The sequence below is a fragment of the Pseudomonadota bacterium genome (assembly GCA_026388255.1).
Classification (GTDB): Bacteria; Desulfobacterota; Syntrophorhabdia; order Syntrophorhabdales; family Syntrophorhabdaceae; genus JAPLKB01.
In genome coordinates, this window is record JAPLKC010000080.1 from 57672 (window position 1) to 114807 (window position 57136).

The 57136-nt window shown below is 43.8% G+C and carries 55 protein-coding genes and 1 pseudogene (1 of these 56 running past the window's edge); 46 read left to right on the forward strand and 10 right to left on the reverse strand.

Annotation, left to right across the window (positions count from 1 at the left end):
- Positions 1-51: the beginning of a tetratricopeptide repeat protein gene (locus tag NT178_09390; protein MCX5812741.1), read on the reverse strand. 1320 nt of this gene lie to the left of the window's left edge; 51 of the gene's 1371 nt are visible here — the first part of the coding sequence; its start codon is at positions 49-51; the stop codon falls past the left edge of the window.
- A gap of 412 nt (positions 52-463) precedes the next feature.
- Between NT178_09390 and NT178_09395 the strand changes: the two genes are divergently transcribed.
- The 6 genes from NT178_09395 to pssA are packed head-to-tail and all read left to right on the forward strand — an operon-like array spanning position 464 to position 5245.
- Positions 464-610, forward strand: coding sequence for a hypothetical protein (locus NT178_09395; GenBank protein MCX5812742.1), 147 nt, complete (start codon positions 464-466; stop codon positions 608-610).
- Positions 611-2305 carry a biosynthetic-type acetolactate synthase large subunit gene (gene ilvB / locus NT178_09400; GenBank protein MCX5812743.1) on the forward strand — a complete coding sequence of 565 codons (1695 nt, stop codon included), beginning with the start codon at positions 611-613 and terminating at the stop codon, positions 2303-2305.
- A 10-nt stretch (positions 2306-2315) separates the two neighbouring features.
- Entirely contained in the window at positions 2316-2852 is a 537-nt protein-coding gene (gene ilvN, locus NT178_09405) for an acetolactate synthase small subunit (protein MCX5812744.1), read from the forward strand.
- Entirely contained in the window at positions 2833-3831 is a 999-nt protein-coding gene (gene ilvC, locus NT178_09410; GenBank protein ID MCX5812745.1) for a ketol-acid reductoisomerase, read from the forward strand. Before ilvN ends, ilvC begins: the two co-directional genes overlap by 20 nt.
- Before the next feature lie 5 nt (positions 3832-3836).
- Positions 3837-4472, forward strand: a complete 636-nt coding sequence (locus tag NT178_09415; GenBank protein ID MCX5812746.1) for a phosphatidylserine decarboxylase family protein — start codon at positions 3837-3839, stop codon at positions 4470-4472.
- Positions 4469-5245, forward strand: coding sequence for a CDP-diacylglycerol--serine O-phosphatidyltransferase (gene pssA, locus NT178_09420; protein MCX5812747.1), 777 nt, complete (start codon positions 4469-4471; stop codon positions 5243-5245). Before NT178_09415 ends, pssA begins: the two co-directional genes overlap by 4 nt.
- On the opposite strand, the gene NT178_09425 is transcribed toward pssA, so the two are convergent.
- On the reverse strand, positions 5199-5885 hold the full coding sequence (locus tag NT178_09425) for an HAD-IA family hydrolase (protein ID MCX5812748.1): 687 nt from the start codon (positions 5883-5885) through the stop codon (positions 5199-5201). The genes pssA and NT178_09425 overlap by 47 nt on opposite strands.
- Positions 5886-6085: 200 nt before the next feature.
- Here NT178_09425 and NT178_09430 point away from each other — a divergent pair, with 200 nt between their 5' ends.
- The 3 genes from NT178_09430 (at position 6086) to argJ (ending at position 10505) form a co-directional block, all read left to right on the forward strand.
- Entirely contained in the window at positions 6086-6556 is a 471-nt protein-coding gene (locus NT178_09430) for an HAD family hydrolase (protein MCX5812749.1), read from the forward strand.
- Positions 6557-6636: 80 nt separating this feature from the next.
- Positions 6637-9249 (forward strand): preprotein translocase subunit SecA, encoded by a 2613-nt coding sequence (gene secA, locus NT178_09435; protein ID MCX5812750.1) that lies wholly within the window; start codon positions 6637-6639, stop codon positions 9247-9249.
- A 107-nt stretch (positions 9250-9356) separates the two neighbouring features.
- On the forward strand, positions 9357-10505 hold the full coding sequence (gene argJ, locus NT178_09440; GenBank protein MCX5812751.1) for a bifunctional glutamate N-acetyltransferase/amino-acid acetyltransferase ArgJ: 1149 nt from the start codon (positions 9357-9359) through the stop codon (positions 10503-10505).
- Between the two features lie 45 nt (positions 10506-10550).
- Here the strand turns inward: argJ and NT178_09445 are convergent, their stop codons facing one another.
- A complete protein-coding gene (locus tag NT178_09445) occupies positions 10551-13538 on the reverse strand; it encodes a DUF748 domain-containing protein (GenBank protein MCX5812752.1) in 2988 nt (995 codons plus the stop codon).
- Between the two features lie 212 nt (positions 13539-13750).
- Between NT178_09445 and NT178_09450 the strand changes: the two genes are divergently transcribed.
- From NT178_09450 to NT178_09555, 22 genes are all read left to right on the forward strand, one after another.
- Entirely contained in the window at positions 13751-15889 is a 2139-nt protein-coding gene (locus tag NT178_09450; GenBank protein MCX5812753.1) for a hypothetical protein, read from the forward strand.
- A 54-nt stretch (positions 15890-15943) separates the two neighbouring features.
- Entirely contained in the window at positions 15944-16156 is a 213-nt protein-coding gene (locus tag NT178_09455) for a hypothetical protein (protein MCX5812754.1), read from the forward strand.
- 466 nt (positions 16157-16622) lie between these two features.
- Positions 16623-17063: a division/cell wall cluster transcriptional repressor MraZ gene (gene mraZ, locus NT178_09460; protein MCX5812755.1), complete on the forward strand. Its 441-nt coding sequence runs from the start codon at positions 16623-16625 to the stop codon at positions 17061-17063.
- The gene (gene rsmH, locus NT178_09465) at positions 17063-17938 is read left to right on the forward strand and encodes a 16S rRNA (cytosine(1402)-N(4))-methyltransferase RsmH (GenBank protein MCX5812756.1); all 876 of its coding nucleotides are present in this window, start codon (positions 17063-17065) and stop codon (positions 17936-17938) included. The genes mraZ and rsmH overlap by 1 nt, the downstream gene beginning before the upstream one ends.
- 1 nt (position 17939) lies before the next feature.
- A complete protein-coding gene (locus tag NT178_09470) occupies positions 17940-18242 on the forward strand; it encodes a hypothetical protein (GenBank protein ID MCX5812757.1) in 303 nt (100 codons plus the stop codon).
- Between the two features lie 86 nt (positions 18243-18328).
- Complete coding sequence (locus tag NT178_09475) at positions 18329-19156, forward strand: hypothetical protein (GenBank protein MCX5812758.1); 828 nt, start codon at positions 18329-18331, stop codon at positions 19154-19156.
- A 68-nt stretch (positions 19157-19224) separates the two neighbouring features.
- Positions 19225-20676, forward strand: coding sequence for a UDP-N-acetylmuramoyl-L-alanyl-D-glutamate--2,6-diaminopimelate ligase (locus NT178_09480; GenBank protein MCX5812759.1), 1452 nt, complete (start codon positions 19225-19227; stop codon positions 20674-20676).
- Positions 20663-22021: a UDP-N-acetylmuramoyl-tripeptide--D-alanyl-D-alanine ligase gene (locus tag NT178_09485; GenBank protein ID MCX5812760.1), complete on the forward strand. Its 1359-nt coding sequence runs from the start codon at positions 20663-20665 to the stop codon at positions 22019-22021. The genes NT178_09480 and NT178_09485 overlap by 14 nt, the downstream gene beginning before the upstream one ends.
- On the forward strand, positions 22022-23098 hold the full coding sequence (gene mraY, locus NT178_09490; GenBank protein MCX5812761.1) for a phospho-N-acetylmuramoyl-pentapeptide-transferase: 1077 nt from the start codon (positions 22022-22024) through the stop codon (positions 23096-23098).
- 88 nt (positions 23099-23186) lie between these two features.
- Positions 23187-24512 (forward strand): UDP-N-acetylmuramoyl-L-alanine--D-glutamate ligase, encoded by a 1326-nt coding sequence (gene murD, locus NT178_09495; GenBank protein ID MCX5812762.1) that lies wholly within the window; start codon positions 23187-23189, stop codon positions 24510-24512.
- Positions 24509-25300 (forward strand): hypothetical protein, encoded by a 792-nt coding sequence (locus NT178_09500; GenBank protein MCX5812763.1) that lies wholly within the window; start codon positions 24509-24511, stop codon positions 25298-25300. Before murD ends, NT178_09500 begins: the two co-directional genes overlap by 4 nt.
- Positions 25297-26376 (forward strand): undecaprenyldiphospho-muramoylpentapeptide beta-N-acetylglucosaminyltransferase, encoded by a 1080-nt coding sequence (gene murG / locus NT178_09505; GenBank protein ID MCX5812764.1) that lies wholly within the window; start codon positions 25297-25299, stop codon positions 26374-26376. Before NT178_09500 ends, murG begins: the two co-directional genes overlap by 4 nt.
- Before the next feature lie 88 nt (positions 26377-26464).
- On the forward strand, positions 26465-27847 hold the full coding sequence (murC, locus tag NT178_09510; protein ID MCX5812765.1) for a UDP-N-acetylmuramate--L-alanine ligase: 1383 nt from the start codon (positions 26465-26467) through the stop codon (positions 27845-27847).
- Positions 27848-27888: 41 nt separating this feature from the next.
- On the forward strand, positions 27889-28785 hold the full coding sequence (murB, locus tag NT178_09515; protein ID MCX5812766.1) for a UDP-N-acetylmuramate dehydrogenase: 897 nt from the start codon (positions 27889-27891) through the stop codon (positions 28783-28785).
- Positions 28782-29675, forward strand: coding sequence for a D-alanine--D-alanine ligase (locus tag NT178_09520; GenBank protein MCX5812767.1), 894 nt, complete (start codon positions 28782-28784; stop codon positions 29673-29675). The genes murB and NT178_09520 overlap by 4 nt, the downstream gene beginning before the upstream one ends.
- Positions 29672-30373, forward strand: a complete 702-nt coding sequence (locus tag NT178_09525) for an FtsQ-type POTRA domain-containing protein (protein ID MCX5812768.1) — start codon at positions 29672-29674, stop codon at positions 30371-30373. The genes NT178_09520 and NT178_09525 overlap by 4 nt, the downstream gene beginning before the upstream one ends.
- 3 nt (positions 30374-30376) lie before the next feature.
- A complete protein-coding gene (gene ftsA, locus NT178_09530; GenBank protein MCX5812769.1) occupies positions 30377-31624 on the forward strand; it encodes a cell division protein FtsA in 1248 nt (415 codons plus the stop codon).
- A 30-nt stretch (positions 31625-31654) separates the two neighbouring features.
- Complete coding sequence (gene ftsZ / locus NT178_09535; GenBank protein ID MCX5812770.1) at positions 31655-32791, forward strand: cell division protein FtsZ; 1137 nt, start codon at positions 31655-31657, stop codon at positions 32789-32791.
- A 93-nt stretch (positions 32792-32884) separates the two neighbouring features.
- Positions 32885-34486 (forward strand): radical SAM protein, encoded by a 1602-nt coding sequence (locus tag NT178_09540; GenBank protein MCX5812771.1) that lies wholly within the window; start codon positions 32885-32887, stop codon positions 34484-34486.
- A gap of 574 nt (positions 34487-35060) precedes the next feature.
- Positions 35061-35255, forward strand: coding sequence for a hypothetical protein (locus NT178_09545; protein MCX5812772.1), 195 nt, complete (start codon positions 35061-35063; stop codon positions 35253-35255).
- A gap of 33 nt (positions 35256-35288) precedes the next feature.
- Positions 35289-35990, forward strand: a complete 702-nt coding sequence (locus NT178_09550; GenBank protein MCX5812773.1) for a HEPN domain-containing protein — start codon at positions 35289-35291, stop codon at positions 35988-35990.
- Between the two features lie 182 nt (positions 35991-36172).
- The gene (locus NT178_09555; GenBank protein ID MCX5812774.1) at positions 36173-37396 is read left to right on the forward strand and encodes a type I restriction enzyme HsdR N-terminal domain-containing protein; all 1224 of its coding nucleotides are present in this window, start codon (positions 36173-36175) and stop codon (positions 37394-37396) included.
- 621 nt (positions 37397-38017) lie between these two features.
- On the opposite strand, the gene NT178_09560 is transcribed toward NT178_09555, so the two are convergent.
- A complete protein-coding gene (locus NT178_09560; protein MCX5812775.1) occupies positions 38018-38392 on the reverse strand; it encodes an HTH domain-containing protein in 375 nt (124 codons plus the stop codon).
- Positions 38389-38676: a DUF6516 family protein gene (locus NT178_09565; protein ID MCX5812776.1), complete on the reverse strand. Its 288-nt coding sequence runs from the start codon at positions 38674-38676 to the stop codon at positions 38389-38391. Before NT178_09565 ends, NT178_09560 begins: the two co-directional genes overlap by 4 nt.
- A 665-nt stretch (positions 38677-39341) precedes the next feature.
- Here NT178_09565 and NT178_09570 point away from each other — a divergent pair.
- From NT178_09570 to NT178_09580, 3 genes and pseudogenes are all read left to right on the forward strand, one after another.
- A pseudogene (locus NT178_09570) lies at positions 39342-39613 on the forward strand (BrnT family toxin).
- A complete protein-coding gene (locus NT178_09575; GenBank protein MCX5812777.1) occupies positions 39600-39866 on the forward strand; it encodes a hypothetical protein in 267 nt (88 codons plus the stop codon). Before NT178_09570 ends, NT178_09575 begins: the two are co-directional and overlap by 14 nt.
- Before the next feature lie 672 nt (positions 39867-40538).
- On the forward strand, positions 40539-41492 hold the full coding sequence (locus tag NT178_09580) for a 2-dehydropantoate 2-reductase (protein MCX5812778.1): 954 nt from the start codon (positions 40539-40541) through the stop codon (positions 41490-41492).
- Between the two features lie 68 nt (positions 41493-41560).
- Here the strand turns inward: NT178_09580 and NT178_09585 are convergent, their stop codons facing one another.
- The 5 genes from NT178_09585 to NT178_09605 form a co-directional block, all read right to left on the reverse strand.
- Complete coding sequence (locus NT178_09585) at positions 41561-42349, reverse strand: SDR family oxidoreductase (protein ID MCX5812779.1); 789 nt, start codon at positions 42347-42349, stop codon at positions 41561-41563.
- Positions 42350-42402: 53 nt separating this feature from the next.
- On the reverse strand, positions 42403-43242 hold the full coding sequence (locus NT178_09590; GenBank protein MCX5812780.1) for a hypothetical protein: 840 nt from the start codon (positions 43240-43242) through the stop codon (positions 42403-42405).
- A gap of 46 nt (positions 43243-43288) precedes the next feature.
- Positions 43289-44614 carry a HAMP domain-containing sensor histidine kinase gene (locus NT178_09595; protein ID MCX5812781.1) on the reverse strand — a complete coding sequence of 442 codons (1326 nt, stop codon included), beginning with the start codon at positions 44612-44614 and terminating at the stop codon, positions 43289-43291.
- Positions 44604-45302, reverse strand: a complete 699-nt coding sequence (locus NT178_09600; protein MCX5812782.1) for a response regulator transcription factor — start codon at positions 45300-45302, stop codon at positions 44604-44606. The genes NT178_09595 and NT178_09600 overlap by 11 nt, the downstream gene beginning before the upstream one ends.
- A gap of 63 nt (positions 45303-45365) precedes the next feature.
- On the reverse strand, positions 45366-45794 hold the full coding sequence (locus NT178_09605) for a Spy/CpxP family protein refolding chaperone (protein ID MCX5812783.1): 429 nt from the start codon (positions 45792-45794) through the stop codon (positions 45366-45368).
- 364 nt (positions 45795-46158) lie between these two features.
- Between NT178_09605 and fdhD the strand changes: the two genes are divergently transcribed.
- The 12 genes from fdhD (at position 46159) to NT178_09665 (ending at position 56806) form a co-directional block, all read left to right on the forward strand.
- Positions 46159-46986, forward strand: coding sequence for a formate dehydrogenase accessory sulfurtransferase FdhD (fdhD, locus tag NT178_09610; GenBank protein MCX5812784.1), 828 nt, complete (start codon positions 46159-46161; stop codon positions 46984-46986).
- 217 nt (positions 46987-47203) lie between these two features.
- Positions 47204-48583 carry an FAD-binding protein gene (locus NT178_09615; GenBank protein ID MCX5812785.1) on the forward strand — a complete coding sequence of 460 codons (1380 nt, stop codon included), beginning with the start codon at positions 47204-47206 and terminating at the stop codon, positions 48581-48583.
- Positions 48584-48601: 18 nt separating this feature from the next.
- Positions 48602-49870: a (Fe-S)-binding protein gene (locus NT178_09620; protein ID MCX5812786.1), complete on the forward strand. Its 1269-nt coding sequence runs from the start codon at positions 48602-48604 to the stop codon at positions 49868-49870.
- Between the two features lie 49 nt (positions 49871-49919).
- Positions 49920-51524, forward strand: a complete 1605-nt coding sequence (locus tag NT178_09625) for an AMP-binding protein (GenBank protein MCX5812787.1) — start codon at positions 49920-49922, stop codon at positions 51522-51524.
- The gene (locus NT178_09630; protein MCX5812788.1) at positions 51511-51696 is read left to right on the forward strand and encodes a hypothetical protein; all 186 of its coding nucleotides are present in this window, start codon (positions 51511-51513) and stop codon (positions 51694-51696) included. Before NT178_09625 ends, NT178_09630 begins: the two co-directional genes overlap by 14 nt.
- A complete protein-coding gene (locus tag NT178_09635; GenBank protein MCX5812789.1) occupies positions 51683-52111 on the forward strand; it encodes a hypothetical protein in 429 nt (142 codons plus the stop codon). The genes NT178_09630 and NT178_09635 overlap by 14 nt, the downstream gene beginning before the upstream one ends.
- Before the next feature lie 69 nt (positions 52112-52180).
- Positions 52181-52552 (forward strand): transporter, encoded by a 372-nt coding sequence (locus NT178_09640; protein ID MCX5812790.1) that lies wholly within the window; start codon positions 52181-52183, stop codon positions 52550-52552.
- A 190-nt stretch (positions 52553-52742) separates the two neighbouring features.
- Positions 52743-53609, forward strand: a complete 867-nt coding sequence (modA, locus tag NT178_09645; GenBank protein MCX5812791.1) for a molybdate ABC transporter substrate-binding protein — start codon at positions 52743-52745, stop codon at positions 53607-53609.
- Positions 53606-54382 carry an ABC transporter permease gene (locus NT178_09650; protein ID MCX5812792.1) on the forward strand — a complete coding sequence of 259 codons (777 nt, stop codon included), beginning with the start codon at positions 53606-53608 and terminating at the stop codon, positions 54380-54382. The genes modA and NT178_09650 overlap by 4 nt, the downstream gene beginning before the upstream one ends.
- Positions 54383-54398: 16 nt before the next feature.
- Positions 54399-55448, forward strand: a complete 1050-nt coding sequence (locus tag NT178_09655) for an ABC transporter ATP-binding protein (protein ID MCX5812793.1) — start codon at positions 54399-54401, stop codon at positions 55446-55448.
- Positions 55449-55550: 102 nt separating this feature from the next.
- Positions 55551-56093 (forward strand): flavodoxin family protein, encoded by a 543-nt coding sequence (locus NT178_09660; protein ID MCX5812794.1) that lies wholly within the window; start codon positions 55551-55553, stop codon positions 56091-56093.
- The gene (locus NT178_09665; protein MCX5812795.1) at positions 56090-56806 is read left to right on the forward strand and encodes a tRNA 2-thiocytidine(32) synthetase TtcA; all 717 of its coding nucleotides are present in this window, start codon (positions 56090-56092) and stop codon (positions 56804-56806) included. Before NT178_09660 ends, NT178_09665 begins: the two co-directional genes overlap by 4 nt.
- Positions 56807-57136: the final 330 nt, after the last annotated feature.

The window sequence follows — 57136 nt, forward strand, 5'->3', positions numbered from 1 at the left end:
AGCCATGCAGGATATTTTGAAAATAGGTATTTTTTCCTTTTTCATTTCCATAATATATGCCCCTATACCTCAATTTTAGCAAAAATAAGGAATTAGTCAAACAAATAAACAAGATAGATGATTTAAACTGCTATACCAATGAGTTTACTTACACATTAAAAAGAAGGAACAGCAGAAACGGAGGAAAAAACAAGACCCCACCTATTTCTAAGCGGAGTCTTGTGTGTTGGTGCTAACATGCTTTCGAGCGCTAAATCCCCGTTAAAAACGTTTCAATTTCTTCTAACAGATTTCTAACGGAACAACATAAAACAGCCAAAAACAACTTGAAATACAAATATGCTCTTAATTCTGCGCACATTGAAATGATTGACGTTATTTCAGATCGCTTGAGACTGATAATGTAACTAACTAATATTTGACATTTTTCAATAATTTTTATACCATATCACTTTGCACTTTAATGAAAGAAGGCGAAACAAAAGAAGATATATACAAAAGAGCGAAAGACCAGCACACAATGCTCGACAGAAGGCTGCTGATGCTGCTCAGTTACCTTAAAGATGTTATGGAAAAAATAAAAGAAGAAATGAGTAAAGGGGAAACGTAATTGAAAAAGACCGGTTCACAAATATTGGTAGAATCCCTTAGGATTGAAGGAGTGGATAATATCTTCTGTTATCCTGGCGGCGCAACCCTGTATATTACCGATGAGCTTTACCACGCTTCTGACATAAAGCAAATTATCGTAAGGCACGAACAAGGAGCGGTCCATGCATCAGATGGCTATGCAAGGGCGTCAGGTAAGGTCGGTGTATCTCTTGTAACATCAGGTCCCGGCGCAACTAATACTGTCACCGGCATTGCTACCGCCTATATGGATTCGATTCCGCTCGTGATTTTTTCGTGTCAGGTCAACACGATGCTCATTGGAAACGATGCCTTCCAAGAGGCCGACATTATTGGGATTACAAGGCCCTGCACAAAGCATAGTTATCTGGTAAGAGATGTCAATGACCTTGCAAGGATTATTAAGGAGGCTTTTTACATCGCAAAATCGGGAAGGCCTGGACCGGTGCTTGTTGATATACCGAAAGATGTTTCTGCAAATATAACGGAATTCAAATACCCTGACAAGGTGGCAATCCGCAGCTATCAACCCACATACGTCGGACATATAGGCCAGATAAAAAAAGCAATAAAGCTTATAGCCTCTTCAAAACGTCCGGTCCTTTACACGGGCGGTGGCATTATTTCGTCCGGGGCATCTACCGAACTCCTGAAATTTGCTGAAAAACTTTCCATACCGGTAACAAATACCCTTATGGGACTTGGCGGTTTTCCCGGCAACAACCCCTTGTTTCTCGGTATGCTCGGCATGCACGGGACGTATGCAGCAAATATGGCTATAACGGATTCTGATTTGATAATCGCTATCGGTGCAAGATTTGACGACAGGGCAACGGGCAAGGTTGATGAGTTTGCTTCACATGCAAAGATTATCCATGTTGATATTGATCCGACTTCAATCAGTAAGAACATTAAGGTGGATATACCCATAGTAGGTGACTCAAGGCATGTGCTCAAAAAAATGCTGGACTTTATTGAGGAAGACAAGGAGGGTCTCAAAGATTACCCGGCAACCATTTCCGAATGGACCAAACAGATACAAAAATGGCAGAAAGGATATCCCCTCACTTATGTAAGGGACGGCTCACTGAAACCGCAATATGTCATTGAGAAGATATACGAACTTACAAAAGGCAAAGCAATAATCGCAACCGAAGTGGGACAGAACCAGATGTGGACAGCCCAGTTTTATAAATTTATTAAGCCGAGAAGCATTTTAACATCAGGCGGTCTTGGTACCATGGGTTATGGGTTTCCGGCAGGCATAGGAGCACAGGTAGCCTTTCCCGGGGCGCTCGTTATTGACATTGCAGGTGACGGAAGCATTCAAATGAATATTCAGGAACTTGCAACAGCAGTTCAGTTCAATCTGCCGGTTAAGGTTGTCATATTGAACAACAGATACCTCGGGATGGTAAGACAATGGCAGGAGCTTTTTTATGAGAAGAGATACGCCTGGACACAGATGGACCATGCCCCTGATTTTGTAAAGCTTGCAGAGGCTTACGGAGCAGCCGGATACAGGATAGAAAACGAGGACGAGGTGGAAACGGTTTTAAGGGAAGCCTTTAAAAACGGCAGACCGACATTGATTGATGTTCGGGTGAACCCGGATGAATGCGTCTACCCTATGGTACCTGCCGGCGCACCGTTAAGTGAGATGCTTCTCGTTTAGGAGGAAGGTTTTGAGACATACAATATCCGTACTTGTTGAAAATGAGTTTGGTGTACTTTCGAGAATTGCAGGTTTATTCAGTGGGCGGGGTTTTAATATTGAAAGCCTTTGCGTGGCTGAGACCCTAGACCCTACTATTTCTACCATGACCATTGTTACAAACGGGAACGATGCAATTCTTGAGCAGATATTAAAGCAGTTGAACAAATTGATCAATGTTATCAAGGTAATAGATTTTAAAGACTTGGATTATGTTTCCCGTGAGATGGTGCTTGTCAAGGTAAATGCCGATGAAAAGACAAGGGAAGAGCTATTAAGGATAGCAGAAATATTCAGAGGAAAGATCATCGATGTTTCCCTGAAGACATATACAATCATGATTACCGGGGATGAAGAAAAGCTGAAGGCATTTTTGAACCTTGTAAGACCGCTTGGCATTAAGGAACTTGTAAGAACAGGTCCGATTGCTATGATAAGAGGGGATAAGACTATAAAAGCAAGAGAAAAATACTCAAAAGGAGGAGAAGATGGCCAAAATGTATTATGATAAAGACGCAGACCTTGGGGTTTTAAAAGGCTCTAAAGTGGCGATTATCGGGTATGGAAGTCAGGGACATGCCCAGGCGCAGAACCTGAGGGACAGCGGTGTTGATGTTATTGTTGCAGAACTTGAGGGTACCCCGAACTATAAAATTGCAAAAAATCATGGTTTCAAGCCGGTAAGTGCAACACAAGCATCAAAAGAAGCAAATATCATCCAAATACTTGCCCAGGACAATCTCCAGGCAACACTGTATAAAGGTGAGATAGAAAAGAACATGAAAAAAGGGAAAACCCTTGTGTTTTCACATGGATTCAATATTCATTATAATCAGATTGTACCCCCGGCCGATGTTGATGTAATTATGGTAGCACCCAAGGGCCCGGGACATCTTGTAAGAAGGGAATTTGAGAGGGGCGCAGGCGTTCCTTCATTAATAGCGATTTATCAGGATGCTTCAGGGAAGGCAAAGAAAAAGGCCCTTGCATATGCAAAAGGCATCGGCGCAACAAGGGCCGGTGTTATCGAAACCACCTTTGCGGAAGAGACTGAGACAGACCTCTTCGGGGAGCAGGCAGTGCTCTGCGGTGGAGCATCAGAACTTGTGAAAGCAGGGTTTGATACCCTTGTGGAAGCCGGTTATCAGCCTGAGATTGCCTACTTCGAATGCCTCCATGAGCTGAAACTTATCGTGGACTTGATGTATGAAGGCGGCATATCCAACATGCGGTATTCTATCAGCGATACGGCGGAATACGGCGACATTACGAGGGGCAAAAGGATAATATCCGAGGAAACACGGGAAGAGATGAGAGTAATTCTTGACGAGATTCAGAGCGGGGATTTTGCCAGAGAATGGATTCTTGAAAATATGGCAGGAAGACCTGTATATAGCTCCCTGAAAAGGATCGAAAACGAACATCTTATAGAAAAGGTAGGAAAACAATTACGGTCAATGATGGGGTGGATCGGGAGAAAAGATTGAGGCAAATGCCTGTTGCGAGGGAGGGGTTGACTCTAATAGCCCTTTCCCTCGTTCTTACAATACTGTTTTTTCTGCTCGATTTTAAGATTCTTGCCTTTGCCGTATGCTTTTTCTTTTTGTTCTGTCTATTTTTTTTCAGAAATCCGAAAAGGCATCATTCAGTCAACCAAAACGAGTTGATTTCCCCTGCCGACGGGAAGGTTATGGAGGTCAGGGAAATAGAAGAAGGCGAATTTTTGGGGAGGGTCTCAAAAAGGGTCAGCATATTCATGTCCCTGGCCGATGTACATGTTAACAGGGCTCCCTGCGAAGGAAAAGTTGTGAAAATAGAGCACAGGAGGGGAGACTTTGCTCTTGCCTTTAAGAAGGACATAGACAAAGAGAATGAAAGAAACTATATCCTTATGGAACACGGGGATGAAAGGATTCTCCTTGTACAGGTAGCAGGCTTTCTTGCAAGGCGTATCACCTCTTATGTAAAGGAAGGGGATGTTGTGAAAAAAGGCGACCCTGTGGGCATTATTGCCTTTGGTTCACGGGTGGACATTTATGTTCCTAAAGGATATGATATTATGGTATCATCAGGAAATAAAGTTAAAGCCGGGATAACTGCTCTGGCTAAAAAACAGGGGTGTGCATGAGGCGAAGAAAAGGTAAAGGTAAAGGAATATACATATTGCCGAATCTTTTAACATCAGCAAGCCTTTTTGCAGGTTTTTATTCTATTGTTGCAACTATTGACAAAAAGTTCGCCTATGCTGCTATTGCCATATTTGTATCAAGCATTTTCGATATGCTGGACGGTCGCGTAGCCCGTATGACAGGCTCGAGCAGCCGTTTCGGCGTCGAATATGATTCTTTATCCGACCTGGTAGCCTTCGGAGTAGCCCCTGGGCTCCTCGTATATATATGGGCGCTTAAAGGTTACGGAAGATTTGGCTGGCTGGCTGCATTCCTCTATGTGGCATGCGGTGCATTGAGGCTTGCGCGATTCAACATACAATCCGACGGGATGCAGAAAAATCAGTTTCTGGGGCTACCCATACCTGCAGCGGCCACAACTATTGCAGGTTGCGTGCTTTTCAGTTCATGGCTGGGCCACTGGGGTATGGATCTAAAGACAATACTTATGCCTATTTTGATATACATTCTTGCATTCCTCATGGTAAGCGACGTCCGGTATGCAAGTTTCAAAGAGGTAGCATTTTTCAAGGGAAGGCCGTTCCGTTCCACTGTGGCTGCTATTTTGCTTCTTGTGGTAATATTTATAGAACCGGAAGTAACGCTTTTCGGACTAACGTTTATGTACCTTCTGTCGGGTCCGATATATACCCTTCTCAGGAGAAAGAAGATTATTCTTGAGAATGCTAATCACTCAAAAGATACGCTAATAGATCAAGGTGATCATCTATAAAACCGTCTGCCGCCATTTCGCTATTTTTATATGCGATAAATTTGACGCCTGAAGAAGCGGAAATTTTTTGATCAACCTCGGAGTCTCCGATATAAAGAACTCTCGCCTTGTCTACGTTTAATTCCCTCAATATTTTTTCGACAGACTCAGGGTCAGGTTTTGGTTTTACATCCAGCGCAGTAACCACCATATCAAAATAAGGCGTAAGATTGAATTGCACCATGATTTGTTTCATTGTTGTTGTCCTGTTTGTGCTGATAGCCCGCAGTATACCTCTCTCCTTCAATATAGTTAATGTCTCAATGAGATTGCACTCCATTTTTAGGTACATGAGAAACTCATTCAGGTCAATATCGTTCTTCCAGAAATTCAGGGCCTTCTTTTCCAATTCACCATCATTTTGGAAAAGAAGATGAATGGATTCAAAAACAGTATGGGTATGGCAGTATTGCAGTTCATCTTTTGAGAGCGGGGATCTCCCCATAGATATTGCTATATGGCTGTATAGTCTATCATTAGTTTCAAGGGAGTCAAAAAGCACCCCGTCACAGTCGTATATAACGCAATCAATTTGCCATTGGGCCTTCTTCGGGGCAATGTCGGGTATTAGGTTTTGGGTTTCGGGTTGGTTTGTTTTCATGCGCAAGAGTTTAATACTATTTGAGATAAAATCAAGCAAAAAGAGGCTGGGGGCTTGTAAGCCCCGATAGCCGCTGTTGATTTAAACGTCATCCTCCAACAAAATCCTTAATGGGCGTGGCAAGAATATGAAAAATTATAGTTTTTTAACTGCTCAATTATGTTACAATAATTTGCTGATAAAAATTCGGAGGTGAAAGAATGATAAGTGTTTCCATTCCTGGATGGGGTGACCTTGACATAGAATATCTTGTTATTGATTACAACGGGACCTGTGCTACTGACGGGAAGCTTAAAGAAGGTGTGAAAGAATTACTCGAAAAGGTTTCGAGATATATAAAAATATTTATAATAACGGCCGATTCTTACGAAAGTGTGGATAGCGAGATTAATATAATAGGATTTAAAGTCCTAAAGGTAAAAAAGGAAGGAAGCGGCATCGAAAAGGCAAGGATAATAAAAGAGCTCGGACCTGAGAAGGTGGTGGCTATTGGGAACGGGGCAAATGATGTGATGATGCTTAAAGAAGCATCGCTTGGAATCGGAGTTATCGGAGAAGAAGGTTGTTCAAAGGATATATTGAAAGAAGCTGACCTTGTTGTGAAAGATGTTACGCATGCCCTGAATATCGTTTTACATCCTGAAAGGCTTGTAGCGACATTGAGAGACTGATATCGCATAGAGCGTGCGCATGGGTAAAGAGTTCAAAAACCCTGTGCTTTACGCTCTGTTCGTATTAATTACATATAATCATGATTGGTAATATTCTTAAAAAAATCATAGGCACTAAAAACGAACGGGAATTGAAGAGGATTCAGCCCATTGTGGAACAGACGGCAAGCTTCGAGGAGAAGCTTAAGGGCTTTTCCGATGATGAGTTGAAACGGCAAACCCCGTTGTTTAAAGAAAGGATAGAACAGGGCGAAGACCTCGATACAATTCTTCCGGAAGCATTTGCAACTGTCCGGGAGACGGCAAAGCGGGTAATCAATATGCGGCACTTTGATGTGCAGATTATCGGCGGTGTTGTCCTTCATGAAGGAAAGATTGCCGAGATGGCAACGGGCGAAGGGAAAACCCTTGCCGCTACCCTTCCGGTATATTTGAATGCCCTTAACAGTCTTGGTGTTCACGTGGTTACCGTGAATGACTACCTTGCAAAAAGGGATGCCGAGTGGATGGGACCTGTTTACAAATTTCTTGGTCTTTCAGTAGGCGTAATTCTTAACCATATTGATGATGATGAGAGAAAGACTGCCTATGCCTGTGATGTAACGTATGGAACAAACAATGAATTTGGTTTTGATTACTTAAGGGACAATATGAAATACTCCCTCGAGGACTTTGTCCAGAGGGGTTACAGCTATGCAATCGTAGACGAGGTAGACAGCATACTTGTAGACGAGGCACGGACGCCCCTTATTATTTCCGGGCCTTCAGAAGAATCTACGGACAAATATTACAAGATCAACAGGTTCATGCATCAACTCAAAAAAGAAAAAGACTTCATGATTGACGAGAAGGCAAGAAGCGCCTATCTGACAGAAGAAGGTGTTGCAAAGATTGAGCGACTTATCAATATTGAGAACCTCTATGACCCGAAACATGTTGATCTTCTTCACCATGTTAATCAGGCGTTAAAGGCACATAACCTGTTCGCCAGAGATGTAGACTACATCGTGAAGGACGGGAAAGTTGTTATTGTTGATGAATTTACAGGCAGGCTCATGTCGGGCAGGCGTTTCAGCGACGGGCTTCACCAGGCTTTAGAGGCTAAAGAGAATGTGAAGATCGAGGGAGAAAACCAGACCCTTGCAACAGTAACCTTTCAGAATTACTTCAGGATGTATAAGAAACTTGCAGGCATGACAGGCACTGCCGACACCGAGGCTGTTGAGTTTAAAAAGATTTATAACCTTGATGTTATGGTAATGCCTACGAACAGACAACTCATAAGAACCAATTATCCTGATGTTATTTATAGAACAGAGAAAGAGAAATTCAAAGCAGTTGTAAGCGAGATCGAGGAACTTCATAAGCAGGGGAGACCTGTGCTTGTTGGAACCCTGTCAATAGACAAATCAGAGCGGGTATCGGAGATGCTGAAAAGAAAGGGGGTACCTCATCACGTTCTCAACGCCAAAATCCACGAGAGAGAGGCAGAAATTGTTGCTCAGGCAGGAAGACTAAAGGCGGTCACTATTTCCACAAACATGGCCGGAAGAGGCACGGACATTCTCCTTGGAGGCAATCCCGAGTTTCTCGCCCTTAGCATGTGTAAAGGGCTGAAAGGTACGGAAGAGTATGAACAGTCCCTGGTTGAAGCAAAAAAAGTCTGCGAAAAAGATAAAGCAGAGGTTATAAGACTCGGCGGTCTTCATATCCTTGGCACGGAAAGGCATGAATCAAGAAGGATTGACAATCAGTTGAGGGGGAGATCGGGCAGGCAGGGCGATCCCGGATCTTCGAGATTTTATGTTTCTCTGGAAGATGAAATTATGAGAATCTTCGGTTCTGAGAAGGTTTCGCCGATGCTCGGGAAGCTCGGCATGAAGGAGGATATGCCCATTGAACACCCCTTTATCACCAAGGCCATAGAGAATGCACAAAACAGGGTTGAGGGACACAACTTTGAAATAAGAAAATACCTCCTTGAGTATGATAATGTTATGAACAAACAGAGAGAAACCGTATATAGCATGAGAATGGAGATGATGGACAGCTCCGATGTACAGGAAAAGATCCTTGATATGATTGATGAGACATGCGAAGGCCTTGTCAATGAATATGCCCCTGAAAAGGTGTACCCTGAAGAGTGGGATATTTCCTCTTTAAAGATGCATATATACGAAACCTTCTTTTTCCATATTGACCTTGATGCAATAGACTTCAAGACCATTACAAAGGCAGGTTTGCTCGATATGGTGAGAGAAAGGGTGACCGCTGTTTATCAAAATAAGGAAAAGACCTTTGGCGAGGATGAAATACGTGCACTGGAGCGGTTTATTAGCCTGCATTCTCTCGATGGCCATTGGAAAGAGCATCTGCTGTCTCTTGACCACTTAAAAGAGGGGATCGGTCTCAGGGGTTACGGACAGAAAGACCCCCTCAGAGAATATCAGAGAGAGAGCTTTGAATTATTTCTCGATATGTTGGAGAAGGTAAGGCTTGATACGACGAGAAAACTGTATGCAGTGCAACCGGCAAAGGAAGAATTGGTTCACGAAGAACCCGTAATATTTATGAATAGAGGGGACGGAACTGTCCTGCAACAGGCGGAAAAACAAAAGGATAAAAAGATCGGAAGGAACGACCCCTGCCCTTGCGGTAGCGGGAAGAAGTATAAAAAGTGCTGCGGGAAGTAGATGCAGTTCCGGCAAGCAAGTTCTGCATGAATGCAGAATTAGCGGTCGTCTATCGTGAGTCAAGCTATAGCATTACTATCGTCCGTCGATAAACGAGGAGGTCTTACGTGATCCAGGGTATCGAATTTGCGGGTATCGCCTCCGGCATCAAGACAAAAGGTCTTGATCTGGGGCTTGTCCTTTTCAAGGAGGATATGCATGTCCTGTCTCTTTATACAAGGAACAAGGTGAAGGCTGCTCACATACTCTATGACAGAAAGATAGACAATAATACTGTGAGGGCGCTCCTTGTAAACAGCGGGTGCGCTAATGCCTGTACAGGCAAGGAAGGGGTAATTGACCTTCACACTATCGGGCAGGAGTTGTCTTCCATTCTTGGGATAGAGAAAGAGAAGGTTCTTTTTGCATCAACAGGTGTTATCGGCAGGAGACTCCCGGCTGCTACTATTATACATGCATTGCCGGTGCTCTTAAAAAACCTGAAAATAAATCGCCCGGAGGTATTCGCACAGTCAATCATGACAACAGATACCTTTCCAAAGATTGTACATGAGACGTTTCATGGAAAGAAGGATTACAATATAGTAGGTGTGGCAAAGGGCGCAGGCATGATAAACCCTCTCTTTGCAACGATGCTTTCTTTTGTTTTTACAGATTATCCAATAGCGCCCGGCAGTATAAAAAGGGTCTTTTCCAGCGCGGGGAAGGAGACTTTCGAACGCATTACCGTTGACGGTGAGTGCAGCACCAACGACACAGTTATGCTCTTTACAAAAAGCGGCGACGAAGACCTGTCAGGACTCCCGGCATTCAAAGAGAAACTCCTGTCTGTTATGAAAGAACTTTCCCTGATGATCGTAAAAGATGGAGAAGGGGCAACACGGGTTATACATATAATGGTGACCGGAGCCGGAAAAAAAGAGTTCGCCGAAAAGATAGCGAGAAGGATTGCCATATCCCCGCTCACAAAAACGGCATTTTTCGGATGTGATCCCAACTGGGGAAGGGTGATTGCTGCAGTGGGAGATGCCGATGTGCCTGTCCGGCCTTCAAAAGTGGAGATTGTCCTGCAGGGAGAGGTACTTGTAAAAGAAGGCGTTGAAGTGCCTTTTGATGAGCAGGAAATGAAGAAGCGCATGGACAAAAAAGAGGTTGAACTTGTCGTCAATCTTCACGACGGAAAGGCATCGTATGACATATATACCACCGATTTGACTTATGATTATATTAAAATTAATGCTTCTTATAGAAGTTAATTCCAAGACTTTATTGATATAACTTTATTTGTTTCGTTGTCATCTTCATTTGAGCTTTAAATCAACGCGGCTGTCGCTTGTTTTTTCCTTCCTTTCCGGGGAAAGTGATTTAGGTTCAACCACAAACACCCTGTCAGCAGTAACCTTGCCTGTTGCCAACAAAGCATCCTTCACTTGTCCGGCCCTCTGTTTTGCCAGGATTCGCAAGTCTCCATCACCTACCACAGTATTAGCAAACATAAGTTTTTCCATTTCAGGACCAGGCAGGCTCTTTGCAAAACCTAATACATTCTTGGGTTTTTCAAATTTCTCCGCTTTATATGCCATGGCCAGATGCTGTTGATACTCGTCTGGTTCTATTTTGACATCATCAACAGGCACTGCCGGTAATCCCTTTTTAATCATTGTATTCAGTTTCTGGGTTTTTATCTTCTTGTTGAATAAGTAGGTTTTTAAGGCCTCTCTATCTTTTTCCACATCCGTATGTCCTTCAATGTCAAGTTTAAGCGACGGTCTTTCACATAGGGCTTTCACAAGGGTATCAGTTTTTTTTGTATTTGCCTGCGACAGTTGTGCTTTGCCGTAATCGAATTCTACGTAACTTAGCTCTTCACCTCCCCCGAAAAGTGCACCGAGGAGGGCAAAGGGGGCAGTTGCTGCCTTTGCAATAAGATTCATCAAAACCTTTACGACAATCCTGAAGACGCTGAACTGCGGATCATCCAGGCTTCCGGAAAGAGGGACATCAAGCTCGATCCGCCCTTTCCGGTCCTTGAGTAAAGCAATGGCAAGCTTCAGGGGCAGCTTTGTGGCATCAGGACTTTCAACCTTGTCGCCGAGGGTCAGCTGGTCAATAAAAATACGGTTTTCAGCGTCCAGTTTTCTCTTGTCAATCAGGTATCTCAAGTCAATGGAGAGACTTCCCTTTTCTATCTTGTATCCCAAATATTTTCCTGAGTATGGGGTCATGGCGCTCAAATCAAGGTTTTTAAATTTAACCGAGACATCGGTGAACAGATTGTTCCTCGCGGGGTTGATTTTTCCCGCTATTTCGAGAGGGACATAGTGATCTATCTTGCCGCGAAGCTCCATATCTGCACGCTGGTCCAGCTTAAGGGAAAAGCCGCCGATCCGGCCCACCATTTCCGTTAGGTTTACAGAATATGCGGGTTTTATGAACTTATCCATAAAATCAATGGTTCCCCCTTGAAGGGTAATGCTGCCCACACTGATATCCCTGGTAATATCTTTCTCGGGCTCAGCAATAGTCTTTTGCTTGGGGGTTTCCTTCTGTTCCAGGATGGGTTGTCCGGCATTCGGGGCTTCATCTTCTTCCATTACCTTTCGAAGGCTGAGGGTCCCGTCCTGGTTCAATGTAATCCTTGCGTAGAAGTCGGCAAGTGATATCCCATTGATATGGGCATACATAGGGTTGTATCCTGCGTCGATGCCATTCAGGGAGAAGGCTTTCCATCTGAGAAAATCATCACCATACTGCTTATCAACGGATGCGAAATCAGAGACAAGGACATTACCCTTGAATGTGACGTTAAATCCGGCCTTGTCCTTATGGGCGACAACGAACTTGCCCGATGTATTCACATGTCCGCTTGTGGTATTGATCTTTAACTTATCGGTAAAGTAGGGCTGAAATTCTCCTATGTTGATCTTTTTAACATCTATTGAAAGGGTGGCAGAGAGAGGGCTAATGCTTATGGGGCCTTTCGCGGAAATCGAACCTTTTTTATTCAGGAGCAGGGAGAGGGCTAATACGCCTGTCCCATCTTTTGCTGTTGAAATATGTTCACCCTCCAGGTTGAGACTTGTTATCAATAGTTCCACCGGCTGGGAAACTGCATGATCGTAAAAAGAAACCTTGCCCTCTTCAATAAGGAGTTCATCAATAGATGCGTTGAAAGGGGCGCTTTCATCGGTTTTTACCTGGGCTTTTATCTGCTTTTTTATCGGTGCCTTATTCGGGGTAGGACCATTTGGGGCTTCTTTTTTTTCCTCAACAAGTAACGCCAGGTTGAAGGTACCTTTTTTGTCCCGTTTTAAAGTCAGCTCGGGTCCTTTGATTGCAACCTTCGACAGGCGTAAGGACTTAAGAAAAGGCTCACAAGAGGCAATCGCAATATCAATCGAGGGTAGGCGTACCAGAGGTTCCTTTCCCCTGTCGTTAATCACAAAGTTTTTTAATACAATATTCCCGCTCACCATAAGAGATGGCACCTTGTCCTTGGGCTGCATAAAGGAGATCCTCGATGTGAGATCCATTGCCCCTGAGCAAAGAATAAAATTATGCTTCATAGGCAAATAAGCCATGTATTGAGGCAAATCGAGACCTTTTATATCTATGTCGAGGTATGCCTCCCGGAGCTCGGCAAAGGGTTTTGTTTTCCCTTGCAGAGCATAAGCGGCGCCGTTTATGTGTGCGGAGAATGAAGGCTGCACATAGGTATTCACATAGTATTCTGTGTTGGCAATAAATGGAATAGTTATATTCATATCCATAACATTATGTTCCACGTTCTTGGGTTCATCGAAGAAGTCTATACGGCCTTCAGAAATTACGATATTATTGATGGAAAAAAGAAGGGGTTTCCTCTTTTCTTGTGCCCGTGCCCCCTTAAGCTCAGGCTTAACCCTCTCTTTGGGCGCAAGAAGGTCTGAGAAGTTATAGGACTCGTCCCTGTTACGAATAATCCGGATATATGGCCCTTTAATTCTCAACTCTTTAACAATAATCGCCCTCTTAAAAATAGAACTTATACTTACATTGACAAACAGCTCATCCAGGGAAACAAAGGTTTCCGTCTTCATGCGTTCTGTTATTAAGATTCCTTTCGCTGAAACGGAGAGTGAATAGGGGTTCACTCTTATTTGACTTATAGAGACTTGTCGTTGGAGATTTTCAGAGAGTTTCTTTACAAGAACGGATTTCATAACAGGGGGAACAACAAAGAAACCTATTATGGAGAAAAGTATAAAAAATCCTGCGAACCAAATAAATAACTTTATTGTCCGGGGCATCTATACCTCCATACAAGAACTATTCCATTAACTTTTTCTATTATATGAAATATACCCTGATTTACAATAATTAATTTGAAAAATAAGATTTATTTTATTTGAAAAAGTGGCGCCGAGCTTTTCTGATCAGTAAATTTATGTTCTTTATATGCAAAAACGTTATATAATAGCACCATATCCGTGAAACTTTAAACTATTGAGGGGGTAAGTGAATGTCGTCTCATACATGGCGTTTCTTCATATCAGGCGGTTTTGATCAGGTGTCCATCGAAACAGGGGCTGATCTCCTTTCATTACAGGACCTGGACCAGAAACTTTGGGCAGCCCTGAGTTGTCCCGTTAAAGACCTTGAGTTCGACCTGAAAACGCTCGAGCTTGTTGACTCTGACCATGATGGTCATATACGTGCCCCTGAAATCATAGAGGCGGTTACATGGGCCGCCTCAGTTCTAAAAGATCCGGAATTTCTTATAAAAGGATCGGAAGGGATACCTCTTTCAGCAATAAACGATAAGACAGATGAAGGTAAGGGGCTTCTTTCTTCAGCACAGCAGATTCTGAAAAACCTGGGAAAAGAAGACGCCGATGTTATTAGTGTAGAGGATACCGACAGCGAGGAGAGGATTTTTGCTCAGATGAGATTTAATGGAGATGGTGTCATTACTGTTAAATCTGCCGATGATGATGCTGCGGGATCAGTAATTACGGATATTATAGACTGCCTGGATGCCGATACGGACCGCAGCGGCAACCCCGGAGTGTCCCAAGGTAAGGTCGAGCAATTTTTTGCTGAAATACAGGCATACTCCGAATGGCAGAAAAGCAGTGGAAATGATGCTTCCATCCTCATCCTGGGCGATACTACCGAGAGTGCTTTTGAAACTCTGAGCGCGGTCAGAAATAAAGTAAATGACTATTTCACCCGTTGCAACCTCGCGAAATTTGATAAGCGGTCTGCTGAGTTGCTCAACCCTTCAGACGGAGATTATCAAAGGATTGCTCCCAACGATTTTTCTGTATCTTTCGAATCGTTTGCCTTATTTCCTGTTGCCCTGGTTGAGCCGGACAAGCCGCTGCCTCTTCTTGAAGAAATAAACCCAGCATGGATTGAATTAATAACTCGGCTAAAAGAAGATGTGGTGAAGCCGTTCCTTGGTGATAAAACAAGTCTGACCGTTGAAGAATGGGATGATATAAATACCCATTTCGCCCCTTATGGGGCCTGGCGCGCCGCAAAGCCTGATACATCTGTTGAGAGGCTCGGAACGGAAAGAATTAACGAAATACTGAACGGTGATTATAAGCAACTGATTGACGGTTTAATAGCAAGGGATAAGGCCTTTGAACCTGAGGCAAACGCCATTTCTTCAGTTGATAAACTTGTCCGCTATTGCAGGTATTTGCATACGCTGATTAATAATTTTGTTGCCTTCCGTGATTTTTATGATCACCGGTCAAAAGCAGTCTTCCAGGCCGGAACGCTCTATCTTGACGGCAGGAGTTGTGACCTCTGTGTTAAAGTTGATGATATCGGCGCTCACACTGCCTTGTCGAGTTTAAGCCGTGTCTATCTTGCCTATTGTAATTGTACCCGTTGTGGGGGAACCGATAAGATGATCGTTGCTGCTGCCTTTACCGCAGGAGATTCCGACCAGCTCATGGTGGGACGGAATGGTGTTTTTTATGACAGGAAGGGGCAGGACTGGGATGCCACAATTGTGCGGATCATCGAACACCCCATCAGCATAAAGCAGGCATTCTGGGCTCCGTATAAGCAGGCCGGCAGAATGATTAGCGAACAACTCATGAAACTTGCTGCCGCACGCTCAAGGGCATCAGAGGATAGAATGGCAGTATCGGCAATGCAATCCGGAATGCAGACTGCCGGAGGGAAACCTCCTGTTGAGAAGGCATTTGATGCCGGCAGATTTGCCGGTATATTTGCCGCCATAGGTCTGGCCATCGGTGCAATCGGAACAGCCATAGCCTCGATTGTAACAGGGCTTTTACGCATGGCATGGTGGCAACTACCCCTTGTGATTATCGGTGTTATGCTGCTTATTTCCTGCCCGTCCATGCTTATAGCATGGCTTAAACTGAAAAAACGTAACCTTGGCCCTATACTTGACGCAAACGGGTGGGCTGTCAATGCGCGGGCAAAGATCAATATAAAGTTTGGCACATCTCTGACTGAAACGGCAAAGCTGCCTGAAGGCGCCAAAAAATCCCTTGCCGATCCCTATGCCGATAAGAAAAAACCATGGAGTCTATACATCCTGATTATTCTCCTCATTATAGTTTGCATTATCTTCTGGAAATGTCGTTATCTTGCAACGCTTTTCAAACCATAACAGCGGGAAAATCTGGAGGGGCACATAAAAACAGACAAATTTTATGGAGGGAAAATGAAACAGGTACTTCTGATAATATTTCTGTTCTCTGTCTTGTCTGGCTGCACTGTTTATTATACGAAACCCGGAAAAAGCACTGCCGATTTCAACAGAGACAAGAAATACTGTGAAGGGATTGCGGAACAGGAGGTTGCCCGGACGGGCGCCAGGGTCTGTGACGAGATTGACCGGTGTCTGGTGAACATGAAAGGCTGGAAAAGGGACTGATAGTGTATATGGCCTTTTGACTTTGATCGTAAATTACGGGAAACAATATTGGTTTTATAAACAATGTTTCCAAGAACACGGTCCCTCCCCGGTGTAATGAGCACGCCTGCGCAGCCTGAAATACACAGGGATAAATACTCTCCAAGAAGATTGATAACACCTCGCCCCTGGATGTATTGAGAAGGGGATATAAAAAGTTGTACAGGATTCTTGGGGTCTAAAGCGCCTGAATTCTTCATTTATTTTCCTCCTGACTGATGGTTATACGAGATTGAATTTATTCAGTTACCTTACGTGTTTTGTGATTAATTATATGATCTACATTTGAAATCTACAATATTATAAAACTTCAACCGGGCAGCTTCATAAAAAACTTTTTCAACAAAGCTAAAAAACCCTTGACAAAATTTACAGTTATAGTATAACTCTTTAAAGTGGTAAAGAGTGTATAATGGTGGGATAAAATATGTTTGCCGGAAGGTTTGAATACGCTATAGATGATAAAAGCAGGATCAGTATCCCCGCGAAATTCAGGGAGATATTATCGGCTAATCATGACATGAGGTTGATACTTACAAATCTTGACGGCTGTATTGTGGGCTATCCATACCAGGAGTGGTTGACTATACAACAAAAAACATCAAGCTACGGAGCAATAAGGAAAGAGGCGCGGGCATTTTTAAGATACTTTTACTCCGGCGTTACCGAATGTCTCATAGACAAGCTTGGGAGGGTCCTCATACCGCAATCACTTAAGGCTGACGCTGCCATCATAAAGAATGTTGTGATTATCGGCATGGGCAACAAAATAGAAATATGGGCGCAGGAAAGATGGGGAGATCTGGTTAAAAAGGCTACTTCCGACCCTGATCAAGTAGCTGATATAGTTTCTGAACTCGGTCTTTGATGCGTGTCGTACATATACCTGTTCTTCTTGAAGAAGTAATAAAAAACCTTGTAAGTGAAAAAACGAATGTTTTTATAGACGCAACAGTAGGAGCAGGAGGACATGCGTCTAATATACTTGAGAGGTACAAAAATGTAAAACTTATCGGTCTGGATGCTGATGAAGATATTTTGAGAATTGCCGGGGAAAGACTATATGAGTTTGAAGGCAGGGCAAGATTGATTAGAGGAAACTTCAGGGATTTGAGGGAAATCTTAACTTCTGAAGATGTTGCATCTGTTGATGGCATTCTTTTTGATCTCGGTCTTTCAACTTTCCAGATAACAGGAGAAAGGGGATTCAGCTTTAACAACGACAGTTTTCTTGACATGAGAATGGATAACAGGGGGGCGTTAACCGCATACGATGTTGTGAATAGTTACGACTATAAAGAGTTGCTGCGAATTATCAGAGATTATGGAGAGGATTACCGGGGTCCGGCGATTGCAAAAATGATTATAGAGACAAGAAAGAAAAAGCCAATATCCACGGCAAAGGAGTTGGGCAGTATCGTGCTTAAAGCAAAAAGAAGGACCGGGAGGATTCATCCTGCAACAAAGACATTTCAAGCGATCAGGATCGAGGTTAACGATGAGTTAAAAAGCCTGCAAAAAGGTATAGAAGGTGCCATTGATATGCTCTCTCCCAAAGGTAGGATCGGAGTCATCTCTTTTCATTCTCTTGAGGACAGGATTACAAAGTTTGCCTTCAGAGACTCCCCTGCCCTTGATGTAATAACAAAAAAACCTATAAGGCCGGAAAAAATTGAAACAAAGGAGAACCCAAGCTCAAGAAGTGCGAAATTAAGAATAGCAGAAAAAAAACAAGGGGGTTAGGGTGAACAGGGGGGTGTATGTTTCAGTAAAGAGGGAAACAGAGGACAGGAGTTTTCCATCAATTTTTCTGGGTATTCTTTGCTTTATCGGCTTTATATTTTTATCTTTTTTTATAAAGAGCGTATACAGCCAGGTTAGGGAAGATTTAATAGAGAGGCTGCAAAAGGAAGGGGAGGTTGCTAAAATTAATGATAATTTAAAAATAGAATATTCAGCAACAACACGGGCGAGGTTTCTCGAACTGCAAGCAAAAAGACTCGGGCTTAAGAAAGCAAAGGAAGAAGAGGTCCTTGTATTGAGATGAATAAAAAGGCTAATAGAAGGGCCTTTTTTGTTTGCCTGTTAATATGTTTGATGTATGTGTCGGTGATCATGCATCTGCCGGAAAAAATGAGCTTTCAAAGGGTTTCTAATGTTCAGAAGATTGTACCGGCGAATATGAATATGTCTATGCAAGAAAATACACGGCAGGTTATACCTAAAATTGTGCCGGTCTCAACAGTACAAGCAGCACAAACAGAACTGCCTGCTGTCGATAAAAAGATGTCTTACCCTGCACCCGGAGATGATTGTATTGAGCCGGCGCTCTTTATGTCGCTCCCCTTAGTGTGCTTTGCCATCAAGGAAGGGCTGATAGAAAAGGAGGGCTTGATTCCGGCAGAAAAAGGCAGTCGCAGCACTGTTAGTTGGAAAAAACCCATTGATATATTGTATGACAGAGACGAAGAAGGCTTAAAAAATATCTCAAAAACAATAGGCTTAAAAAATATGATGGTATTTTTGAAACAGGAAGGGATCATACTAAAAGAAGGATTGTCTGCGGAAGACATAATGCTGGGCAGGGGTTATGTTCTTGAAAAGAAAAAACTACTATCGCTCTATAACAGGGTTGTTTCCGATAAATACAATCGTCTGTTCCCCTTCATCGTTAACGGGACAGGGGTTGTCGGGCGCAATGGAAATTTTGAGCTTACAGCAATGAGAGATAAGGCGAAGAAGCAACATACTGCAGAGGATGAAGGATGGCTGATGCCGAATCTGGTGAACCTCCCTATCAAGATTGCCCTTGATAAACTTACAATCCATACAGCAAGAATAAAGATACACGGAAGCGGTGTTGTTGCCGAACAATCCCCTAAACCATTTGAGAGAACAAGCGGTGAAACCGAATGCATTATTTACGGAAAATCACAAAAACAACAAACTGGTGAAAAATAAAATGGTAAAAGAAAGAAAGTGAATAAATGGAAAGCCGGATAAATATTAAATGAAGAGGATAGGCTCGAATGAAGCTTACTGAGTTAATAAACAATATATCTGCAATCAAAGTTATCGGCAATACCGATATTGAGATTACAGGCGTTACCAAGGATTCAAGAAAAGCAAAGGAAGGTCACATTTTCTTCGCAACAGAGAAAAGCGAAAGGTTTATAGACGATGCAGCAGGAAGGGGTGCAAGTGTTATCGTATCTGATGGAGAGGTAAAAACACATTTTCCCTGTTCAATAAAGACCGATGACCCAAAGGGCCTTCTGGGGCATATTGCGTCAAAGTTTTACGGCTTCCCGTCAAAAAAGCTCTATATGATCGGTATTACCGGCACGAACGGCAAGACCACAACAACCTACCTTATCGAGTCCATACTCAAAACTGCCGGCAAAAAAGCAGGTCTGGTAGGAACCATCTCATACCGGTATGACGGCCATACCCTGAAGGCCTATAATACTACACCTGGCGCAGACGAACTGCAAAGTCTGCTCCATGATATGAAAGATGCCGGTACGGAATATGTGGTAATGGAAGTTTCATCGCATGCGCTGGATCAAAAAAGGGTTGAGGGGGTGGATTTCGATACTGCCATTTTTACGAACCTTACCCACGACCACCTCGATTACCACGGTACTTTTGAAAATTATAAGGCGACAAAAAAGCTATTTTTCTCACATTTCCTGGAGAAGAGCTCGAAGGAAGGAAAATCCGCCATAATAAATGCAGACGATTTGGGCGCAGTCGGGCTTATCCCTAATCCGCCTATCAGGACGCTTTTCTACAGTCTTAAAAAACCATCGGAAGCATATCTTACCGGCTTTCGGGAAGATATATGGGGCTTGCGGCTTGAGCTGATATTGATGGGGAAGCCTCTGTTAATTTTATCCCCAATGATAGGCGCTTTCAACATATCGAATATATTGGCAGCATCTCTTGCCGGTTATGTTGCCAATATGACATATGACCAGATAAAGAAGGGCATTGAAAGACTTGAGGGCGTTCCCGGCAGGCTTGAGAGGGTAAAGAACAAAAACGGGGTCTCCATCTTCATAGATTATGCCCATACACCGGATGCATTGAAAAAGGTTCTGGAAATGCTCAATTCATTAAAAAAAGGGAAACTGACTGTTATTTTCGGATGCGGCGGCGACAGAGACAGAGAAAAGAGGCCTGTCATGGGGAATATCGCCTCACACCTTGCAGACTATACAATCATCACCTCGGATAACCCGAGGAGTGAAAACCCCATGAAGATTATAGAAGACATTAAAAAAGGGTTCGATGGTAATGCCTGCAGGATTGTTGAAAACAGAAAGGATGCAATTTTTGAAGGAATAAAAGCGGCAAGACAGGATGATGTCCTTTTAATAGCCGGGAAAGGGCACGAGGACTATCAAATCATAGGCGACAGGGTTTTTCATTTCAGCGACAGGGAAGTTGTTGAGGAGCTTTTAGATGTGGCATGTTGAAGAGATTGTAAAAGCAGTAAAAGGTGTGTTGCTGAGAATCGAAAATCCTTCGTTTTCCGGTATATCCACAGACTCAAGAACCATCAAGGAAGGTGAGCTGTTCATACCTTTAACCGGTAAAAACTTTGACGGTCATGCATTTATAAGGGCTGCCTATGATAGATCTCATGCAGGGTCCATCTGTGAGAAAGGCCGTCAGGATACGCTGCATGACGGAGGTACGGTTATTTTCGTTGATGATGCTATGCAGGCGCTTATCGATCTTGCACACTATAAAAAAGGGCTTGCAAAGTCAAGTGTCATTGCCATTACAGGGAGCAACGGCAAAACAACGACAAAGGAGATATTGGTTAATATTTTAAAAAAGGGTTTTTCCCTTCATTACAATGAAAAAAACTACAATAATGCAATAGGCGTATCAAAAAGCATACTTTCCATGGAGGGGGAACCTGAGTTTTGTATTTTTGAGTTAGGGACAAACAGTAAAGGGGAGATAATGCAGCTTGCTCAATTGACTGAACCGGATGTGTCGTTGATTACAAATGCAAATCCTTCTCACCTTGAAGGTCTTTTCAGTCTCGAAGGCGTGCTTGAAGAGAAACTGAGCCTTTTTTACCATACAAAAGAGGGTGGGAAGGTTATTGTGAATGCAGATGACCCGAACATTCTGACCCGCTATAAGGATAACCAGCATATATTAATTACCTATGGCATCAGCAATAAGGCCGATTTTACCCTTTCTGTCGAAGAGGGCTTAGGCTGGAACGGCTCCCGTCTTTTACTCAAATGCCCCGGAATGGAAATTAAGACAAGAACAGCCCTTATGGGAAGGCATAATCTATATAATATCCTTGCCGCGGCAACTATTGCGCATAGCATCGGAACTGATGCCGGACTCATCTCGGAAGGCATAGAAACATTCGATTCTTATGCGATGAGATTTAAACCTGTTAAATCAGGGAAAGGCTATATCATTTTAGACGATACATACAATGCAAACCCATCTTCCATGGCGTGGGCCATAAAGACATTGCTTGACCTGCCATGTAAAGGCAAGAGGATGGTTATACTGGGAGACATGAAAGAACTTGGAGAAAAAACTTCCTTTTACCACAGAGAACTGGGCAGATTTTTAAAAGAGGCCGGCATACCCATGATCCTGCTGACTGGTGAATATATGATGGAAACCCTCGATGAGTTGAGGGATAGTAAGGCAGCAATGTTGTTTGAAAGCAAAGATCAGCTCATTGATTATGCAGCAAAAAATCTTAAGGGAGGAGATACAGTGCTTGTAAAAGGTTCAAGGGCTGCCAAGATGGAAGAGATAGTGGAGGCGTTGAAGTAAATGCTATATCATCTTCTCTATACGCTCCATATAAAGTTTTCGGTCTTTAATGTATTCAGGTATATTACCTTCCGAACGGTCCTTGCGATTCTTTCGGCCCTTGTTATAAGCTTTTTTCTTACCCCCTTCATGATCAGGAAATTCAACGAGTGGAAGATAAAGAGCGACAAGCGGGAGGATCTGCCTGACAGGCATATGGAGAAAAAGGGAACCCCTACTATGGGTGGGTTTGTGATCCTTGTATCTACTATTATCCCCACACTGTTATGGTCTGATTTAAGAAACCCCTACGTCTGGATAGTAACCTTTGCGCTTCTGTCTTTTGGGGGCATTGGTTTTATGGATGACATAAAAAAGCTGAAGAATGAACGCGGCAAAGGTGTGCCGGGCAGAACAAAGCTTATTTTCCAAATCTTCTTTACACTTGTCGTGGGTGCACTGTTGTACATGAAAGGCGGTTTTATAACAGGACTTACCGTGCCTTTTTTTAAAAATATTACCCCTGATCTCGGCATATTCTATATCCTTCTATGCGTGCTTATCGTTGTCGGCACCTCGAATGGGGTAAACCTCACAGACGGACTTGACGGGCTGGCAATAGGGCCTGTTTTAACTGTATGCTCGACTTTTATGCTCTTTGCCTACCTTGCCGGTAATGTGAAATTTGCACAGTATCTGCAAATATTTTACGTGAAGGGCGCCGGGGAGCTTACGATATTATGCGGGGCCATGCTGGGCGCAGGCATAGGTTTCCTCTGGTATAATACCTATCCTGCAGAATTATTTATGGGTGATACAGGTTCTTTGTCGCTGGGTGCATCACTTGCTGTTATTGCCATTATCATAAAACAGGAGATTTTGCTTGTAATCGTAGGCGGGATATTCGTGGTAGAAACTTTATCGGTAATTATCCAGGTGCTTTCCTTTAAATGGAGGGGAAAGCGGGTTTTCAGAATGGCGCCTATACACCATCACTATGAGTTGAAGGGGTGGAATGAGGGGAAGATTGTAGTGCGTTTCTGGATCATCTCTTTCATACTGGCGCTTCTGGCGCTGAGCACGCTAAAACTGAGGTGAGGAAAATGTTCAAGGCTTACAGCTCACAGTTCGCTTTTTATATTCTCGCAGGTTTTTGTCTTGTATCTCGAACAAGAGGGGTGGCAATATGAACCTTCCGGATAATATACTCATTGTCGGTCTCGGAAAAACAGGTGTTGCAACGGCAAAATTTTTAAGCAGCATGGGGAAAAAGATTGTCATTATTGATACAAAAAGAGAAGAAGAGCTGACAGAAGCGCTCAAGGAACTGCAAGATATTGAATTTGAAGGTCGTTTCGGCAGTAACAACAGAGAGGATTTCCTCGGTTACCCGCTTATAGTCATAAGCCCCGGGGTTGACAGCGAGATGCCTTATCTTCATGAGGCTCGCAAAAGCGGGGCAAAGATTATAGGTGAAATTGAGCTTGCATCTTTATTTGTGAAAGAACCGATTATTGCAATAACGGGGACAAACGGGAAGACCACCGTGACCTCCCTTATCGGCGAAATATTTGATAGAGCATGCGGATCTGTTTTTGTGGGCGGCAATATCGGCAATCCCCTTATAAACTATGTGCTGGAAGGGAAAAAGGCAAAATATGTCATACTTGAAATTAGCAGTTTCCAGCTTGAGACGATTGAAACCTTTCGCCCGGATACGGCAGTTCTTTTGAATCTTACCGAAGACCACCTCGACAGATACAGGAGCTTTGACGAATACAAGGCCGCAAAGTACAGGATCTTTGAAAACCAGCAGGAGACAGACTGGGCCATATTTAATAAAGACCTCTCCATCGAGAGAGAGATAAAGGCAAAGACACTTTTTTTTAAAAGTAATACGATATTAAAAGAAGGGGCCTTTTTCTTCAACGACTTTATGTTCGTCAGGCTGATGGGAAGAGAAACCACATATAAAAGAGATATATCACCGCTTGTGGGCATTCATAACACGGAAAATATCCTCTCAGCGCTCCTTGTATCACATATATATGGCATTGAGCAGGGTGTTATCGAAGAGACGCTTAAAGGCTTCAGGGGACTGCCCCACAGGGTTGAGCTTGTGAGGGAATTGGGGGGGGTAAGGTTCTATAATGATTCAAAAGCTACAAACGTAGATGCTACAAAAAGGGCTTTGGAAAGCATGGAAAAAAATGTGGTGCTTATTGCAGGCGGTAAAGATAAGGGCGGGAGTTATAAAATCATGGGAGACCTCATGAAAAAGGTAAAAACCATGATACTTATAGGAGAGGCGAGCCAACGGATATCGGATGAACTGGGCGGACACACAAAAACTTACATTGAAGACGATTTGAGCGCCGCAATAAAGAAGGCATATGAAATTGCCGGGGATGGCGATACAGTCCTTTTTTCTCCTATGTGCAGCAGCTTTGATATGTTTAAAGACTACAAAGAGAGGGGGAACATATTTAAGGAAATGGTGGAATCGCTTTGAAAAAGATATTTGTTTATATCGCAGCCTCTATTCTGCTCTACGGCTTTTTCCGTGAGCTTAATGTTGTTAAGGTCCTGATGATCTGTCTTGGCCTCGGAACTGCTTATCTTATATATCTCATCCCGGCAAGGCATATTGCTGCAATGAAATACCCCTTTATATGTTTTGCCCTTGCTGTGACGGCTTTTTTCTTTGTATATCCGAAGATAAACATCCAATATCCTTTTGATGCCCTTATTGTATTTGTCTCTTTTTACGGATTAACCTTCTATTTGATTACGATTGAGGAAAAAGGAAAAAGCTTGTTCAAAGAGATTGCAGCCCTTTCAATCCTTTTTCTTTCCTCTGCTTTTAATCTTTTTATGATCGGAAAACCGCTTTTTATCATCCCTATGTCCATCGCTGCCGTGCTTTTCCTTTTCGTAATCGGTAAGAACCGTCTAATTCCCTTCATAGCAGCATATACAGTGGTTATTATCATAGCCCTGCTTCTTTTTAACAAGGGTGTTTCAATGCTTGGAGATGGGGTAAAGATAAACGATGTTGAGAAATATTTGCTTTTGGCGGCATCCTTTGGTTTTTTGGTCACAGGTTTTATCGGATTTGTAAAAAAGAGCAATTTCATCAAGCTCATAGTCTTTTTCGGGTTCCTTTATATCGCAACGGATATTTTTATGGTGCTGGGGCTAAGACTTTCAACCGGGCTTCTGTATCAGCCTGTAACAGCCCTTCTTATATTGACGCCGCTTATCGGAATAATGCTCAAAGCGGAAAAGGAGCGTATATGAAACTCATCATATCGGCAGGCGGGACAGGGGGGCATATCTTTCCCGGGATTGCCGTGGCTGAGACATTTGTTGCGCAAGGGCAGGATAACCAGGTGGCATTCATCGGGACGACTTACGGACTTGAGAGTAAAATTATCCCCCAGTATGGCTTCAGACTCCTTTTTGTTGAGGCGCGCCAGTTTTTGGGTAGAAGCGCAGTGTATAAGATTGCCACGCTCTTTTATATCCTGAAAGGCATATGTACATGCATGAGGGTGATAAAAAGGGAGAAACCGGATGCAATTCTCGGGATGGGCGGTTTTACATCCGTACCGGTCATATTTGCAGGAGCTATCCTTGGCGTACCGGTCTTTCTGCACGAGCAGAATGCCGAGCCCGGGCTTGCGAATAAGGTGCTTTCAAAATATGCAAAGGCAACTTTTGTCAGTTTTGAAGAGTCAAGTCAGCTCCTGAAAAGTAAAAACGTATATTATACAGGCAATCCTGTGAGAAAGGCTGTGAAAGTTCCCAGGGAGATAAAAAACGATGAAACATTCGGGATTTTCGTTTTTGGGGGAAGTAGAGGGGCAAAAAGTATCAACGAGTCGGTTCTTTCCTTATTGCCTTACATGGAGGGATACAAAAATGCCATTATTTATCATCAGACAGGGGCAGAAGACTATACACGACTTAAAGAAGCATATGAAAAAACGGAAATAGGACACGAGGTTTTTCCTTTTACCGACAACATGGCTCATTACTACAATCGGTCCGACGTAGTTATATCGAGAGCAGGCGCCTCAACAATCTTTGAGCTTGCATATTTCAGGAAAGCAGCAATACTCATACCATATCCATTTTCTGCAGGTCAGCATCAATGGAAAAATGCCTCCCATGTGGAGAATGCCGGCGGGGGATACATAATAGGAAATGATGAGGCAACCGGAGAAAGGCTTCATGGTGTCATAAAACACCTCATGAATGAGCCGGTGTTGCTGAAGCAGATGGGCGAAAATATCGGTAGGCTATATGTGGATGATGCGCAAGACAGAATCATTGCAAAGATGCAGGAAGAGGTAGAAGGGAAAAGAAAATAGCTTACAGTTCACGGAAAAGGCAAAAGGCCGGATGCCTTGGAACCAAATATGTGAACCGTGAACGGACAATCGTAGACAGGGGTTGAATATGGTTCTTCACAAGATAGAGAAGATACATTTTGTCGGCATTGGCGGTATCGGGATGAGCGGTATTGCGGAAGTGCTGTTGAATCTCGACTTTACCGTTACAGGCTCGGATATAAGGAAGACCGATACCACCGAAAGGCTTGAGCAGCTTGGCGCAAAAATATTTTATGGTCATAAAAAAGAAAATATTGAGGATGCTGACGTGGTTGTTATATCATCGGCGGTAAAACCTGACAACCCGGAAATACAAAAGGCAAAAGAGATTTTTGTTCCTGTAATACAGAGGGCCGAAATGCTTGCTGAACTAATGAGGATGAAATATAGTGTTGCCGTAGCAGGCTCACACGGGAAAACAACAACAACCTCAATAGTTTCGACGATCCTCGGACATGCAGGCCTGGACCCGACATGCGTTATTGGCGGAAAGTTGAACAGCCTCGGCAGCAATGCAAAACTTGGCGACAGCAAATTCCTGGTGGCAGAAGCGGATGAAAGCGATGGGACATTTCTCCTTCTTTTTCCGACTATTGCCGTGACAACAAACATAGATCTTGAGCATCTCGATTTCTATAAGGATATTCACGATATAAAGGCTGCCTTTTTAACCTTTCTCAATAAAGTGCCTTTTTACGGGCTTGACATCATATGCATCGATAATGCGAATGTCCAGAGCCTTATCCCTCAATTGAAGCGAAGGTATATGACCTACGGACTTTCAAAACAAGCAGACCTGAGGGCAGAGGGTGTTACGTATAATGAAGCAGGGACAGCTTTTAAGGTAGTATATAAGGGGTATGAACTGGGCGCTATCAAACTTGCCATGCCCGGCATCCATAATGTTGTTAATGCGCTGGCTGCGTGCGGCGTTGGTATAGAGCTTGATATTCCTTTTTATAAAATCGCGGAAGCGCTGGAAACATTTTCAGGCGTCCAGAGGAGGCTTGAAGTAAAATGGGACGGACACATAAAGCTCATTGACGATTACGGGCATCACCCCACAGAGGTTAAGGCCACGCTGTCGGCAATAAGGAAGATATGCAAAAAAAGGATTATCGTCGCATTTCAGCCTCACAGATACACGAGAACAAAGGCATTGATGGATGATTTTATAACCTCATTCAATGAAGCTGATATTCTGATAGTTACTGAGATATATGCAGCTTCTGAAGAAAAAATAGAGGGTATCAGCGGGATGATCTTTGCAGAAAATATACGCGCCAGCGGGCACAAGAATGTGTTCTTTGCCCCGACAAAGGAAGATGCGGCTGAAAAAATTCTGGAACTCGCACAGGCCGGTGATACGGTTGTTGCCCTCGGTGCAGGCGATATTAATAAGATCTGCGACAGACTCAAAGCGGAATGGGAAAAAGCAGTGAATAGTTGATAGTAAATTGTAAATTGTGAAAGGTAAAAAGCAGGGAAAGATTGAGAGATTGGGGAATAAAAGGGACTGTTTTAACGGATGTGCCCATGAAAAGGTATACATCCATGAAGGTGGGCGGTCCTGTAAAATACCTTGTGTACCCTGCAGATGAGGCTGACCTGCTGAAGGCGATGCGTATTTTAAGAGACGAGGGAGTCAAATACCGGTTTGTAGGCAACGGGACGAATATAATTGTGGATGATAAGGGTTTTAAAGGGGCAATCATAAGGATAACAAAGATAAGGTGTCTTCAGTACAAAAGGACTCAAAAAGGCGCTGTTGTAAAGGTCTCCGGAGGCGCCTCCTTAAAAGGATTTATAAAAGACAGCGCCATACGGGGACTTGCCGGTCTTGAAAAACTATATTGGATACCGGGCACTGTCGGCGGTGGAATCAAGATGAATGCCGGGAGTTTCGGCGTATCCATTTCTGATGTATTGGAAGGTGTGACAGTAGTGAACGATAAGGGGAATATTACAACTTTTGACAAGAAGGCTCTTTCATTCAATTACAGATCATCGCCTGTAAAAATTACGGAATGCGTTATAAATGCTGTTTTCCGGCTAAATTCAGGGGACAGAAATAAGATACAGGAAGACATGGAATATGTTCTTGTTGAAAGAAAAAAGAGGCATCCCATGGAATTTCCTTCTTCCGGTTCCATATTCAGAAGCGTGGGCAAAGAACCCGCATGGCAGTATGTGGAAAAGGCAGGCCTGTGCGGCTTTAGAATCGGCGACGCCTGTGTTTCCGAGAAACATACTAATTTTATTGTGAACCTTGGCCGTGCCACAGCGCACGACATAAAGACGCTTATTGAAAGAATTAAAAAAGAGGTATTTGAAAAACTGGGGGTTGCCCTGGAGGAAGAAGTGGAAATGTGGGGATTTGATTCATGAAAGAAAAAAAGATAGGGGTTCTTATGGGAGGAAAATCTTCGGAAAGGGAGATTTCCCTGAAGAGCGGAAAGGCAATTCTTCAGAGCCTCATACGTTGCGGTTACAACGCCGTAGGGATAGATGCGGAAAATAACCTTGTAGATAGTTTGAAAAAACAGAAAATTCAAGTTGTCTTCATTGCTCTTCACGGCAGATGGGGTGAGGACGGTACAGTACAGGGGCTTCTCGAAATGATGGGCATTCCCTATACCGGTTCAGGTGTGCTCGGTTCGGCTATCTCAATGGATAAGGGAATCATGAAGATGCTGCTGGACAGAATTGGTTTGCCTACTCCTGCCTATGCAGTTTGTCATGCCGGAGATAAAGTTAAGTTCCCTGTGCCTTTTGTTGCAAAACCGGCCAACGAAGGCTCCACAATCGGTATATCAATTGTACGAAACATTAAAGAAAAGGATGAGGCTATCAAAAATGCTCTGAAATACGACAATAAAATCCTGATAGAGAAGTATATCCAGGGGCAGGAAATAACCGTCGGCATAGCAAATAATGAGGTTTTACCTGTAATTCAGGTAAAACCGTTAAAAGGGTTTTATGATTTTGAGGCAAAATACACCAAGGGGATGACGGAATACATCATACCTGCAAAGATCAGTAAAAAAGTTGAGAAAAGGGCGCAGGACTATGCCCTGACAGTATATAAAGCCTTTGGGCTTTCAGGGTGTGCCAGGATTGACATGATGGTAGATGGAGATATCCCGCTTATAATAGATATCAATACCTCTCCGGGCATGACTGAAACATCCCTTGTGCCGAAGGCTTGGGAATATCTCGACAGGTCCTTTGACAACCTTGTTGAAGAAATTATTAAGGGGGCGTCTTTAAAAACATGAAAAAAATCCTGTATATATTTTTTCTTGTGCCTGTATGTATTTTATCCATGCTAACGACAATATACATATTTTCAAAAGACGAGCCGTTGTTCTTCATAAAGAATATCAGAATAAACGGGGCAAGCCAGTTGGAAGATAATGATATTATGGGCAGGATATCCCCTTTTATGCGTGGGAACCTGTTCAGGATAGATGTTCAAAAGATCAAAGAGGTCGTTACGTCGCATCCATTTGTAAAAGAGGTAAGGATAAAGAGGGTTTTCCCCTTTTCCATTATTATAGACGTGAAAGAAAAAACGCCCTCTGCCCTATGGGTGAATAACGAGGGCGTTATCAGTGTACTTGATGAATACGGAGAACCTTATAAAAGGTTAACAAAAGGTGAAATAAAAAATATGTTTGTTATTAATGCCGGAAATAAGACGGATGTAAAGAGTCTATACAGGGAAACGAATGGCTGGATTACAGAAGGAATTATCAAGAGAAATGCCATATCGGAAATTGCATATGACGAAGGCAGCGTGACGATTTTCGGCACAGAAGACGGGGTGGAGATAGTGCTCGGCAAGGAAGATCAGAAGGGAAGGCTGAAGAGGGCTATCTCTATCCTTGAAGACGCAAAAAAACGGGGACTCCTGATTAAGTGTATAGACGCAAGGTTTGAAAAAGGTGGAATCATCCAGGAAAGGAAGGGGTAAAATATGGATAGAGAAGACGAGCTTCTCGTAGGGGTCGATATTGGAACCACAAAGATATGTGTTGTTGTGGGGAAGGTAGTCGAGGGGAAGATAAACATAGTGGGCATAGGATCTTACCCTTCTACAGGCCTGCGAAAAGGTGTTGTTGTGAATATGGAAAGCACTATTACTTCAATAAGAAAGGCTGTAGAAGAAGCCGAATTAATGGCAGGCATAAAGATCAACAACTGCCTGGCAGGCATAGGGGGCGCTCACATCAAGAGCTTTAACAGCAACGGTGTTGTTGCAATTAAAGAGAAAGAAGTGAAACACGATGATATAGCAAGGGCGATTGATGCTGCAAAGGCAATTGCAATACCGGCAGACAGAGAACTCCTTCATGTCATCCCCCAGGAATTTATCATAGACGACCAGGACGGGATACGGGACCCCCTTGGGATTACAGGGGTCAGGCTTGAGGTAAAGGTACATATTGTTACCGGCAGCGTCTCGTCTGCACAGAATATCATAAAGTGCTGTCGTATGGCAGGGCTTACAGTAGACGATATAATACTCGGGCAGCTTGCTTCATCGGAGGCAGTTCTCACGCCCGAAGAAAGAGAGATTGGCGTTGCTCTGGTTGATATCGGAGGCGGTACAAGTGATATTGCCGTATTTTCAACGGGCAGTATAAAACATACATCGGTTTTGCCCTATGGAGGCAATAGTATTACGAATGACATTGCCATCGGATTGCGAACACCTATTGATGATGCAGAAAAGATAAAGAAGAAATACGGCTGCGCTTTTTCAAATATGATAGGTGCTAATGAAACCATTGAAGTCCCGAGCGTGGGCGGGAGAAAACCGAGAACACTTATGCGAAAAACCCTTGCAGACATAATAGAGCCCAGGGTTGAAGAAATATCCTCCATGATCTATGACGAGATCAAAAAATCAGGATTCGAAAGACTGCTTGCATCAGGCGTTGTCCTCACCGGAGGGTGTGCGAACCTTGAGGGCATTCCCGAGCTTGCCGAAAATATCTTCAACCTCCCTACAAGAAGGGGGTACCCTGTGGGCGTGGGCGGCCTTATTGATGTGGTTAATAATCCTATATATGCAACCGGGGTCGGGCTTCTTGTATATGGATTCAAGCATTCCAATATAAAGCGGCGCAAAAGGTATAATAGTAAGAAATCATTAAAGAAATTAATAAATAGTAATAATCTTCTCAACAGGATGAGGGAATGGTTTAAAGAAATTTTCTAAGGAGGTGTTGTTGTGAGCAGAGTCTTTTATATGGATGAGGATAACGGTTTTTCAGCAAAACTAAAGGTTGTAGGGGTTGGGGGCGGCGGATGTAATGCTTTAAACAACATGGTGGACGCAGGCGTTCCCGGTGTTGAGTTTATCGGAGTCAATACGGATGTCAAGTCCTTGAGTACATGTAAGGCTTCAGTTAAGATACAAATAGGAGGCAAATTGACCAGGGGGCTCGGTGCAGGTGCGGACCCGGAGGTCGGCAGGAAGGCAGCCCTGGAAGATACGGAAAAGATTATCGAACACCTGAAGGGCGCTGATATGGTCTTTATTACGTGCGGGCTTGGAGGTGGCACCGGAACAGGCGCATCTGCAGTCATCGCGGAGATTTCAAGGGAACTGGGCGCCTTAACAGTAGCAATTACGACAAAGCCCTTTTCTTTTGAAGGCAAAGACAGGATGAAACAGGCAGAAAACGGGGTAATCCAGTTAAAAACCCGAGTCGATTCTCTCATTACCATACCTAATCAGAGGCTTATGTCTATCGGCGGCAAACATATGACCATTATGGAAGCTTTTTTCAAGGCAGATGAGGTACTCCTCAATGCTGTCAGAAGTATATCAGATTTGATAGTAGGGTCAGGCCATGTAGTTGTAGATTTTGCGGATGTAAGGACCATCATGAGTGAGCGAGGGATGGCAATCATGGGTATCGGGGAATCCTCCGGTGAAAACAGGGCAAGGGATGCAGCCCAGAAGGCCATATCAAGTCCACTTCTTGAAGATATCTCTATTCACGGCGCAAGAGGGGTGCTGATAAACGTAACAGGCAATAAAGACATGACCCTCCATGAGGTGCACGAAGCCTCCTCATTAATTCAGGAACAGGCGCACGATGAAGCAAAGATCATATGGGGACTTGTCTATGATGAGAGCATGGAAAATGCGATGAGGATAACGGTCATCGCCACCGGTTTCGAAGAAAAGGCTATCGTGGATGAGGATGTACCCGATATGTTCAGCAAAAGCAGGCTTTTTGAAAGCGAAGACCTGCCTCCCTTTATGAAGAAAAAGGTTGCAATAGACTACAAAGAAATAAAGATGAAAAGCGATATCATTGATATTGACGACGACAGATACGATATCCCGACTTTTTTGAGGAAACAGGCCGACTGATTTTGGATTTTGAATGTTGGATTTTGAATTGCGGATTTTGGAATAAAATGGTTCAAGCTGTTTAAACAGCATAGCATGCAATTTTGAATTATTATGAAAAAGGTTTTATGTAAATCCAAAATCCAGAGTCCAAAGTCCAAAACAAAGGCACAACCAACAGGGCGCAAAGAGCTTCTTGCATCCGAGAACGGAACAATAGTAAAAAAATGGGGCAATAAAATCCATGTATGCGTGGTATTTCCGAACACGTACTATATAGGCATGTCCAACCTCGCCGCCCATATCCTGTATAAAACACTCAATAGTTATGATGATGTTGTCTGCGAAAGGTGTTTTCTCGAAGAGAATGGTGAATGCGTATCCATTGAGAGCGGAAGGCCTCTTAAATCTTTTGAATGCATATTTTTTACAATATCCTTTGAAATGGATTTTATAAACATCCCGAAGATTTTACGTCTTTCTTCCATACCAGTATATTCTGAAGAAAGAAAAAAGAACGATCCCATCATTGTTGCCGGGGGTATCTGCGTGATTTCAAACCCGGAGCCCATCCACAGCTTTATTGACCTCTTTATCATGGGTGACATCGAGTCAACCATCCCGGATTTTATGGAAAAGTTCAGGGAAATGAGAGGCAAAGACAGGAAAGAAGCAATTGATGAATTGAGCAAATTCGATTGGGTCTATAATCCGGCAAGGCTCAGGGTTTCGTACCAGGAAGATGGGATTGTAGGGTCTTTTACGCCGGAAGATTTTATTGTAAAGATAAACAGGTATAGAGGTAAAACCCTGGGAACATCAGCCATTGTTGCGGAAAAGACTGAATTTTCCGATATGTTCCTCGTAGAAGGGACGCGTGGCTGTCCCTCAAAATGCCCCTTCTGCCTTTTAGGCAATTCCTACCGCTTTGTCTGCGATAAAATCCTCCCGCTTAAAACCGATATGGAGGATATTGGTATTATCGGGGGAGGAGTTTCGTTCCATCCGCATCTTGTAGAAATCACTACCGCGCTTAAAGCTGCCGGCAAGCGCGTCCATTTTCCTTCCTTAAGGCTTGATGAAATTCCGCTTTCAATTATAGAGCTTATGCGGGATGAGATTAAAACATTGACCTTCGGGATTGAGGCGGGCACGGAAAGACTGAGGGTCGTTATCGGCAAGCCCTTAACGGATCAGGAGATTTACGATAAATTAAGCGCCATACTGAAAATTAAGCCCTTTAATCTGAAACTCTATTTTATGATCGGCCTGCCCGGTGAGACGATGGAAGATATAGAGGGTATTGTGGAGCTTGTGAAACACGTTAAGCATATAATGGTTAAGGAAGGCGCAAAGAGAGGTTTTGTCGGCAGCGTTACCGTCCACGCGAGTCCCTTTGTCCCGAAGCCCTCCACCCCTTTTCAGCGGTTTCCCATGAACGATATAGATGAACTAAAGGACAAGATTAACCGGTTAAAAAGATCTCTTGCCAAGGTTGATAACACATATTTTACCCATGAGTCGGTAAAGTACAGTTTTGTCCAGGCTGCACTTGCCCGGGGCGACAGAAGGCTGAAAGATATTATTCTGAAATTTGCCGACAATGTGAGCTTAAGCAGAATCATGAAGGACAGCGCCATTAATCTGAATTTTTACGCACTGAGAGAGCGGGGCAAGGACGAGATTATGCCGTGGGATTTTATAAAGGTTCAGTAATACTTTTCAGGTTGTTTTCTTAGCTGGTCAACGTCATGAAACAAATCCTCATCTGCGGCGCTCTGCCGCGCCTTGCGATCCTCCGACGTACGTTAAGTATAGTTTTACGGGCTGCAAAGCTTGCATCTCATCTACATCTGAAGAATTTCTTCCATGACGTCGCCCACTCCAAGCCGGATTAGCACCAACCTTCGCGCTGGTGCTAATCCGGCAGAAAAAAGGAGGCTTTATACCAATAATGCGAATTGATATTAGAAAAGCTATTCACATTATTAGGAATGTCCCGATAGTCCCCTTCAAAAACAGCGTCATACCGGCGAAAGCCGGTATCCAGAGGTGTTTAATTTTCTGGATGTTCAAACTAATTCAAATCCAATCGACAAATCCGGTGGAATAACGTTTATTCGGAGTTATCTTCTTTTATTAATAATCATCTGAATTGTAGTGTTATCCAGTTAGGAGATCATGGAAAAAGCTGTTTAATTTTATCAATTTTATTGAATAATTACTTGAACATTGATATTATCCATAAAACTATATAATAACTGATTATGCCCAAGGATAGAGATATAAGATGAGCAAAATAATCAATAAAGAAAAAATGATGATCGTAGAATCCATCAACAGAAGACCGTATGGTGCTAAGTTGTCTGTTCTGCTTGATGATTCAACACGCATGATACTTCACGGTGAGGCATGTTTGTTGACCAATACCGGCTACATTGTCAAGGTCTGTCCAACAAAATCGCCATCTACTAATGAATCCTAAACTGCATCTGGGTTTCGAGCATGGGAAATCTTTGTGGAAGGATTCGCTACGGCAGGAGAAGCCGAGAAAAAGGGGCTTGAGATAGCTTTTGGAATATTGTGGGGAGCAATCTCTGAAAACTACTCCGTTCGTCTTCAGTATCAGACTCCTCTGCCTTGCGTGGTCTATGACCGTTCAAGGCAAGGATCAGGCGCTTTTCTCACGGCAAGCGCCACCGTTATATTTGGAAAACCTCTGGCAAGTATTACAAATGCGATTGATGAAGGGCTTTCGTCCAAGGAAAGTGGTAATGAGAAGCTCATGCTGGCAATGGAGCTTTTTGCTTCCGCTAGGCAGGAATCAACGGAAAGATCACGCTTTATTGGCCTGGTTTCATCTCTGGAGCCTTTGGCAGAGCAGCAGGTCTTTACCCCTGAAATATCCACAGTGATAGATCATTTTAAGGGCCAGATCAAGGACTTGAAACTACCTTCCCGCATTGAGGCATCGTTGTTGGGGCAAACAGAGGGCCTATATACCGAGTCTGTTTCGAGTGCAATACGCAGACTAATCAATGAAACTCTGCCTGATGACAGTAAGGCATTGCATGTCATAGAAGATGCCTACAATTTACGGAGCCGCATTCTGCACGACGGCACCACCGATGCGGATTTGAATCAAAAGAGTCGGGAAGTGGAGGCCGTTGTGAGGCAGGTTATCGCCTCCAGAGCCGCTCTTCGTCTTAGAGTACCATGAATCAAGTGCACGGCATAACCCGTGGATGGAGCCAATCGGCCATAAAGGGGCCTCTGGCTGATCCTGTTAGGCACAGAGATACTGACATGAATGAAACACGAGTTATGACGACATCATCATGAGGTGACTATAGAATGGATCAGGAAACACTAGAGGAAATTTGGGCCGAATTCTGCTTTCATTTGTCGGATAATGTTAGTCCAAGCATCAATGAGAATATCTTTGAACAAAAGGTATTGTTCACGCTGGAAAAGCTCCTTGGATGGAGTCAGTTCAAGGGGGAGATCAAGGTAAGGCCTTCGCTTCAGATCGGGCGTCAGAATTTCATAACCCCGGACATAGTACTATACACCCCCGACAATAAGGCCGTCATTGTTTTGGAGATAAAAAGGCCTGTTGAAGACTTAGGTAGACCCGGGACTTTCGGACAGCTTCAGTCCTATATGCGCCAAACCAAGGCTGATTTCGGTTTTCTTGTAGGCAAAGAGATTCGTGTCTACTACGATGGGATTCTGAGCCCGAACGCCGATCCGCTCTTATTGTCCAAAATCCGCTTCAAAAGTGATTCTGCGGAAGGGACCGACTTTGTCGAGCTTTTCAATAGGGACAGTTTTATTGCGGGAAAATATGAATCGTATTTGAAAGCGCACATAGACCGATTACAGCAGGAACGGAAAATAGATGCCGTAAGAGAGCGTTTGCAATCTGAGGAAACCAGCCAGAGATTACTTAAACTCCTTCAGCATGATATCACGGACGTAGAAACACAAATCCTGATGGAAGCAATGAAGGGCCTAATAATAAAGGTATCATACGGCAAAACTCTTCAGAACATAAGATCAGTATCTCTTGGAATAGCAATATCAAACAAGCGGCAGGATTTTATTTTTGTCTGCAAAAACAAGGCTTCAGGAAAGTATTTCATCTATATAGAAGATCTTAAAGATGATCATATTCGCCTAATCAATCCCGATGGCGGGCAAATTGACCTCAACGCCGACCTCTTTGAGGAGCCCAAGGACGAAACTGTTGACTATCTCCTATCTTACAAATTGATAAACGAAACGCAGCTTGGAAAATACCATCAATATGTGTCGTCGCAGCCCGAGGACCACGATACGGCAGTCGACCACAATTCGGATAAAGCGAAGACCACGAAGAGACTGCCATCTAACGGCAGTACCATGGGTCGAAAGAACCGTAGCCCCTCTGCTTATGAATGGAGCAGGGGGGTGCCTGAGTTGTCAAGAATCTCAGGCCGCGCTACTTGGAGAGCAATCTGCGACTACTTGAAGGTTTACGTAGGTGCGGACTCAGCGAGACGGGCACTAAAGGACTGGGCCAGAGAGAACCGACGCGGTTGGCCACCAATCCCTGAACCATTATCTCGGGGGAAAGGAACATGAAACATGCGAATTCAACTTCAAAGTACACCACATGGATTGAGTAGGTGGACGGAAATGGGGACATCCTATACTCCTCCTGTCAAGCAATTTTCCACTAAAAAATAATTCATATAAAATCCTGTTATTATAACATACTCCTTTTTAAGGACGTAGGTGGGGACATCCTTCAACACTTCAATTAAACAGATGGCGGGAAGTAAAATAAAAAGTCATAAATCTTCAATAATGAGACTTTGCAGACACTGTGTCTGCAACAATTGCAGAAAATGTTTCTGCAAAATTAAAAATCCCAGTAAAGCCAATACAGTCTTTGGTTTGAACAATTAGGTATATTTTGCTTGCACTGTGCGTTTAGACAATTAAGTATATTTTGCTTGCACTGTGCAAGCAAGCATGGAAACCTTTTTAAATATGTTTTTTATGGAGTACAAAAAGGCAAAATAAGAAGGTTCTTAAAACCGGCTGGTTTTACTCTCCCTGAAAGTTGGAAGGCGAAGGGAACACGCTTGAGATGTTAAGGAAAAAACAGAAGGATTATCAGCCCTTGACGGCCTGTTGCTCCTGGCTCCTGTTGCTCCTGGCATTTTCACGCCGTCGCTGACAACACAAGGGGCAATGCATTTAAACCGGTATTTCCAACAGTATTTTCCCATAATCAACATGTGGTATAACCCGTTTTCTCTCTGTTTCAATCTTTTCAAGGGCAACCAACCCTATTTCCGATAAAAGCTTCAAATCCTGATTCACGCTTTTCAGGTCTCTGTTGAGAATCTTTGCCAGCTCGTATATAGAACCCGGTTTATTCTTGCGTATGGTTTTAAGGATAAGGAGTCTGTTATTGGTGAGAACATTCCTCATGGTATCAATGGAATCAAAATAGAGACCTTCCTCTTTTTTTACCTTCTTTCCACTCTCCAATTTTTTCCAGGCTTCAGAGAAGTCTTTTAAACTTGTTTTTAAATCTTTGATCCCGATGTCAATCTTCTTTGCTTTCATATCTCACCCTTTTTGATTTTTTCTACATCACTATTGAAATCCTCAATCAAAATGTCCATTCCTTTGAACTCGTAAGGATGTTCTTTATTTTTGTAATGCCTGTGATCACCCTTTCCCTCTCCGTTGTCATAACCCAAAACCCGTTTACCGTCCCTGATGTATACGAGAGAATATCTGTAGCCATAAGGTTTGTCCTTAGTCTGCGGTACCTTCCATATTTTCATCTCAGCAATATCACCATTGGATTCAACGTTCTTTCTGTAAAATAAAAGTTCACCATCCATATAGGGTATGTTATACCTTATACATTAATATGTCAATGCAAATCGGAGGGGCGTTGACACGGCAAACTAATTTGGGGTCGGACCAAACCATTTAAAAGCAGTGCAGGGGAGATGGGGACTTCAATAATTCAATTAAACAGATGGCGGGAAGTAAAATAAACAGTTATAAATCTTCAATAATGAGATTTTTCAGAAAATGTTTCTACAAAATTTAAAACCCCCGTAAAGCCAATACAGACTTTGGTTTGGGTAATTAAGTATATTTTACATTCACTGTGAATGTAAGCATGGAAACCTATTTTAAATTGTATTTTATGGAGTACAGAAAGGCAAAAATAGAAGGTTCTTAAAACAGGCGGGTTTTACTCTCCGCGGAAGCGGGAAAACACTCGATGGCAGGCCTCCTGAATTTTAGGAAACAGTTTTAAGAACCATAGCCCGAAATACAGTGTCTGTATTGACTCTCCAGAGATTTCAAGAGTTTCTGCCACTGTGGCAGAAACTTCTTCCAGTACATATTCTGGAGAACAATTGTAATTCACTAAATTAGGTTCTTCCTTATTCTTGCTATTTTCTGAGCACAATAATTGCATTAAGAAAATGTTGGGCGTAAAATAACTGAAAAACTTCGGGCATAAGTCCAAGAATATGATATAATTTGAGACATGAAAATTGAATGGGACCCAAAAAAGGCAAAATCCAATCTTAAGAAACATGGAGTCTCATTTGAGGAAGCAGCAACAGCCTTGAGTGACCCCATGGCTGCAACTGGCGCTGATCCTGATCACTCAATAGCCGAAGAGCGCTTATTACCTTTGGCGTTTCAGAAAAAAGACGGCTTGTGGTGGTATCTCACACCGAGAAAGATGAAACAATTCGAATCATAAGTGCCCGCAAAGCGAGCAAAGGAGAACGAGAACTCTATGAAGAAAAATAAAGAACCTGATAAAGAAGAATTACGGGCGGAGTATAAGAGCTCTGATTTTCCCGGCGGTCTTGTACGGGGTAAATATGCAAAGCGTATGAAAGAATCATCCAATGTCATTGTCCTTATGCCAGAAGTTTCTCAGGTGTTTCCAAATGAAGAGGCGGTTAATAACGCTCTTCTTTCACTTATTGATATTGCACAAAAAACAACACGCCAAACAAGGCGTTCCACTGGATCACCCAAAAAACGGGCTTCCCAGTGAACTTTGTGTTGGAACCGAATGATAGGATAAACAGTCGTAAATCTTCTGTTATTGAGACCTGCGGACACAGTGTCCGCAACACTTGTAGAAAATGTTCCTACAGAATTTAAAATCCTCATAAAGCCAATACCAGCTATAGTTAAATACATTTTTCCTGCAATGTGCAGCTTGCATATAAATATATTTCTGAAGGCGCATTGCCTCAAAATAAGATTGAAGACGCAGTCCATGCAGCGGCAGCGACAGTCTTCATGGCATATTCTTGTGTAGGGACTCTGTTTTATGGGAGTCTGGTCTTGCAATCATACAATTCTTGTGGGGGGGGCGAAAGATACGCACTTGACATTTCATTAAACAACAATTGACCGAACGGGGAGATAGTAAATTTTCTTTGACAAAATTGCGGAGAAATGAAATCATGTAATCGGGTGGGGCAATAAGCACGGGTCCAAGTACCGGTTTAGAGGTTACGTTCCGGGGCGTCAGGACAAAATCCTGTTTTCAGGAGCGCCTAATCTCATTGTGCTATTGTCCCCACCCTTTTTGTAAACAATGAGGAATAAAGTTCCGTTTATCATGCGGATGCAGTCAATCGCCGACAAAAGTCGGCTCTTGCCGATGGCTGTGTTGGACACACGGATATAGACATAGTATGCTGGGGGTCTAACAAATATGAATATTGGAATTATTGGTGTAGGGGGTGTTGGAGGATATTTCGGGGGAAAGATCTGTAAAGAGATCTTAAGTCAGGGAGCAAAAGTCTACTTTGTAGCGAGAGGCAGGCATCTTGATGAGATTCGCAAGAAAGGTCTCCATGTCAGCACCACCACAGAAGGAGATTGGATTTGCAACCCGACTTTGGCCACTGATCGTATTGAAGAACTGCCTGTTCTAGACGTTTGTTTGTTGTGCGTCAAATCCTACGACCTAAAGAGTGTGGTTCTGCAGTTTGGCGGCAAGGTGTCAGACTCCACGTTAATGATCCCTTTATTGAATGGCATTGATATCTATGAAAGAATCAGAGAAAATCTCCATCTTGCCAGTGTCCTGCCTGCTTGTGTGTATGTAGGCACGCATATAGAAGCCTTTGGAAAAGTGACTCAAAACGGTGGGGCATGCAAAATCCTCCTCGGTAAGGACCCACAACAGGCAACCACAGTTCCCGATTCACTTTTCGAACTTTTCAGGACGAGCAGGATCAACTATGAATGGTTTGACGACGTTTATCCTGAGATTTGGGGAAAGTATGTGTTTATCGCCAGCTTTGGCCTTGTGACGGCAGCTTTTAATAAAACACTCGGTCAAGTTGTGGAATCACGTTTCTTAAGTGACTATGTCCTTTCCGTCATGACTGAGATTGTCGGGCTTTCCCGGAAGATAGGAATTAATTTGCCGGAAACAATAATCACGGACTCCTTTCAAAAGGGGCACAATTTCCCTTATGAAACGAAAACATCGTTCCAGCGTGACTTTGAAAATGTGCACAAACCGGACGAACGCGATTTGTTCGGAAGCACGGTCCTTCGTTTGGGTAAACAATTTGATATCGATACCCCTGTTACACAGAAGTTGTGGGATATCCTGAATAATAGAAAACCTCTACCGGATGAAGGCGAATTGGTATAACTTTTATTTTGGTGCCCCCATCCCCTACCACATGCGTGTCCCCATCTCCGGCCCGAGGTCGTGTTGTGTTACGGATAGTTCTGACCGGTAGGGCGAATCATGATTTCGTTGACATTGACATGAGGCGGCAATGTAAGCAGCCAGTAAATTCCTTCGGCAATATCCTGGGGTTCAACTAATTTACCGAATTGGTCAACCGTATTGAAGAAGTTCTCCTCATTGTAACCGGCTACCCCCTGGAATTCGCTAAGCACGATACCGGGCATAACCAGGGAAACACGCACTCCATGTACGCAGATTTCACGGCGAAGAGCTTCCGCAAATGCAGAAACGGCGAATTTGCTTGAACCGTAAAAGCTGCCGAAGGGCGAGATGTTTCGTCCGACTACCGAACCGATGGCTATTATGTCTCCTCTTTTCTGTTGGATCATGTATTGTCCGGCACGGCGCATCAGGTAGGCCGCACCAAGAACATTGACCTGGTAAAGTTCCTGCCACCTGGATTCGTCGCTGTTGAGTATGCTGCCTGCCAGTCCGTGGCCCGCGTTGGCAACAACGATATCATACTTGTACCCTCCTTCTTCCCAAGCTAAAGCGCTGTTAAGAAGCAAATCAATGTCTGTCTGAATGCTTGCGTCACCTGCCACAACGAGAGCTTTACCATTGTGGTCGGAAATTTCCGAAGCCAGTTCATCCAGCCTTTCTTTACGGCGAGCCTGAATCACCACCGCAGCGCCTGCCTGCGCGAGGGTCAAAGCTGTGGCACGTCCTATGCCGGAACTGGCGCCGGTTATGATGGCTGTCTTGCCGGCAAGAAGTCGATTTACCATTCTCTCATTTACTCTGTCATAGCTCATTTTTTTGCCTCCCTTTTGTGATTAAGGCAAACACACATCTCCCGCCAATGTCTTCAACATCCTTTATGTTGCCTGTTATGAGATTTTTGAAACAGCAAGGATATATATACTCCTATTACTATTGCAATCGCATCAAAAACACAGCGATACAATAAGTCCGATACCGGATAATCAATAAATAATAGTGCAAATAAATTAAAGATAAACCAGTTGAGCCCGAAGATAATCCCGCCAAACAACAGGGCCTGTTTCAGAGGACTTCCCTGCCCTATATGCCTGCCGACCAATCCGTACATGACTCCAACCCAACAGCCCATTGCCGCTGTCCACAGGAAAGTTGCGAGCGGTCGTACAGCATAGGTTGACTCAATATGAAGCACTGTGTAAGAGAAATATCTCATTGCCACATATGTCACAGAAATTATCATCATAGCAGGGAATGCTCTATGCCTGTCTTTCTCCCTATCCGGCATATCATCGGACATATACTTCCCGAGCAGGAGACTCATGCACAGTATTGCGCAGCCATCGGCTATTCCTGTATAGACTTCGCCGAAAAAGGAGACCGGAAAGAGCACATAGGCTTCGATCATGCCGATGAAATACATTCCGCCCAATGCAATTCCGAAGGCTCCGCCTTTTTGAAGCTTTGTTCCCGGGAGGTTTTTCTGAATCATAAGAAATATCAGTCCCTTGATGCAGAATGCCAAGATAAGAGATGCAGAAGCAGCCGGCAGAAACCAGCCGGATGTTATCACAATGCTTTGAACTCTGGTGCTCACATTCATCAATGGATCCTGCTGCACTTGATGTAGAAGAACATCAAACACTGTGCTTGCAATAATTATGAGAAAGAATTTCAAACTCTGTTTTTTCAGTGTATGTGTTGCCATATTTTACTCCTCTTTCATATTCTGATTTATTATCTTCCTCAGAATTCTAACAATTATCATGGAACAAAGGGAAAAAGAGGGAGACAATTGTGCCGGTTCCCGGAGTGCTCTCGACTTCTATCTTCCCCTGGTGAGACTCCATAATTGTCTTGCAGAGGCTCAGACCCAATCCGTATCCCCCTGTATGTCTGGATCGCGACTTGTCTACCCGGTAGAAAGGTTCAAAGATATAGGGCAGTTCTGTTTCCGGAATACCGATACCCCGGTCATGAATCTGAATAATTGCGTATTGAGGATCTTCCTTCCATAAGAGCCTTACAGGTTCACCGTCATGAGGGGAATACTTGACGGCATTATTGATAATATTATTGAAAACAATTTTCACGAGCATAGGATCGCCGTGGATGCAGGCGTTGTCCGGAATGTTGTCGATCCTGATTCCCGGCGGTCTGTTCGCATAGATTGCAGAAATTTCGTGGAAGAAAGCCTCGACAGATATTGCTTCAATGCGCAGGCCCTCTGTTGTATTCCTCAGCCTGGCAGCTTCCAATATTTCAGAGATCATTATTTCCATTTCCCGGATATCGTCGGCGATGTTCTCTTTCGTCTGCCCATCAGGCATCAATTCAAGAGCAACTTTCACGCGCGTTAAGGGGGACCGCAATTCATGGCTTACATCCAGAAGAAGCTGATCTTTGGCATAGAGCATGCTTTGGACCCGAAGCGTCATGGCGTTGAAAGCCTCTGCAAGATGATTGAACTCTGTTGTGTGACTTGAGGGAACCCGGTGATCGAGATGGCCGTTGCCGACCTGCCGGACACCTTCGGAAAGAGATTTCACAGGTCTCAGGATATGCCTGATTACGAGGTAGGCAGCCAGGACAACAATCGTCAGGAGAAGAATCAACACGATTATAAATACTATCTTCCTGATCTCCAGCGGGGGATGGGTTTGAAAACTGAAAATGTATACGTGGGGGCCTTGCGATAAGGTGATAATATGTTTCCCATTTTTGAAGGGTATCCTTATAAATCGGTTCTTTTGATCATTTTTTAATCGGAGCTTGCCACTCTGGGGGATTTCATTCGATGTTGTCCATGTCAGATCCGGACTTTCGTAGCGTATCTGCAGGGCAGATTGTTTGACGATCTCCTTTGCCCGATCCAGGCTCGGCGGCGTTCCCAGGTCTTTAATGATGTAGTCGAGATACTGATCAATGTTGTACTGCCACGCCCCTCTCCAGGTTTCCTTTGCAGCATGAATAAAAAATACGGCTACAATGAGATTTATGCTGATTCCGGCAGCCAGGAGAGTGAGAAGAATTTTTGTAAAAACCGAATGAATGAGCCTCTGAAATCTGCTATTCGCCATCTTCGCTCTCCTCGACAATAAAGACATATCCGGTTCCCCAGACAGTTTTAATGAATAAAGGCGACTTCGGGTCATCCAGCAATTTCGAACGGAGGCGGCTCATAACTATATCCACGGAGCGGTCAAAGGCCTCGTATTCAATCCCCCGCAGGGCATCCATTATATGGTCACGGCTCATCACAATGCCCGCATTATTTGCCAGCAAGGACAGTGCCTGGAACTCAGTGGTGGTCAGATCGACGGGTTCATTGTTGAGCAGGACTGTCCGTCTCTGAAAATCGATGAAAAGAGGTCCGAACCGTCGCTTAGGGGTAACTGTAGAATTTCCTGTACGCCTGAGAATTGACTGAATACGTGCAACCAATTCCCGGGGCTCAAAGGGTTTGGCGAGATAATCATCTGCGCCCAGTTCGAGTCCCACAATCCTGTCGGTAACTTCCCCTCTCGCAGTGAGCATGAGAATCGGGGTTGTATGGGATCGTCGTATCTGCTTGCAGACTTCAAAACCATTCATACCGGGTAGCATCACATCAAGGATGATCAGTTGCGGCTGAAGTGTTTTAATTTTCTTCATCCCCTCTTCGGGGCGGGTAGCACTTTCGATGGAAAACCCATAATTACCGAGATAATCCTTCAGTAAATGGTTGAGTTTCTCGTCATCATCGATAATAAGGATTGTTTTCTTCAATATAGGCTCCAAAGTTCAGGGAAACGGCGCCCGCTTCTCGCTTCACGACGGGCGCCGTTTTTGTCAATTCCAGCAATTATGACGGTCTCTCAGATATTTCACGAGCCGTTCCTTTTGTTCAGGGCTGAGCGTGCTGTGAAACTTTGTCAGTTTGTCGATCATCAGAGATGAGAATTCATCCATTCTGGCCTTTTTCTCATTGATCATTTTCTTGAGTTTTTCCTGGTCGATAATGTCACTCTGAAGCAGGGCCAGGAATTCTTCTTTCTTGGACGCATGATTTTTCTTCATCTCCGCCATTTTTTTCTTCAATTCCTCTTTGATGCCCTCAAGCTCTTGCTGCTGTGCTTCATTCAATTCCAGTTTTGATTTGAGCTTTTCAGTAACACGGTCTGCCATCTTTTCAGGTGTAGGGCGATGGCATCCGCCGAGAAAAGCAACACAAATTAAGAGAATCGGAACACATATTCCTGCTACACATTTTTTTAACATAGGTTCTCCTTTCAGGTAAATAGGGTATTTTTGCCACAATGACCCGCTGTTATTTCAGCGTCCATCCTTTTTCAAAAAGCTGATTTTTATCTTACCGGTCACCTCCTTCCATGCATTTTGTACTTTCTGTATCTGTTCTTTCATGGGTAATAACCTCATGGTTATGAGGAACAACCAGAATATCTCTTCTGCGGTCTTTTGGTTCAGCTTCCAATTGACAGCTATAAAGTATAGAAACTGCATTGTCATTCAGAAGAAATACCATTTTTCTTTTGATAATGTTTTTCATGAAGGTAAAAGTGTGTAACAAAGTGTAACAGTATTGCGGGAGGCAATTAGAGGTGATTTATGATATAATGAGGTAATGGAGGGAGACATAATAAATACCGGCAAGGTTTCAATCATAAGGTTTTCAGATGCAGAACGCATTCAGGTTGACGATATTGTTATTGTTGAAGAACCTTTAGAGATATTCATTGACGATGAGCCCTTCTATACGACAATGCGGATGCCAGGTGAAGAAATATTGCTTGCCCTTGGCATATGCTTTACTGACGGCATTATAGATTCCATGGAAGACGTGACAGGCGTAAATTATTGCAGTGATGTTTCCCGGAATAAGATCAATGTTTATTTGAACTCTCAATTAAATAAGAAAGACCGTCTCAAGAATAAACAAAGACGCTCGACAGCATATTCGAGCTGCGGCATCTGCGGCATGGATATGATCGAGGGCATGACCAACACCACTGGCAGAATAGAGCAGAAGGTAACAATGGATATCGCAACTATCTCCAACATGCAAAAGGCTATACAGGAAAACCAGGTTGTCTTTCCTTTAACAGGCGGAACTCATGCTGCAGGAATCTTCAGTGCAGAAGGAGAACTTCTGTCATTTTCGGAAGACGTGGGAAGACACAACGCCCTCGACAAGGCCATCGGAAAATTGTTATTCAACCGTAGCACCGCTAAGGCTGCTGTCGTTGTTTTAACCTCAAGGCTCAGCTTTGAGATGGTTCAAAAAGCTGCCCGCCTGGGTGCTGAAATCATCTGCGGGGTATCATCGCCCACCTCTCTTGCCATAGATCTGGCGAAAACAGTAAATCTTACCCTTATCGGGTTCCTGCGGGGCAACCGAGGGAATATTTACACCTGCCCCGGGCGTATTAAAAACGGTTTTGCCTGTCATTAACATCACAAACAGAGAGATTTTATTGTTCTTCATGAACATGCCAACAACCAAAGGTTTGCATAAAAATCAGGTAACAGCCGGTAATAAAAACAGAATAAACGGTATACAATTTTTAGAAATCTACTGGTGTATTTTCTTGACAATAAAGGAAAATAAGGCTATAAAAAGATTAAAATGTGTAACAAATTTAAATAATATGTAGAATAAGGGGGTATGGATGTTAAAAGAATCATTAGTATCGGAGTTTCAAAAAATCGTTGGAAAAGAGAACGTCCTTACAACACCGGAAGCGTTGAAGGCATACTCATACGATGGGACTACGAGCTGGATCCATGAACCTGATTGCGTCGTATTTCCAAAAACCACTCAGGAGATCTCTGAGATCATGAAGATTGCCAATGCTGAAAAGATACCCGTGACCCCGAGAGGAGGGGGCACAAACGTAAGCGGCGGTTCTGTCCCCTGGCTTGGAGGGGTTGTCCTTTGCACGACAAAGATGAACACAATATTGAAGATTGATAAGGAAAACCTGACAGCTACCGTTGAACCCGGAGTCGTGCTTCAGGACCTGACCCTCAAACTGGCAAAAGAGGGGCTGTTCTTTCCCCCTGATCCCCAGAGCTTCCTCGGTGCTACTCTGGGCGGGATCATAGCGGAAAATGCCGGTGGCCCAGCCTGTGTAAAATACGGTGTGACAAAACAGTATATCCTGGGTCTTGAGGTTGTGTTCCCTGACGGCAGGATTGCAAACTTCGGCGGCAGGACATTGAAGAATGTAGTCGGTTATGATCTGCTCCATATCTTTGTCAGCTCTGAGGGCACACTCGGCGTTATCACAAAGGCAGAACTGAAGCTCAACCCCATACCGCCTGCAAAGAAAACGATCATGGCAGTATATGCAGAAATAGCAATGGCAGGCGAGAGCGTATTCAGGGTCCTGGAAAACGGGGTAATACCCGGCAAGATTGAACTTCTCGATAACTGGGTAATCAACAGAATAGAAGAGATGATGCCTATGGGACTTCCAAAGGATGCCGATGCAGTGCTGCTCTTTGAATGCGATGGAATCCCGGAAGCAGTTGAAAAAGAGACTGAAAAGATTGTTGAGATTACGAAAAAATATGGAGCCACGGATGTCAGGGTTGCAAAGGATGTAGATGAGGCAAATAAATACTGGATGGCAAGAAAGGCGGGCTTTGCGGCAGTCTTTGGAAAAGCGCCTACGGTTATGGCAGAAGACGTTACGGTTCCAAGGGGCAAGATTCCCGAGTTTATAAAAAGGTGCAGGGATTTGTCAAAGAAATATGACGTTGAGATGTGCATACTGGGTCATGCAGGTGACGGCAACCTCCATCCTGCCATACTTTCGGATATAAAAAACAAGGACCTCTATGAGAGGGCTTTAAAGGCAATGGACGGGATCATTGAGGGCGCTGTCGAGTTTGGCGGCGTACTCTCCGGAGAACATGGCATAGGTCTCGAAAAACAAAAATTCTTCAGAAGAACCATGGATCCTGTTGCCGTTGATCTGATGATGAAGATCAAGGCGCTTCTTGATCCGAACAACATCATGAACCCGGGCAAGATCTGGGATTAGCATATAAGGGGGTTGAGCTTGAAAGACCTGAAAGAGCTTAAAAAAATTGAAAAATTTGCAGACCAGTGTATGAAATGCGGTTTTTGCAGTTTTTTCTGTCCTGTGTATCAGGAAGAGAAGGTTGAAACCGCAGTTGCACGAGGAAAAAACTATCTTATAAAGCTTGCCCTGAAGGGCGAACAGGAGTTTACCGAGGAGATGGCTGATATTATCGGAAAATGCCTCCTCTGTAAACGGTGCGCTGCCAACTGTCCATCAAAAACACAGATTGACCGGGTTGTCGTGGGAGCAAGGGCACAGATGGTGAAAGACAAAGGGCTTGGTTTTATTAAGGATTTTGCATTTAGAAAGGTTATGTCAAACAGAAAGGCCTTCGGGAGATATGTAAAACTCGCAAAGGCTTTCCAGTGGATGCTACCAAAGACTGAAGGTAATATCAGGCATTTGCCTGACTTTTTAAAGGCCCTCGGACAGGGAAGGCACATCCCTAATCTGGCAAAGACCTTTTTGCGTGATATGGTAAAACCGGTATACAAACCCGTAAACGGCGAGAAACCAAAAATGAGGGTAGGCTTCTTCATGGGCTGCGCAACCGATTTTGTATATCCTGAGCTGGGACTGAAGTTGATAGATTTTCTTACCAAAAGGGGTATAGAGGTTGTTGTGCCGGAGAGCCAGAATTGCTGCGGCGCTGCCATCTATTTCAGCGGTGATTTTGAAACCGGTCGGATGCTTGCAGAAGAGAACATAAAAGCCTTCGAAGGGGTTGACTATGTTGTCACTGCCTGCGGCACATGCAGTTCAACGCTTAAGGATTATCAGAAGTATCTCCCCGACAACGAAGATCAGCAGAAACGGTATGAGGCCTTTGAAAAGAAGATAAAGGACAGCACAGAGTTCGTAATCGATGTTATGAAAATTCCACCGGAAGACTTTAAACTGAGGAAGGAATTTGAAGGCAAGACCGCCACATGGCATGATCCGTGCCATCTTATAAGGTATCAGAATATTAAAGAACAGCCCAGGGCGATCCTAAAGGCATTAAAGGGATTGAAATATGTGGAGATGCCCAACGCGGATATGTGCTGCGGCATGGGCGGTTCCTTCAGCGTGTATCACTATGACCTTACGAAGAAGATAGCCGACAAGAAGATGGACGGCATCAAAGCAACGGGAGCGGATATTGTAGTTACTGCCTGCCCCGGTTGTATGATCAATTTAATAGACAATGCTCTGAGGAACAAGATGACCCAAAAGGTATATCATTTCCTGGAGCTTGTCGAGTAAGCGTAAATTTAAAAAAGCTGACTTTAAAACTACTTAAGGAGGGTTAATCATGAACAATGGTCACTGGATGACGGCAAAGGATGTCTTGAGGGTCAATGCCTTCAAATGGCCGGACAAGATAGGCATCAAAGACATGAACAAAGCGTATACCTTTAAGCAGTGGGATGACAGGGCGTGCAGACTTGCAAATGCCCTTGCCGATATGGGTCTTAAGAAAGGCGAAAGATTTGCTGTGCTTGCATACAACTGTGTAGAGTGGCTCGAAATATATGCTGCTGCTGCAAAGGGCGGATTTATCTGTGTGCCGCTGATGTTCAGGCTTGCAGAACCGGAAATGGAATACATAATCGATCACTGTGAGGCAAAGATATTTATAGTACAAGGCGGAAAAGACAGAGACGGGGCTGAACTTCCATGGATAGATGCGGTCAACGGGATGAAGAAAAACCTCACTACAGTCGAAAAGTATGTCTCTTTTGCAATAGATAATCCACACTTCGACGGTTTTTCCTCTTATGAGGATATAATCGCAGCAGCAAGCCCGGGAGAGCCTGCGGTAACGGTTGATGCGGATGATATCTGGGTCATCATGTATACAGGCGGGACAACAGGGAGGCCAAAAGGCGTTATGAAGAGCCATGCCAACCTCTTTGCCCAGTATTTTATTATGATTTACGACCACCAGTTTAATTTTGAAGACACAAACCTTCTTGTCATGCCTTGTTGCCACGTCAACTCATTGTTTTACTCCTTTGTCGTCACATGGGTAGGCGGCACTGTCATGGCATATAATATGGTGAGCTTTAATCCTGAAAACCTCCTGAAGACCTTTGCAGAACATAAGATCACCTTTACCTCTCTTGTTCCGACCCATTATATTATGCTTCTTGCACTCCCGGATGCGGTAAAGGCCAAATACGATGTAACATGCGTAAAGAAGCTCCTTTGTTCTTCAGCTCCGGCAAGGCGGGACACAAAACTCGGTATTCTGGAGATGTTCCCGAATTCAAACCTCTACGAAGCATACGGGTCTACAGAGGCAGGCATCGTGACTGTGTTGAAGCCCCATGAACAGATGACAAAACTTGGCTCCATCGGACGTGAGGTCATGGGTACGGATATAATAAAACTCTACGACGAAGATGGAAACCTCATCACAAAGCCGAATGAGGTGGGCGAACTCTACTCAAGAAGCTCCATGCTCTTTGAAAGTTACTGGAAAGATCCGGAAAAGACAGCAGCAGCAATGAAGGGCGAGTACTTCAGCGCAGGCGACATGGCCTACATTGATGAGGACGGATACTATACACTCGTTGACAGAAAGGCCAACATGATAATCTCCGGCGGTGAAAACATATTTCCCTCTGAAGTGGAGAACTGTGTCGGCGGGCACCAGGCTGTAAAAGACGTTGCAGTTATCGGCGTACCTCATGAAAAGTGGGGTGAGCAGGTTACCGCTTTTGTGGTCCTGCATGAAGGAAAGACTGCAACACCGGAAGAGATCTCAGGTTTCTGTAAAGGCAAGATCGCCGGTTTTAAGGTTCCCAAGAATGTAATCCTTATAAAAGATGAAGAGATGCCAAGAAGTGGCGCAGGCAAGATTCTCCACAGGATGTTGAGAGAACAATACGGAAAGTGGAGTGACCACACATAAAAGCATCTCTTGCAGCTCACACGGTGAGCGAGAGGGGAAGGCTCCGACGGCTCTGCCGGTGGAGGGGGCGACGCAAGCCCCTGTAAATGAAGAGATGCCAAGAAGTGGCGCAGGCAAGATTCTCCACAGAATGTTGAGAGAACAATACGGAAAGTGGAGTGACCACAAATAATATCGATGAACAGGATGTAAAAAAAGCGGGGATTGACTCCCCGCTTTTTTTATACATGAAAGACTTATTTATTGCCCATTGGGGCAAGATAATAAGAGCACTGGCTTTAACGGTTTGCTTAATCGTTGCGGTTGTTGACATATCATATACCAGTCACCCACTCATTACCGACGATGCATATACCCAGGGAAAGGGTAATTTTCAATTGGAGGTTACCGGTGACTATGTAAATGACAAGGATACCGACAAGGGAGCGACAACAAATTCCGCAACAGCCGCTACAACTATATACTTACGGGATAATAGAAACCATAGATATAGTTGCAACAATGGGCTATCAAAACATAAGGAAGAATACCGATGGAACTACTTCAAAAATGACGGGGTGGTTGATGCAGGGATAGATGTGAAATAGAGGTTCTACGAGAAAAGAATGACCTCTTTCTGGCAATCAAACCGGGCATAATTTTTCCTACAGGCGATAATGATAAAGGATTGGGCAGCGGCATCGTCCGCTTTCGATTCTTTTTCATCTCAAACAAAGGAATTAGAGCCCTTTACTTTACACCTGAACCTGCGATACATGAGGAATAATAGCAAGAACGATGAAAAAAAATATATCGCTCACGCCTCTTTGGCAGGCGAGTGGAAGATTATGCGAAAACTCAGACTTGTAGCCAACGCAGGCATCGAAACATGCAAAGACCGTTCATACGTCAATGACCCGGCCTTTATCCTGGGAGGGCTTATCTGCTCTATTACTGATAAGATTGATATCGATGTGGGGATCAAACACGGAATCACGAGGACAGAGAATGATTTTACTGCACTTGCCGGTATAACAATCAGGTTCTGAGAGACCGAAATAGTTGAATACCATTTTCTTGTAAACAAATTTCAGCAAAATGAAAATTGACAATCGTTTTATTCTATACACAAATAACCTTTGACAAAAGCAGATAATTTGGGCTATTTTATAGCGTTATTTACATACAGATATAACGGTATTTAACGCTTGACTCTTGTAATAGAAAGGAGGCAACATCATGCATTGCTACCGTACCTTGTTTGGCATGGGCATGGCTGTAATTATTTTTTCCATGCTATTTTTATCAACGAGCCCATCATATGGCGAAGAACTGGTAATTTTTGCCGGGGCGGCAAGCAAACCCCCGACAGAAGAAGCTGCAAAAGCATTTGAAAAAAAGACAGGCGTAAAGGTAAATATCAATTTCGGTGGTTCAGGCTTTGTGCTTTCGCAAATGGGTTTAAGTAAATCGGGTGATCTCTACTTTCCGGGTTCATCGGATTTCATGGAACTGGCAAAAAAGAAAGGGCTGGTCTTCCCTGAAACCGAGCGCTATGTCGTATACCTTGTCCCGACCATAAACGTACAGAAGGGAAACCCGAAGGGGATAAAATCGCTTCAGGATCTCACAAGGCCGGGGGTCCGGGTTGCCATTGCAAACCCTGAAGGGGTCTGTCTTGGCTTGTACACTGTTGAGATTATTGAAAAGAATTTCGCTCCCGCAGAAAAGGCTGCCTTTAAAAAAAATCTTGTCAATTATACAGAAAGCTGCGAAAAAACAGCAACCGCTGTGTCATTGAAGGCAGTGGATGCTGTGATCGGCTGGAACGTATTCGAGTACTGGAGTCCGGATCGTATAGAAACCATCCCCCTTAAAAAACAGGAGGTTGTACGTATCGGTTATATCCCTATCGCCATATCGAAATTTACCAAAAACAGGGTCCTTGCCCAAAAATTTATTGATTTTGTTTTATCCGAGGAAGGAAAGTCCCTGTTTAAAAAATACCATTACTTCATGAATCCTGAAGAAGCGGCACAATGGATTGGAGAGAAAAAACCCGTCGGTGGTGAATATACGGTCCCGAAGGATTGGATCAAAAAATGAGTTTCAAACGACTCGCCATTGTCTTCAGTTTTTTCATATTTATCCTGTATGCCGGGCTTATCCTGTCACTTTTTTATTTCTACAGGGCAGGACTGTTTCTTGATATCCTTCTCTCTGAAAGGACCCTGTTCTCCATCCGTTTAAGCCTTACCGCGGCGACAGTTGCCACCATGCTCTCGGTTTTTTTTGCCGTCCCTTCCGCCTATGCTCTGTCGCGGTTCAGGTTTCCCGGCAGGCAGGTGATTGATACTGCCCTCGAACTTCCCATGATCGTCTCCCCCGTTGCCCTGGGCGCAATGCTCCTTATCTTTTTCAATAATCCTATCGGAATTGCCATTCAGGATAGGGGCATACAAATAGTTTTTACCGTCTACGGCATCCTCCTTGCTCAGTTCGTAACCACTGTCGGCATTGCAACGAGGCTTATTAAAGCAGCTATGGACGAGATCCCCCAAAGATATGAAGAGGTGGCAAAGACCCTCGGGGCGTCGCCTGCAAAGGCCTTTTTCACTGTTACACTGCCGCTGAGCAGGAAAGGGATTATCGCTGCTTTTATCCTTACCTGGGCAAAGGCCCTCGGTGAATTCGGCGCAACAATTACCATTGCCGGTTCTATGGCGATGAAAACAGAGACTATCCCTGTTGCAATATTTATGAGACTTGCCGGTGCAGACATAGAAGGGACAGTAGTCCTGGTCCTGATCCTCATCGGGATCGGCCTTGGTGTTCTGTACAGTGTGAGGCTGTTTACCCGGAAGGCAAGTTATATATGAATCGGATGACTAAGCCATGCCCCGTATAGAGTTGAATAACATAAGCAAATACATACTCCACAATATAAGCCTCGAAATAAAGGACAAGGAACTTCTTGCCCTTGTTGGCCCGAATGGTGCCGGGAAATCTACACTCCTTAATGTCATTGCGGGACTCATTGATTACAGCGGTGAAGTGTTTTTCGACAATAAGCAGATGGATCGTATCCCACCCCACAAACGGGGAGTAGGCTACCTGTTCCAGGATTTAGCCCTCTTTCCCCATCTAAACGTGTCTTCCAATATAGCCTACGGTCTTAAAATACAAGGATATCCTGCAAAAACTATTCACAAAAGGGTGTCGGAGCTTATGGACGCCCTGAATATAACAAAACTGAAAGATAGATACCCCATGTCTTTAAGCGGCGGGGAAAAACAGAGGGTAGCAATTGCCCGTGCCATTGCTCCGTTTCAGAAGATTTTGCTTCTTGATGAGCCCTTCTCCGGGCTCGATCCGCAAACATCGAAATACTTCCGGATAGAATTATGGGAGCTATTGAAGCGTCTTGAGATTACATCAATATTTGTAATCCACGATCTGTTGGGCGCAGAAGAACTGGCCGATAGAATTGCCATTATTCACAACGGCTGTATAGAACAGATTGCATCCCCGAACGATATTTTTTTTAATCCCGGCACTGATGTAGTCTCGGATTTTATCGGTATGCCGAATATCTTAAATTGCGATAGCTGTCGCATCCTCTCTTCGGGGCTTATAGAAGTCACATCAGGTGATATGGTGATTGTTCTTCCCTATGAAGGCATTGGCATTAAAAAGCTCGCCATACCCCCTCAAGACATCTTCATATCGGATACAAAACCGCCGGGGCCTGCCCTTAACCGTTACAGGGGAATTGTTACCGAAGTTTTGCCGATTAATTCTACAACAAGGGTAAGGGTGGCTATAGGAGACAACAACCTTCTTGCCGAGCTTCAAAAAAGCACCTTTGACGAAATGCACCTTGAGATGGGCAAAGAGGTCTACGTTATTATAAAACTCCGGAGATTACGTTATTTCGAAGTGTAATTCACCATGCCGCATTCATATAATATCCATATATTCGCCACTTGACCCTTCAGGCAAAATCCTCTTATAATAAGGAAATTTGAAACACAAGGGGAGGCAATAATGAATACTGTTATTTTATTCGGAAGTCCGCGAAAAGAGGGCAATACAGTCCAGCTTACCGGCATATTTTCGCAAACATTAAAAGAGAGAGGACATAACGTTCGAACCATATATTTGAACGACTTGAATATCAGGCCCTGCCAGGGATGTCTTGCCTGTATGCCGGTAGGGATATGTAAAATAAATGATGATATGAAAGACATACGTAAATATATTATGGAATCCAACATTATTGTCTATGCAACGCCCATCTACTGGTTTTCTTCATCCAGTCAGTTAAAACTCGTAATTGACAGGTCTTTAGCTTTTCTTGATGAGAACTATGGGTCACGGGTCAAAGGAAAAAAGGCCGTCACCATCATAACCTGCGCCGATGAAGATATTGAAACATGCAGACCTGCCATAGATATGTTCAAGAAGACCTTCAGCCTTCTTGGCCTTGACTATGCGGGCAGCATTGAAGCAACCGGGTGTGAACAAAAGGGCATCGTGAAAGACGAGTATAAAGAAAAAACAAAAGCACTTGCAGAATCCATAGCATGAATATAAGTGGTCCCCTGTACTTTACAACTAAAAAAGTAGGCAAAGCCATCTGGGATTATCAGATGCTTAAAGAAGGCGACAAAGTGCTGATAGGCGTGTCGGGGGGCAAAGACAGCCTTTCTCTTCTCAGGATCATGAAGGAACGGATAAAATTTGTCCCTATAAACTATGAAATTACGGCATGTTTTGTAGATATGGGCTTTGACTGGGTCAACAAGGATATATTAATCGAACATTTTGAAAAAGAGGAAATCCCCTACGTCATTGCGCCGCACCCTGACGGATGGAACGGAAAAGAAGCTTTCGACTGCTTCTGGTGCAGTTGGAACCGAAGGAAGGTATTGTTCGACCTTGCCCACGAAGGCGGGTATAACAAGATTGCCTTTGCCCACCATATGGATGATATTATTGAAACAATGCTTTTGAATCTCTTTTTTCAGGGGGAAATAGGCACCATGCGTCCCTATCAGGAGATGTTTGACGGCGAGCTTGCAATCATAAGACCCCTGGCATATGTCGAAGAAAAGGAGCTGACCGGGCTTGCAAAAGCGCTCGAACTACCCGTCATCTCCTCTGAATGCCCCAACGGCAAGACATCAAAAAGAAGCCTAATAAAGGGCGTTATTGCGGAGCTTAAAACACATAACCCGAATGTGAAAAAAAATATCTTCCGAAGCCTGCAAAAGGTAAGGAAAGAATACCTGCTGGATTGATTATAATACCAATTCGCCTTCAATCATTTAACTTCGTTACCTCATCGTCACGCTCCTCGACGTCCCTTCTGATACCCTACAACCCGTGGCACACGCACATTGAATGCTGGTTCGAGGGTAAAGTGTTTGTGGGGGTTATATATAACCGGTTTATGCTTTCGCGCATTAACTGGAAGCCGCTGCCTTAGGTAAAACCAATTGTTTATTCTGTTTCTCTTCCCGAATCAAACATGACATCATCGGGTAATTCATCAACATCTCCGGCAATGGCAGGAAAATGTTTTGTAAGCAGTTCCCCTGCTTCCATAATGGCTTCGCAGAGAGCATCAC

What these genes read in the sequence shown, in the direction of transcription:
- NT178_09395 (MCX5812742.1), top strand. Translation starts at nt 464, where the DNA reads ATGAAAGAAGGCGAAACAAAAGAAGATATATACAAAAGAGCGAAAGAC.
- ilvC (MCX5812745.1), top strand. Translation starts at nt 2,833, where the DNA reads ATGGCCAAAATGTATTATGATAAAGACGCAGACCTTGGGGTTTTAAAA.
- NT178_09415 (MCX5812746.1), top strand. Translation starts at nt 3,837, where the DNA reads ATGCCTGTTGCGAGGGAGGGGTTGACTCTAATAGCCCTTTCCCTCGTT.
- pssA (MCX5812747.1), top strand. Translation starts at nt 4,469, where the DNA reads ATGAGGCGAAGAAAAGGTAAAGGTAAAGGAATATACATATTGCCGAAT.
- NT178_09425 (MCX5812748.1), bottom strand. Translation starts at nt 5,885, where the DNA reads ATGAAAACAAACCAACCCGAAACCCAAAACCTAATACCCGACATTGCC.
- NT178_09430 (MCX5812749.1), top strand. Translation starts at nt 6,086, where the DNA reads ATGATAAGTGTTTCCATTCCTGGATGGGGTGACCTTGACATAGAATAT.
- secA (MCX5812750.1), top strand. Translation starts at nt 6,637, where the DNA reads ATGATTGGTAATATTCTTAAAAAAATCATAGGCACTAAAAACGAACGG.
- NT178_09445 (MCX5812752.1), bottom strand. Translation starts at nt 13,538, where the DNA reads ATGCCCCGGACAATAAAGTTATTTATTTGGTTCGCAGGATTTTTTATA.
- NT178_09450 (MCX5812753.1), top strand. Translation starts at nt 13,751, where the DNA reads ATGTCGTCTCATACATGGCGTTTCTTCATATCAGGCGGTTTTGATCAG.
- NT178_09455 (MCX5812754.1), top strand. Translation starts at nt 15,944, where the DNA reads ATGAAACAGGTACTTCTGATAATATTTCTGTTCTCTGTCTTGTCTGGC.
- mraZ (MCX5812755.1), top strand. Translation starts at nt 16,623, where the DNA reads ATGTTTGCCGGAAGGTTTGAATACGCTATAGATGATAAAAGCAGGATC.
- rsmH (MCX5812756.1), top strand. Translation starts at nt 17,063, where the DNA reads ATGCGTGTCGTACATATACCTGTTCTTCTTGAAGAAGTAATAAAAAAC.
- NT178_09475 (MCX5812758.1), top strand. Translation starts at nt 18,329, where the DNA reads ATGAGCTTTCAAAGGGTTTCTAATGTTCAGAAGATTGTACCGGCGAAT.
- NT178_09480 (MCX5812759.1), top strand. Translation starts at nt 19,225, where the DNA reads ATGAAGCTTACTGAGTTAATAAACAATATATCTGCAATCAAAGTTATC.
- NT178_09485 (MCX5812760.1), top strand. Translation starts at nt 20,663, where the DNA reads ATGTGGCATGTTGAAGAGATTGTAAAAGCAGTAAAAGGTGTGTTGCTG.
- mraY (MCX5812761.1), top strand. Translation starts at nt 22,022, where the DNA reads ATGCTATATCATCTTCTCTATACGCTCCATATAAAGTTTTCGGTCTTT.
- murD (MCX5812762.1), top strand. Translation starts at nt 23,187, where the DNA reads ATGAACCTTCCGGATAATATACTCATTGTCGGTCTCGGAAAAACAGGT.
- murG (MCX5812764.1), top strand. Translation starts at nt 25,297, where the DNA reads ATGAAACTCATCATATCGGCAGGCGGGACAGGGGGGCATATCTTTCCC.
- murC (MCX5812765.1), top strand. Translation starts at nt 26,465, where the DNA reads ATGGTTCTTCACAAGATAGAGAAGATACATTTTGTCGGCATTGGCGGT.
- NT178_09520 (MCX5812767.1), top strand. Translation starts at nt 28,782, where the DNA reads ATGAAAGAAAAAAAGATAGGGGTTCTTATGGGAGGAAAATCTTCGGAA.
- NT178_09525 (MCX5812768.1), top strand. Translation starts at nt 29,672, where the DNA reads ATGAAAAAAATCCTGTATATATTTTTTCTTGTGCCTGTATGTATTTTA.
- ftsA (MCX5812769.1), top strand. Translation starts at nt 30,377, where the DNA reads ATGGATAGAGAAGACGAGCTTCTCGTAGGGGTCGATATTGGAACCACA.
- ftsZ (MCX5812770.1), top strand. Translation starts at nt 31,655, where the DNA reads ATGGATGAGGATAACGGTTTTTCAGCAAAACTAAAGGTTGTAGGGGTT.
- NT178_09540 (MCX5812771.1), top strand. Translation starts at nt 32,885, where the DNA reads ATGAAAAAGGTTTTATGTAAATCCAAAATCCAGAGTCCAAAGTCCAAA.
- NT178_09545 (MCX5812772.1), top strand. Translation starts at nt 35,061, where the DNA reads ATGAGCAAAATAATCAATAAAGAAAAAATGATGATCGTAGAATCCATC.
- NT178_09560 (MCX5812775.1), bottom strand. Translation starts at nt 38,392, where the DNA reads ATGAAAGCAAAGAAGATTGACATCGGGATCAAAGATTTAAAAACAAGT.
- NT178_09565 (MCX5812776.1), bottom strand. Translation starts at nt 38,676, where the DNA reads ATGGATGGTGAACTTTTATTTTACAGAAAGAACGTTGAATCCAATGGT.
- NT178_09575 (MCX5812777.1), top strand. Translation starts at nt 39,600, where the DNA reads ATGAAGAAAAATAAAGAACCTGATAAAGAAGAATTACGGGCGGAGTAT.
- NT178_09580 (MCX5812778.1), top strand. Translation starts at nt 40,539, where the DNA reads ATGAATATTGGAATTATTGGTGTAGGGGGTGTTGGAGGATATTTCGGG.
- NT178_09585 (MCX5812779.1), bottom strand. Translation starts at nt 42,349, where the DNA reads ATGAGCTATGACAGAGTAAATGAGAGAATGGTAAATCGACTTCTTGCC.
- NT178_09590 (MCX5812780.1), bottom strand. Translation starts at nt 43,242, where the DNA reads ATGGCAACACATACACTGAAAAAACAGAGTTTGAAATTCTTTCTCATA.
- NT178_09595 (MCX5812781.1), bottom strand. Translation starts at nt 44,614, where the DNA reads ATGGCGAATAGCAGATTTCAGAGGCTCATTCATTCGGTTTTTACAAAA.
- NT178_09605 (MCX5812783.1), bottom strand. Translation starts at nt 45,794, where the DNA reads ATGTTAAAAAAATGTGTAGCAGGAATATGTGTTCCGATTCTCTTAATT.
- fdhD (MCX5812784.1), top strand. Translation starts at nt 46,159, where the DNA reads ATGGAGGGAGACATAATAAATACCGGCAAGGTTTCAATCATAAGGTTT.
- NT178_09615 (MCX5812785.1), top strand. Translation starts at nt 47,204, where the DNA reads ATGTTAAAAGAATCATTAGTATCGGAGTTTCAAAAAATCGTTGGAAAA.
- NT178_09625 (MCX5812787.1), top strand. Translation starts at nt 49,920, where the DNA reads ATGAACAATGGTCACTGGATGACGGCAAAGGATGTCTTGAGGGTCAAT.
- NT178_09640 (MCX5812790.1), top strand. Translation starts at nt 52,181, where the DNA reads ATGATAAAGGATTGGGCAGCGGCATCGTCCGCTTTCGATTCTTTTTCA.
- modA (MCX5812791.1), top strand. Translation starts at nt 52,743, where the DNA reads ATGCATTGCTACCGTACCTTGTTTGGCATGGGCATGGCTGTAATTATT.
- NT178_09650 (MCX5812792.1), top strand. Translation starts at nt 53,606, where the DNA reads ATGAGTTTCAAACGACTCGCCATTGTCTTCAGTTTTTTCATATTTATC.
- NT178_09655 (MCX5812793.1), top strand. Translation starts at nt 54,399, where the DNA reads ATGCCCCGTATAGAGTTGAATAACATAAGCAAATACATACTCCACAAT.
- NT178_09660 (MCX5812794.1), top strand. Translation starts at nt 55,551, where the DNA reads ATGAATACTGTTATTTTATTCGGAAGTCCGCGAAAAGAGGGCAATACA.
- NT178_09665 (MCX5812795.1), top strand. Translation starts at nt 56,090, where the DNA reads ATGAATATAAGTGGTCCCCTGTACTTTACAACTAAAAAAGTAGGCAAA.